Origin of the sequence: Bacillus sp. FJAT-29814 (assembly GCF_001510715.1) — a bacterium.
GTDB lineage: Bacteria > Bacillota > Bacilli > Bacillales > Cytobacillaceae > Neobacillus.
In genome coordinates this window covers 228,142-285,812 of sequence record NZ_LMTJ01000001.1, presented here as the reverse complement: position 1 = coordinate 285,812, position 57,671 = coordinate 228,142, and the positions used below count along the sequence as shown (strand labels likewise).

At 40.2% G+C, this 57,671-nt stretch carries 52 protein-coding genes and 1 pseudogene (1 of these 53 running past the window's edge); 4 read left to right on the top strand and 49 right to left on the bottom strand.

What is annotated here, in order from left to right:
• The 13 genes from AR334_RS01375 to AR334_RS01315 form a co-directional block, all read right to left on the bottom strand.
• A protein-coding gene (locus AR334_RS01375; protein ID WP_066304119.1) for a carotenoid oxygenase family protein crosses the window boundary here: on the bottom strand, positions 1-334 show its 5' portion. Its footprint begins 1,088 nt before the window's first position; 334 of the gene's 1,422 nt are visible here — the first part of the coding sequence; it begins with the start codon at positions 332-334; its stop codon lies beyond the left edge, outside the window.
• Positions 331-1,341 carry a nitronate monooxygenase family protein gene (locus tag AR334_RS01370; RefSeq protein ID WP_082692726.1) on the bottom strand — a complete coding sequence of 337 codons (1,011 nt, stop codon included), beginning with the start codon at positions 1,339-1,341 and terminating at the stop codon, positions 331-333. The genes AR334_RS01375 and AR334_RS01370 overlap by 4 nt, the downstream gene beginning before the upstream one ends.
• A 312-nt stretch (positions 1,342-1,653) precedes the next feature.
• The gene (locus AR334_RS01365; protein ID WP_367576345.1) at positions 1,654-3,108 is read right to left on the bottom strand and encodes an amidohydrolase; all 1,455 of its coding nucleotides are present in this window, start codon (positions 3,106-3,108) and stop codon (positions 1,654-1,656) included.
• Between the two features lie 20 nt (positions 3,109-3,128).
• A complete protein-coding gene (locus AR334_RS01360) occupies positions 3,129-4,142 on the bottom strand; it encodes an ABC transporter ATP-binding protein (RefSeq protein ID WP_066304117.1) in 1,014 nt (337 codons plus the stop codon).
• A complete protein-coding gene (locus AR334_RS01355; RefSeq protein ID WP_066304116.1) occupies positions 4,123-5,142 on the bottom strand; it encodes an ABC transporter ATP-binding protein in 1,020 nt (339 codons plus the stop codon). The genes AR334_RS01360 and AR334_RS01355 overlap by 20 nt, the downstream gene beginning before the upstream one ends.
• Positions 5,143-5,193: 51 nt before the next feature.
• Positions 5,194-6,093, bottom strand: a complete 900-nt coding sequence (locus AR334_RS01350) for an ABC transporter permease (protein WP_066304112.1) — start codon at positions 6,091-6,093, stop codon at positions 5,194-5,196.
• A gap of 14 nt (positions 6,094-6,107) precedes the next feature.
• On the bottom strand, positions 6,108-7,058 hold the full coding sequence (locus tag AR334_RS01345; protein ID WP_066304111.1) for an ABC transporter permease: 951 nt from the start codon (positions 7,056-7,058) through the stop codon (positions 6,108-6,110).
• A gap of 57 nt (positions 7,059-7,115) precedes the next feature.
• The gene (locus AR334_RS01340) at positions 7,116-8,690 is read right to left on the bottom strand and encodes an ABC transporter substrate-binding protein (RefSeq protein ID WP_066304108.1); all 1,575 of its coding nucleotides are present in this window, start codon (positions 8,688-8,690) and stop codon (positions 7,116-7,118) included.
• A 183-nt stretch (positions 8,691-8,873) separates the two neighbouring features.
• The gene (locus AR334_RS01335; protein ID WP_066304107.1) at positions 8,874-9,302 is read right to left on the bottom strand and encodes a VOC family protein; all 429 of its coding nucleotides are present in this window, start codon (positions 9,300-9,302) and stop codon (positions 8,874-8,876) included.
• A 16-nt stretch (positions 9,303-9,318) separates the two neighbouring features.
• The gene (locus AR334_RS01330; protein ID WP_066304105.1) at positions 9,319-10,110 is read right to left on the bottom strand and encodes an enoyl-CoA hydratase/isomerase family protein; all 792 of its coding nucleotides are present in this window, start codon (positions 10,108-10,110) and stop codon (positions 9,319-9,321) included.
• Positions 10,111-10,178: 68 nt separating this feature from the next.
• Positions 10,179-10,616, bottom strand: a complete 438-nt coding sequence (locus AR334_RS01325) for a VOC family protein (protein WP_066304103.1) — start codon at positions 10,614-10,616, stop codon at positions 10,179-10,181.
• A gap of 15 nt (positions 10,617-10,631) precedes the next feature.
• Complete coding sequence (locus AR334_RS01320; RefSeq protein WP_066304101.1) at positions 10,632-11,423, bottom strand: enoyl-CoA hydratase/isomerase family protein; 792 nt, start codon at positions 11,421-11,423, stop codon at positions 10,632-10,634.
• A gap of 30 nt (positions 11,424-11,453) precedes the next feature.
• On the bottom strand, positions 11,454-13,178 hold the full coding sequence (locus AR334_RS01315; RefSeq protein ID WP_253701152.1) for a class I adenylate-forming enzyme family protein: 1,725 nt from the start codon (positions 13,176-13,178) through the stop codon (positions 11,454-11,456).
• Positions 13,179-13,450: 272 nt separating this feature from the next.
• Here AR334_RS01315 and AR334_RS01310 point away from each other — a divergent pair, with 272 nt between their 5' ends.
• Entirely contained in the window at positions 13,451-14,785 is a 1,335-nt protein-coding gene (locus AR334_RS01310; protein ID WP_253701151.1) for a sigma-54-dependent Fis family transcriptional regulator, read from the top strand.
• Positions 14,786-14,864: 79 nt separating this feature from the next.
• Positions 14,865-16,097: an acetyl-CoA acetyltransferase gene (locus AR334_RS01305; RefSeq protein WP_066304096.1), complete on the top strand. Its 1,233-nt coding sequence runs from the start codon at positions 14,865-14,867 to the stop codon at positions 16,095-16,097.
• A 174-nt stretch (positions 16,098-16,271) separates the two neighbouring features.
• On the opposite strand, the gene AR334_RS01300 is transcribed toward AR334_RS01305, so the two are convergent.
• From AR334_RS01300 to AR334_RS01205, 21 genes are all read right to left on the bottom strand, one after another.
• Positions 16,272-17,054, bottom strand: a complete 783-nt coding sequence (locus AR334_RS01300; RefSeq protein ID WP_066304095.1) for a hypothetical protein — start codon at positions 17,052-17,054, stop codon at positions 16,272-16,274.
• Between the two features lie 94 nt (positions 17,055-17,148).
• Positions 17,149-17,640 carry a GNAT family N-acetyltransferase gene (locus AR334_RS01295; RefSeq protein ID WP_066304094.1) on the bottom strand — a complete coding sequence of 164 codons (492 nt, stop codon included), beginning with the start codon at positions 17,638-17,640 and terminating at the stop codon, positions 17,149-17,151.
• 427 nt (positions 17,641-18,067) lie between these two features.
• Positions 18,068-19,393, bottom strand: coding sequence for a hypothetical protein (locus AR334_RS01290; protein ID WP_216637998.1), 1,326 nt, complete (start codon positions 19,391-19,393; stop codon positions 18,068-18,070).
• A 524-nt stretch (positions 19,394-19,917) separates the two neighbouring features.
• Entirely contained in the window at positions 19,918-20,001 is an 84-nt protein-coding gene (locus AR334_RS30720; protein ID WP_367576351.1) for a putative holin-like toxin, read from the bottom strand.
• 496 nt (positions 20,002-20,497) lie between these two features.
• On the bottom strand, positions 20,498-22,279 hold the full coding sequence (locus AR334_RS01285) for a glycoside hydrolase family 3 protein (protein ID WP_066304092.1): 1,782 nt from the start codon (positions 22,277-22,279) through the stop codon (positions 20,498-20,500).
• A gap of 17 nt (positions 22,280-22,296) precedes the next feature.
• Positions 22,297-23,169, bottom strand: a complete 873-nt coding sequence (locus AR334_RS01280; RefSeq protein ID WP_253701150.1) for an endonuclease/exonuclease/phosphatase family protein — start codon at positions 23,167-23,169, stop codon at positions 22,297-22,299.
• A gap of 780 nt (positions 23,170-23,949) precedes the next feature.
• The gene (locus AR334_RS30715; RefSeq protein ID WP_066304088.1) at positions 23,950-24,324 is read right to left on the bottom strand and encodes an FAD-dependent oxidoreductase; all 375 of its coding nucleotides are present in this window, start codon (positions 24,322-24,324) and stop codon (positions 23,950-23,952) included.
• A complete protein-coding gene (locus AR334_RS30710) occupies positions 24,321-24,539 on the bottom strand; it encodes an FAD-binding oxidoreductase (RefSeq protein ID WP_066304086.1) in 219 nt (72 codons plus the stop codon). The genes AR334_RS30715 and AR334_RS30710 overlap by 4 nt, the downstream gene beginning before the upstream one ends.
• 28 nt (positions 24,540-24,567) lie before the next feature.
• Positions 24,568-26,025 carry a CoA-acylating methylmalonate-semialdehyde dehydrogenase gene (locus tag AR334_RS01265; RefSeq protein WP_066304081.1) on the bottom strand — a complete coding sequence of 486 codons (1,458 nt, stop codon included), beginning with the start codon at positions 26,023-26,025 and terminating at the stop codon, positions 24,568-24,570.
• Positions 26,026-26,140: 115 nt separating this feature from the next.
• The gene (locus tag AR334_RS01260) at positions 26,141-27,328 is read right to left on the bottom strand and encodes an iron-containing alcohol dehydrogenase (RefSeq protein WP_066304079.1); all 1,188 of its coding nucleotides are present in this window, start codon (positions 27,326-27,328) and stop codon (positions 26,141-26,143) included.
• A 91-nt stretch (positions 27,329-27,419) separates the two neighbouring features.
• Positions 27,420-28,220, bottom strand: a complete 801-nt coding sequence (locus AR334_RS01255; protein ID WP_066304073.1) for an SDR family NAD(P)-dependent oxidoreductase — start codon at positions 28,218-28,220, stop codon at positions 27,420-27,422.
• An 80-nt stretch (positions 28,221-28,300) separates the two neighbouring features.
• On the bottom strand, positions 28,301-29,131 hold the full coding sequence (locus AR334_RS01250) for a carbohydrate ABC transporter permease (RefSeq protein WP_066304072.1): 831 nt from the start codon (positions 29,129-29,131) through the stop codon (positions 28,301-28,303).
• Entirely contained in the window at positions 29,128-30,048 is a 921-nt protein-coding gene (locus AR334_RS01245) for a carbohydrate ABC transporter permease (RefSeq protein ID WP_253701149.1), read from the bottom strand. The genes AR334_RS01250 and AR334_RS01245 overlap by 4 nt, the downstream gene beginning before the upstream one ends.
• 110 nt (positions 30,049-30,158) lie before the next feature.
• The gene (locus AR334_RS01240) at positions 30,159-31,568 is read right to left on the bottom strand and encodes an ABC transporter substrate-binding protein (protein WP_066304071.1); all 1,410 of its coding nucleotides are present in this window, start codon (positions 31,566-31,568) and stop codon (positions 30,159-30,161) included.
• Positions 31,569-31,579: 11 nt separating this feature from the next.
• A complete protein-coding gene (gene xylB / locus AR334_RS01235; protein ID WP_066304069.1) occupies positions 31,580-33,094 on the bottom strand; it encodes a xylulokinase in 1,515 nt (504 codons plus the stop codon).
• On the bottom strand, positions 33,091-34,128 hold the full coding sequence (locus AR334_RS01230; RefSeq protein ID WP_066304067.1) for a zinc-binding dehydrogenase: 1,038 nt from the start codon (positions 34,126-34,128) through the stop codon (positions 33,091-33,093). Before AR334_RS01230 ends, xylB begins: the two co-directional genes overlap by 4 nt.
• A 38-nt stretch (positions 34,129-34,166) precedes the next feature.
• Positions 34,167-35,609, bottom strand: a complete 1,443-nt coding sequence (locus AR334_RS01225) for an FAD-binding oxidoreductase (protein ID WP_066304065.1) — start codon at positions 35,607-35,609, stop codon at positions 34,167-34,169.
• 62 nt (positions 35,610-35,671) lie between these two features.
• Positions 35,672-36,406, bottom strand: a complete 735-nt coding sequence (locus AR334_RS01220; RefSeq protein ID WP_172799137.1) for a GntR family transcriptional regulator — start codon at positions 36,404-36,406, stop codon at positions 35,672-35,674.
• Positions 36,407-36,447: 41 nt separating this feature from the next.
• Positions 36,448-37,191, bottom strand: a complete 744-nt coding sequence (locus AR334_RS01215; RefSeq protein ID WP_066304060.1) for an SDR family NAD(P)-dependent oxidoreductase — start codon at positions 37,189-37,191, stop codon at positions 36,448-36,450.
• Positions 37,192-37,650: 459 nt separating this feature from the next.
• Entirely contained in the window at positions 37,651-38,643 is a 993-nt protein-coding gene (locus AR334_RS01210; protein ID WP_066304056.1) for a hypothetical protein, read from the bottom strand.
• A 497-nt stretch (positions 38,644-39,140) separates the two neighbouring features.
• Entirely contained in the window at positions 39,141-40,079 is a 939-nt protein-coding gene (locus tag AR334_RS01205; protein WP_066304055.1) for a DUF2628 domain-containing protein, read from the bottom strand.
• 295 nt (positions 40,080-40,374) lie between these two features.
• Here AR334_RS01205 and AR334_RS01200 point away from each other — a divergent pair.
• Positions 40,375-41,142: pseudogene (locus AR334_RS01200) on the top strand (hypothetical protein).
• On the opposite strand, the gene AR334_RS29290 reads toward AR334_RS01200, so the two are convergent.
• The 14 genes from AR334_RS29290 to AR334_RS01140 all read right to left on the bottom strand — a co-directional run bounded on the left by AR334_RS29290 (position 41,122) and on the right by AR334_RS01140 (position 54,922).
• Complete coding sequence (locus AR334_RS29290; RefSeq protein WP_156431144.1) at positions 41,122-41,268, bottom strand: hypothetical protein; 147 nt, start codon at positions 41,266-41,268, stop codon at positions 41,122-41,124. The pseudogene AR334_RS01200 and the gene AR334_RS29290 overlap by 21 nt on opposite strands.
• Positions 41,269-41,803: 535 nt before the next feature.
• A complete protein-coding gene (locus tag AR334_RS01195) occupies positions 41,804-42,571 on the bottom strand; it encodes a 3-hydroxyacyl-CoA dehydrogenase (protein WP_066304051.1) in 768 nt (255 codons plus the stop codon).
• Between the two features lie 78 nt (positions 42,572-42,649).
• Positions 42,650-42,796, bottom strand: coding sequence for a hypothetical protein (locus AR334_RS29285; protein ID WP_156431143.1), 147 nt, complete (start codon positions 42,794-42,796; stop codon positions 42,650-42,652).
• A gap of 342 nt (positions 42,797-43,138) precedes the next feature.
• Positions 43,139-44,422, bottom strand: a complete 1,284-nt coding sequence (locus AR334_RS01190; protein WP_066304048.1) for a TRAP transporter large permease — start codon at positions 44,420-44,422, stop codon at positions 43,139-43,141.
• A gap of 5 nt (positions 44,423-44,427) precedes the next feature.
• On the bottom strand, positions 44,428-44,925 hold the full coding sequence (locus AR334_RS01185) for a TRAP transporter small permease (RefSeq protein WP_066304047.1): 498 nt from the start codon (positions 44,923-44,925) through the stop codon (positions 44,428-44,430).
• Positions 44,926-45,013: 88 nt separating this feature from the next.
• Positions 45,014-46,072 carry a TRAP transporter substrate-binding protein gene (locus AR334_RS01180; RefSeq protein WP_066304046.1) on the bottom strand — a complete coding sequence of 353 codons (1,059 nt, stop codon included), beginning with the start codon at positions 46,070-46,072 and terminating at the stop codon, positions 45,014-45,016.
• Positions 46,073-47,578, bottom strand: a complete 1,506-nt coding sequence (locus AR334_RS01175) for a class I adenylate-forming enzyme family protein (protein ID WP_066304043.1) — start codon at positions 47,576-47,578, stop codon at positions 46,073-46,075.
• A 69-nt stretch (positions 47,579-47,647) separates the two neighbouring features.
• The gene (locus tag AR334_RS01170; protein WP_066304042.1) at positions 47,648-48,796 is read right to left on the bottom strand and encodes a thiolase family protein; all 1,149 of its coding nucleotides are present in this window, start codon (positions 48,794-48,796) and stop codon (positions 47,648-47,650) included.
• 13 nt (positions 48,797-48,809) lie between these two features.
• Positions 48,810-49,184 (bottom strand): Zn-ribbon domain-containing OB-fold protein, encoded by a 375-nt coding sequence (locus AR334_RS01165; protein WP_066304041.1) that lies wholly within the window; start codon positions 49,182-49,184, stop codon positions 48,810-48,812.
• A 25-nt stretch (positions 49,185-49,209) separates the two neighbouring features.
• Complete coding sequence (locus AR334_RS01160; protein ID WP_066304039.1) at positions 49,210-49,983, bottom strand: SDR family oxidoreductase; 774 nt, start codon at positions 49,981-49,983, stop codon at positions 49,210-49,212.
• Positions 49,984-50,002: 19 nt separating this feature from the next.
• The gene (locus AR334_RS01155; RefSeq protein WP_066304037.1) at positions 50,003-50,218 is read right to left on the bottom strand and encodes a ferredoxin; all 216 of its coding nucleotides are present in this window, start codon (positions 50,216-50,218) and stop codon (positions 50,003-50,005) included.
• A gap of 37 nt (positions 50,219-50,255) precedes the next feature.
• Positions 50,256-51,461 (bottom strand): cytochrome P450, encoded by a 1,206-nt coding sequence (locus tag AR334_RS01150; protein WP_066304035.1) that lies wholly within the window; start codon positions 51,459-51,461, stop codon positions 50,256-50,258.
• Between the two features lie 17 nt (positions 51,462-51,478).
• Positions 51,479-52,828 (bottom strand): phenylacetate--CoA ligase family protein, encoded by a 1,350-nt coding sequence (locus AR334_RS01145; RefSeq protein WP_066304033.1) that lies wholly within the window; start codon positions 52,826-52,828, stop codon positions 51,479-51,481.
• A 372-nt stretch (positions 52,829-53,200) separates the two neighbouring features.
• On the bottom strand, positions 53,201-54,922 hold the full coding sequence (locus AR334_RS01140) for a sigma-54-dependent Fis family transcriptional regulator (RefSeq protein WP_156431142.1): 1,722 nt from the start codon (positions 54,920-54,922) through the stop codon (positions 53,201-53,203).
• Between the two features lie 495 nt (positions 54,923-55,417).
• Here AR334_RS01140 and AR334_RS01135 point away from each other — a divergent pair, with 495 nt between their 5' ends.
• A complete protein-coding gene (locus AR334_RS01135) occupies positions 55,418-56,542 on the top strand; it encodes an NADH:flavin oxidoreductase (protein WP_066304029.1) in 1,125 nt (374 codons plus the stop codon).
• Positions 56,543-56,634: 92 nt separating this feature from the next.
• Here AR334_RS01135 and AR334_RS01130 read toward each other — a convergent pair whose 3' ends face one another.
• Positions 56,635-57,492: a nitroreductase family protein gene (locus tag AR334_RS01130; RefSeq protein ID WP_253701148.1), complete on the bottom strand. Its 858-nt coding sequence runs from the start codon at positions 57,490-57,492 to the stop codon at positions 56,635-56,637.
• Positions 57,493-57,671 lie beyond the last annotated feature (179 nt).

Sequence of the window (57,671 nt, the reverse complement as noted above, 5' to 3'; positions counted from 1 at the left end):
GATTTTGCTTTTTATCTTCCATTAATCCTGCCCATATGGCTTTTCCTTCAATCGCTTCATGCTGGAAGGCCTTTGTATGGATATAGCGGTTTCGATAGCTGACTTTTCCATTTTCGAAATAAACAGCATGAAGCATACCATCCCCATCGAACCAATGATAGCGGCCCTTAGGTTCATGTTTTGGGTTTGGGCCGTTTCGCACGTAAGCTCCGTAAAAATCAGTTGGTACCTTCCCCTCAAGGACCGTTAATTCATCCACATACATTTCATCCTTAATCGGGGCGTATAGACCGTCGTGATAATAGGGATTTTGATAGGTTTTTGTTTCAATCATAGAATAAATTCCTCCTTTTCCTTTTGTTTCGCTGGAATCCACTCATTTGGCTCCTGAAAATCTGAATAGGCCTTTCTGTATTGCTGTTCAAGCTCTTGAATGATTTCTTTTGCCGGTTGAACTTTTGTAATCGCATCCACGCCGTGACCGGCCGACCAGATGTCCCGCCATGCTTTTGTTTCTCCATGTGGATTGTCAAAGTTTATTGCTTTTTTAGTCGATAGATTATTAACATCATAGCCTGCTTTTTCAATGCTTTGCCGAAGCATATTGGCATGAACACCAGAAAATGCATTTGTTAAGATGATATCCTCATGTGTTGCTTCAATGAGCATTTCCTTGTATTGATCGTTGGCCATACTCTCACTGGCTGCTATAAATTTGGTCCCTAAATACACGAGGTCGGCTCCCAATGTTTGGGCAGCCAAAATGCTTTTTCCCGTCGAAATTCCTCCGCCCAATACGATGATTCCATCCCAAAACTCTCGAACAGCATCGACAAAGGCAAAGCCAGTAATAGATCCGGTATGTCCTCCAGCTCCGGCGCTGACTAGAACTAAACCATCCACACCAGCTTGAGCTGCTTTTTTGGCATATTTGACTGAATTCACATCAGCAAACACAAGCCCTCCGTAGGAATGAACTGTTTCAATAACTGGGATTGGACTCCCAAGTGCGGTAATGACGATCGGCGGTTGATATTTTTTCAATAGAGCAAGTTCCTCCTGGAGGCGTTTATAGCTTCGATGCGCGACCATATTTGCTGCCCAGGGAGCCACCTTTTTGTCTGGATTTCTTTCTTTGTACTCCTTTAACTCCGTTGTCAATCGGGTCATCCATTCCTCAAGAATGTCGATGGTCCGAGCATTTGGGGCAGGGAAAGAACCAATGACTCCATTTTTGCAGCAGCTTAAGACAAGCTCCGGTCCTGATACTAGAAACATTGGGGCAGAAATAATCGGCAATACCGTGTTTTCAGTTAGCCATTTAGGCAACCTTCGACTCATGGACAATCACTCCTTTTCATTTACTTTCACATTTTTATAAAATAACATCCTACAACTTTTATTAATGCAAGTACCGTGCCAATACTAAAAAATACGAATATTTAGAAATAAGATGAAAAATTTACTTACATTTGATGAATTTTAGAATCAATTGATGAATTTTTTATCAAGATCCTAAAAAGGAAGAAAAAATTTCAGACAGAGTTTGTGCCCTGCCTGAATCTATTTAGGTATTTGAGTCGTTAAAATTGGCTATTAGTTGGAGCGAAAGAAGCTTTTATTCAGCTATAAATGGTTATTATCTCCAATTGTCTAAACAGGAACCTTGTCTCCTTTTGATACAGGTGGTTTGATGTTAGCAGGAACACCTGGTTTATAACTCACCCCATTGGTACTTGCCACGAATTCGGCTTTTGCTTTTTCAAGAATGCCCTCTTGATCTAGCAGCAATTCGTAAGCAGACAATGCCATTATTTTCGCTGCATAATGCATTCCCTTCATGCCGATGGATGAACCAACTGAGGCCGTAGCCTGCCAGGTATGAAATTGAACTCCGAGCGGAACACAGGTGGTCATTATTTGCCCCATCGGAACAATCCAAGATACATCTCCTACATCAGATGATCCACCCATGGTTATACCGAAATGCTTCTTGTTGTGATAAAAGCCCGTATCGAGTATTTTGTTTGCATCCGCGCTAGTGGCTTGTTGCATAGCTGCGGCCAATACAGTTGGATCGACCGTTTGGCGGAGTTCTTCAGCGAATTTCTCTTCTTCTTCGGTAAAAGCCATTGGTCCTGCTGCTCTCGCTTGCGTATACATGAGTTCATTTAGAGTTTCATTGGGCAATGTATCGTAGCATCCAGATTTGATTTCCCAGCGTACCGAGGTCTCTGTCATCATAGCTGCTCCCTGGGCAACTTTTATTAATCTTTCTTCCAATTCATTTACTTGCTTACGGTCTGCTCCGCGCAAAAAATAATAAACACTAGCATGTTCCGGCACGATATTGGGTGCCATCCCCCCGTTCGTAATCTGATAGTGGATTCTAGTACCATCTGGCACATGCTCACGTAAATAGTTAGCTCCGACATTCATTAACTCGACAGCGTCTAATGCACTACGGCCAAGATGTGGAGCCGCACCGGCATGGGACGTTCTTCCTGAAAAGTAAAATTCAATTGCAGTTAATGCCTGTGTACGGAAATTTACTGTCATATTGGTCGTTCCAGGATGCCAAGTAAGCGCACAATCCAAATCATTAAATACGCCCGCCCTTGCCATAAATGTTTTTCCTGAAAGCAGCTCTTCAGCTGGGCAGCCATAATAACGAATCGTTCCCTCTAGTATTTCCGCATCGATTCTTTCCTTAAGAGCAATCACAGCTTCTAGCCCAGCTGTTCCGAGCAAGTTGTGGCCACATCCATGTCCCGGTCCATTTGGAACTACAGGGACATAATTGGGCGTGGCCTGCTGAGATAATCCTGGTAAAGCATCAAATTCGCCAAGAATACCTATGATTGGATTTCCCTTTCCGTATTCAGCAACAAATGCGGTTGGCACATCACCTACCCCAGAAGTAACCCTAAATCCTGCCTCTTCTAACGTTTTGATTTGCAAGGCAGATGCAAAGATTTCACAATAGCCTACTTCAGGATGATTCCAAATTTGTTTGGCCACATCCGTAAATTTAGCTTCATTCTCATCAATCCATTTACTAATGTTCGATTTTCCTATTCTCATTACCTCTTTCTTTGTAAGATTCATATAAAAACCGCCAAAATGATTTAGTATAAATGGCAGCTAACGAAATGATCAGGCGACACTTCTTTTATTATTGGGAGATCAGTTTTACATATTTTCATAGCCTTTGGACATCTCGTATGAAAAATACATCCTGACGGTGGATTCATCGGTGACGGAATTTCTCCTTTTAAAATAATTCTCTCTCTCTGGAAATTCGGCTTTGCAATTGGAACTGCTGACAAAAGCGCTTGCGTGTAAGGATGAAGCGGATTGGCAACCAAGCTATCCGTCGGCGCCTCTTCGACCATCTGCCCTAAATACATGACCCCGATTCGATCAGAAATATGGCGAACAACGCTAATATCATGTGCAATAAATAAATAAGTGAGCTTTAACTCTGCTTGCAAACTGCGCAATAAATTAATGATTTGCGATTGAATGGATACATCAAGAGCTGATACAGGTTCATCACAAATAACAAGCTTTGGATTAACAATAAGTGCTCGAGCCAACCCAATACGCTGGCGCTGCCCGCCAGAAAATTCATGTGGATATCTGTAAAAATGCTCCATTCGTAAGCCCACTTTTTCTAGAATATCCATCACAAGGTCAACACGGTCGCTTTTTTGCCCAATACCGTGGATCTTAAGCGGTTCCTCTAATGTATGGCCAATTCTTTTTCGTGGATTCAGTGAGGAGTAAGGATCCTGAAAAACCATTTGCAAATCTTGTCTAATTTTTTTAAATTCAGCATTTTTTAATTGAAAAATGTCCCTCCCCTGATAAATGGCCTCTCCCTCAGTTGGTTCGATTAATCTTAACAATGTTCGGCCCGTTGTACTTTTACCGCAGCCTGATTCTCCGACGAGGCCATATGTCTGACCTTCATGCAATTGAAACGAGACATTATTAACTGCCTTAACCGTTGCTTCTCTCCGACCTAAAGGATTTCGTATTTCGAAGTGTTTCTTTAACCCTTTTACTTCTAATAATGGCTTAGAAGGTTCGAAAATTGGCTGTACTCTTACATGCTTTTCAGCTGCTTGCGATTGCATAAGTCACCCCCTCCTTTTCGGCAATTTTTTCGTAATGCCAACAACGGACTTTATGCGACGATTGAACGGTTTCTAATTCCGGCATTTTCTCCTGGCATAGCTCATCTGCGTAAGGGCATCTCGAGGCAAATCGACATCCCTTAGGCATCTCATACAGCGATGGCATCGCTCCTTCAATCACATGTAAATCTTGTGACCTGTCACCATCAATTTGTGGGATTGACTTTATTAATCCTTTTGTATAAGGGTGAAACGGTTTCAAAAATAGCGTCTCCACGTCGGCTTCTTCAACGATTTGACCTAGATACATCACCACAACACGAGAACACACTTCAGCAACCACTCCGAGATCGTGGGTAATGAAAATGACACTCATTCCGAACTCTTTATTTAGCCCTACTATTAATTCCAAGATTTGTGCTTGAATCGTGACATCTAAGGCAGTCGTCGGTTCATCAGCAATGAGCAGCTTGGGCTGGCAGGCCAATGCCATTGCAATCATCACCCGTTGTCTCATGCCTCCCGATAATTGATGGGGATACTCGTTCACTCTCTTTTCAGGTGCAGGAATCCCTGTAAGCCTCAACATTTCAACCGCTCGTTCATATGCCGCTTTTTTAGAAAGCTTTTGATGAAGCATAACTGATTCAGCGATCTGGAAGCCTATTGTATAGACGGGATTCAAGGAACTTAATGGATCTTGGAAAATCATCGAAACATCGTTCCCCCTAAGCTTTTGCATTTTCGACATCGGCAGTTTTAACAAATCCTGACCATTCAATAAAATTTCGCCATCGTATTTTACCGTATATTTTTCATCAAACAACCTAAGAATTGATTGTGATGTGACACTTTTCCCGCAGCCCGATTCACCGACAACACCTAAAATCTCTCCTTCTTCTAGATGAAAGCTAATCCCATCTACTGCTGTTACTCTACCTCTTTCTGTGTTAAAATGTGTTTTCAGATCTTTAATTTCTAAAAGTGGTTGTTGACGCATGGAAGTCCTCCTTTATCACAGCCTTTTTTAATGCTTTAAATAATGAACAGATTATTTCTTAGCTTGGTTTGTATGCGGATCCAATAAATCGCGAAGACCGTCTCCAAATAAATTAAATCCTAATACAGAAAGAACAATGCATAACCCAGGATAAACAACCATCCACCAGGCATTAAAAATCACCTTTTTTCCATCGTACAATATATTACCCCAGCTTGGATCAGGCGCAGGCACACCAGCCCCCAAAAAGCTTAAAGCCGCTTCAACGATAATCGCATTAGCAAATATAAATGTTGCCTGCACAATAAGCGGAGATAGTGTGTTTGGCGCAATGTGAAGCCATATGATTCGCGAAGAGGAAGCCCCTTGCGCTTTCATTGCTTCTATATACGTTTCTTCCCGCACGACTAACGCAGCCGAGCGTACAACTCTGGCAATGTATGGGGTATACACGATACTTAGCGATAAAATGACATTATTTGTACTGGCCCCGAGCGCTGCCATAAGAGCAATCGCTAATAAAATAGCAGGGAAAGCCATAATCCCATCGCAAATTCTCATCAATACATTATCTAACACGCGATAATAACTAGCATATAACCCTACTGCCATACCGACGATAGAGGCGATAGCAGCAACTGCAAAGCCAACACCCATCGATACTTGCGCCCCGTAAATAATACGGCTAAGCAAATCGCGCCCGAAATCATCTGTCCCCAGAAGGTGAATTGAGCTAGGAGCCCCCAATCTATCATTCACCGCCATTTCATAAGGATCATGCGAAATAACAAGCGGACCCAAAAGGGAAAGGAGTGTTAAAAATATAATAATAGCTAAACCAACGACTGCTAATTTATTTGCAAAAAAACGGCGGATAAACAGCTGTCGTTGTTGTTTTTTCAAATTACTCTTGATCGCAATGAGTTCTTCTCTTTTTTCAAGCGCCTCCATCTCTCGTCTCCTTTCTACTTTTGATCGAGCCTAACTCGCGGATCAATCACCCCATATAACAAATCAATCACTAGGTTTATAAACACATACGTAAAGGTTACAAATAATACCACACCTTGAATGACGGAGTAATCCCGTCTTCCAACTGAATTAATAATGAGTTGACCAATACCTGGAATATTAAAAATCGTTTCTACTACCGCAGCACCTGTAATTAACACTCCAAAGGTTTGACCAAGAACCGTTAATATCGGTAGAAAAGCATTGCGAAGTGCATGTCTGTAAATCACATGCCGTTCTCTCACACCTTTTGACCTGGCTGCTTTTATAAAATTGGTATTTAGAACTTCTAGCAAGGAGGATCTTGTCATCCGAGCGGTTAAAGCGATTTGCATGCTTCCCAATGCAATCGCAGGCATAATTAAATATTTCAAATGGAGCAATAAACCTTCACTTAAAGGCACGTAACCACCAACCGGAAACCATCTTAGTTTCACTGCAAACACTAAGACAAGAAATAGTCCAAGCAAGAAGCTTGGAACGGAAATCCCTAACAGGGCCACTCCCATTAAAGATTGATCTGTAACAGACCCACGACGTGTAGCAGCAATAATTCCTAAAGGAATCCCGATTACAATGGCCATAATCTCGGCCAAAATCGCCAGCGACAAAGTTGGTCCAAGATGGCTAATAATCGTATCCATAACGGGTTGTTTCATAAAATACGAATAGCCAAAGTCCCCCTGAAACACACCAGATATCCAATGAACATATTGTTCATGGATTGGATCATTTAATCCTAGTTGATCGCGCAATTCTTTAACCTGCACCTCCGAAGCTGTATCCCCCAACATCACTGCTGCAGGGTCGCCAGGCGTTAAATGGATAACTAAGAAAACGACGATCGATACAATAAACAAAATCGGTAGAAGCGCCAACACCCGCTTTAAAATAAAAGCCTTCAACGTTTCCCCTCCTTTATAAGTTTTCCTCGTCAACTATAGTTGACGAGGAAATGCCAATTATTTTGTTATTTTGGTATTCCATAAAACCGGACCGTTAAAAAATTTAAATCCATTTACCTTCTTTTCCACAGCTAACACTTGAGAAATGTCTCCAAATTTAATAATCGGTAAGTATTCCCAAGAGTATTTTTGAAGTTCATCCCACGTTTTTTTAGCTTCCTCATTAGAAGCAGCTGTATTAATTGAATGCAACTTTTCAGCGATTTTCTCATCAACTGGCCCACCATAAAAAGTTTTACTGAAAAATATAGCCTCTGCAGGAGAAGGCACTGGAGCGAAACCGCTAATAAATAGGTGCCATTTATCTGGTTGTTCACGCTGCGCTACAGTTGTTGGCCAATCATAAAGCTCCAATTTAATTTTCATTCCTAATTTTTCAAGCTGTTCTTTAACGACGAGCGTTGCATTATTCGCTGATGTGACATCTTTGGTAGACAAAATGGTAATCTCTTCACCGTTATAACCCGCTTCTTTAAGTAATTGTTTCGCCTTGTTAGTATCATGCTGGTTATATTGCTCTTTTCCTTTTTCACTAAACCACACCACATTTTCTTTCAACATATAACTGGAATCCGCGCGATATCCATCCATAAGCGCACCCTTCAATATACTATCCACATCCAAGGCCGCATTAACCGCTTGTCTCATCTTTATATCCGTAAAAGGTCCTTGATTTCTATTAAAAGTCAAGGATAAAAATCCGCTAAAAGATGTAACCAAACTTAAATTCGGATCACTATTCAACTGTTGAAAATGGTCTCTTGGCATATCATCCACTGCATTATACTGACCTGTTTGAATCCCAGCTAATCTCGTAGAGCTATCAGGCACGAATTCGAAAAAAAGATCATCAACGTAAGCTTCTTTCTTACCTGCTAAACCACTTGCTGGTAAATCGACTGGTTGATAATCGTCGAATTTAGCTAAATGAATATCTTGATCATGTTTCCATTCAACAAATTGGAACGGTCCGGTACCAATATACTCTTCAACTCCTGTCTCTGGAGCTGCCTCGATTACTTCTTTCGGCATAATCGCGGCAAATTGGTTTGTGCTTGCAAGCACACTTAAGGTTAATGAAGAAGCTTGTTCCACTTTAAGTAAAACCGTTCCATCGTCCCCTGCTTCAAATTTTGCCCCTTTAATAACCGCTTGTGCCGATCCGGATTTTCCCAACCAGCGATTCATTGACACCAAAACATCTTCGGCAGTCATTTCTTTTCCATTATGAAACTTGACACCTTTTCTCAAATGAAATGTATACGTTTTACCGTCATCACTTACATCAATCGACTCCGCTAACATTGGAACGGGTTCAAAGTTTTCATTAAAAGCAACTAACGTTTCAAAAATATGTCTTGATACGTCTCTTGTAACTAATGCAGTCGTCACATGTGCATCTAGTGTCGGTGGCTGAGTAGGGATGGCAACCTTCAATTCCCCGCCACTAACTACCTCATTTTCCCCGGATTTCTCTTTTGAAGTTTCGCTAGTTTTATCACTACACCCAAATAGAGCTATACCTAATACCAAGATGGTTACCAACATAAACAACTTGTTTTTGATTTTCATTCATTTCCCTCCAATTATATTAGTAGTAATAGCTCTTTCTTGAAGGATCTTCCATGATCCGGATCCTAGAAAGAAATAGATCCTCCATGCTCTTGTAAAATATCCATACCAATTTATTGAATTCGCTTACATAATACCAAGGATCATTCCCCCTAGAAGACTACTACGTAAGGGAAAAAATCGCTATGAAATATCTGTACGTAAGGGAACGGTCTCTGGAGTTAGTTCAAGAAGTACTCCATAAGCGTCCTTGGGATGCATAAAACCTAATTCGATGTCGTCTACATCAAAATAGATACTATTAACGCGAAGCCCTTTTTCTCTTAATTCGGCTAGAGCCAGTTTAGGATCTTGAAAAGTGAAACAGAGATGATGAAGGCCTTCTCCGTTTTTTGAAATGTATCGTCCAATTACACTTTCTTCCGACATAGGCTCCATTAAGTAAAGACAGAAGTCCCCAATTTTGACCATACAATCCAAATATAATTCTTCCTCAACTGTCCCTTTACTTATTATTTCACCCCCGAATGTATTGGCAAAAAAATCGGCCGCTTTATGCATATCTTTAACCGCAATGGCAACGTAAGGAACTTTCGTTACTTTTGTATTCATTTTTTTACCTCTTTCATTAATTACCGGTAAAAACCGGTAACCTTTTTTCTTTAAACGCGCGAACTGCTTCTTTATGATCCATTGTTTGCGCTGCCCTCGGGCAGTATACTTGCTCATAGATTAAGGTTGTATTGAGATCTCTTTCTAAACTGTGATTAAGAAGTTTTTTAGCAATTCCAAGTGCTTTCGTAGGAGCTTGAGAAAACCTTTCAACTTCCCTTTCCACCTCATTATTAAATTCCTCAAACCCTACTACGCTGGAAATAAGGCCTAAATTATGGGCCTCCTGAGCATCAAGCGTTCGACCAGAGAATACTAAATCTTTTGCTTTGGCTAATCCAATTAAACGCGGGAGAAAATAGGATCCGCCCATTTCCGGGGCCAAACCAACTTTTACAAAAGCTGCCGAAAATTTCGCCTGTTCAGATGCAATAATAACATCCCCTGCCAAAGCAAGACTCAATCCCGCACCAAAGGCGTAGCCATTAACAGCAGAAATAACAGGAACTTCTAAATTTGCAATGTTGTAGAGAGCACGGTTGGCTAGTCTTAGCGCTTCCTGATTATCTTCCTGCGTCATGGTCTCCATTGCTTTCACGTCTCCACCCGCGCAAAAAGCTTTTCCAGCCCCGGTAATGACAAGAACTCTAATTTTGTTATTATTCTGAATAAAGGATACAGCCTGATCCAACTCCTTGATCAAAGCAAAATTTAATGCATTTAGATTGTCCGGTCTGTTTAAAGTTAACCTAGCAATCCCTTCTTCCACATCCAAAGAAATTGTCTTGAACTCATATACACTCGACATGCTCAATTCCACCTTTCACGACATTGTTTCTCCCTAATAATTCTTTCATCCAAATAAAATAGATAAAATCAATCATTCCTGTATTTGATATTCTCAGGGGTCAACTCTAATAACACCCCAAATGCATCTTTTGGATGAAGAAAAGCAAGCTCATCAGTGGCTTGACCTAAATCGAAAACTGTTAGTGATCTTTCTCTTAAATCTTCTACGGCTTCTTGTAAATTTGGGAAAGAAAATGCGATATGATGAAGACCTTCCCCGCGTTTTTTAATAAATTTGCCCACAACACTGTTTTCTTCCATTGGTTCCATTAAATAAAGATGAAAATCACCGATTCGAATCAAAGCATCCTTATAGCCTAAAAAGACGATGTCAGGTCCTGAATACCTATATACCACTTCTCCGCCAAACGTCTTTGTAAAAAAATCGGCTGCTTTGTCACGGTCCTTAACTGCAATTGCGACATAAGGTACCTTCGTTACCTTCGCTCCATTCGTTACGTTCATACTGATTCTCCTCTCTTATTTTCCTAAGAATTTTGGTGATCTTTTATCGATAAAAGCCTGAACGCCTTCATGATAATCATCTGAGTCAAGGACAAGGTTTTGTCCTAGTTGTTCATAGCTTAAAGCTGTCTGCAGATCATGATCATAACTTTTGTTCAGTAACTGTTTCATAATGCCGATGGCTTTTGTTGGGGCTTGGCTAAATTGGTGAGCCAGCTTTTCAATTTCTTGTTCAAAATCTTCACTATTTACTACCCTGCTCACAATCCCCATATCACAGGCTTCTTTCGCATCTAGCATTCTCCCTGTAAACATCAGCTCCTTCGCTTTCGCTAACCCAATTAGCCGCGGCAGAAAAAAGGTGCCTCCGCCGTCAGGAATAACGCCAATTTTAATGAAAATCTGCGAGAATTTAGCCTTGTCTGATGCGATGATAATATCTCCAGCTAAAGCGAAGTTAAAACCGAGACCAACGGCATGACCATTGATTGCTGAAATTACAGGAATTTTTAAATTAGCAATATTCGTAACCACTCGATTGCCAATTTCCATTTGGTGATTCATATGGCGAATGGTTGCGTTTTCAAAACCCTTAACATCGCCACCTGCACTAAACGCTCTCCCAGCCCCCGTTATGATTAATACCCGAATGGTGTCATCTTCTTTAATTCTGGAAACAGCCTTATCTAAATCTAGTAACATTGCATAATTTAGCGCATTCAGCTGCTCAGGACGGTTTAACGTAATTTTCGCAATCCCATTATTGTTTTCAAAAACAATCGTTTCGTATGTTTCTTCTGTAGACAACAATCCACCCACCTCTTTCCTGCATTATCCTTAAATATTAACTTTTTGAAACTCTTCTAAAATCAAGGCCCTTAATTTATATTTCTCAATTTTATTCGTCGGTGTTTTCGGCAAATCCGGTACGATGCGAATGTGCTTAGGCCACATATACTTCGGCATTTCCCTTTTCGTCCATTCACCAAGCGCTGCTTCGCTTAATTCATCTGTTTTTGGGACAACGAAGACAACAATATCATCCGCATCTCCCTCTTCGGCAGGAATTGGAAAAGCGGCACATATATCAACTAAATCATGCTGATTTATGAGACTTTCAATTTGATAGGATGAAATATTCTCCCCTTTATGTCTTATCAAATTTTTCATTCGATCAACGAAATAATAGAATCCATTTTCATCCTTATAGCCTACATCCCCTGAATGAAACCAAAGATTTTGGAAGGCTTCTGTAGTCGCTGCAGGCTTGTTATAATATTCTTTCATCATGATATGCGGAAAAAGAGGGCGATAAGCAAATTGTCCTGACTCCCCAATGTCACATTCCTCATCATGTTCATTTAGGATTGCTACTTCCATAAATGGAGTCGAACCTCCTACGAAACCTTTTGGAAATTTTATGTTACCTTTTGGAAAAGAAAGATTTAAATTTTTGGCAATTTCGGCTACTTCCTCTCTTGTATATCCTTTATACATTTCAATTGGAGTGCCTTGTTCCTCACCAAGCTCATCAATAATTACATGACACCCACCCCCGGTCTCAGTCTGCCCATACTCTGTTTCTACAAAATGAATACCAAATCGTTTGGCGAAATCATTGTGATATTCAGGCAGCGGCTGCAGTTGTACTTTTTTCAATGTATTATTGCGGTCGTTTTCAGTCGGGGCTTCTTTCATTAACCAATGAATCATCACATCTACAAGGATTGCATTTGTCGCTCCGCTTATTTCAATTCGCTTCCAAAAATTACTTGGACTGAATTTATCCCACATCGCAACCGTACATCCGACAAAAGCGGCATTGACAACATTCGCAAATGCTGCTCCGACATGATACATCGGCAAATCATTATAAAGGACGTCTTCTTGATTATTAAAGGCGCGTACGAGATACGTATAACTGTGAAGACAACGATAAGATTGTACAACCCCTTTAGAAGGGCCTGTTGTACCTGATGTATAAATAATATTCGCTATATCGTAAAAATGGAGGTCAATATTTGGATTGTCATTATTACCTACTATAAAATCTTGAAACAACAGACTAGGAAACTTTCCATCTAGTTTGATATTTACTTCGTCTTGATAATCATGTTCACACTCTTTTGGATCATGGAGGACGATAGTTATAGGCGTTAATCTATCTTTTATATCGTTGATGATTGGTACCATTTGCCTTTCCGTAATCAGCATTTTCGGCTCTGTATCATTAATCTGATATGATAGCAGGTTGCCCATATAATTAAAGTTAATCGGACAGTAAACAGCCCCCGCTTTCCAAATACCAAACATGGCAATCGTTGTGATGTAGGAATTTTTTAAAAATAGAGAAATGCGGTCCCCTTTTTGAATGCCTTTATCAATTAAATTGTGCGCGAAACTATTGGCCAGTTCATTAAATGTTTTATAGGTAATCGATCGATTTTCTTCCCCATAATAGATAAACGTTTTATCCCCTCTTTCTCTCGCCCATTTTTCAAGTTTTTTGATTACCGACTCTTCTTCAGTCCCTAATGTTTGTTTAAACATTTCCACAACCATAAAATCCCCTCCAAACTTTCACATAATATCAATAGTAAATTGTCGAATCCATTTACATTTTTAGTAATATCTCCTTTTCTACAAGGATGACTTCAGTAACGACATGGTCATGAATTAACAATGCAAGTACCGTGCCAACAATAAAAACGCACAAAAATGGTGAATATTATGAATATTGTTAAAAGTCGAGAAGGATTTTACGCGTTAGTGATGAATAATAGAATCAGGTGATGAATTTTTTATCAGAGAGTTTTATGAAGGGAGAGTTTTCTTTGCTCGAATTATTCAAGCAGGTATTTGAATCATCCTATGACGGTCTGGCTATTAGAGATGCGGATGGATATGGAATCGCCATCAATAAGGCTGCATGCAGAATTACTTCGTATTCAGAGTCAGAATTTGTAGGATCAAATATACATGATGTATTGAAAAATGGTATTATAAACGATTCTATTACTCTTGACGTCTTAAAACATGAAAAACCCGTTACAAAGGTCATCAATATTAGAGGGTCGGGTGTGTTAATGACGGGGAGCCCGATAAAGAATGCCAAAGGCCAAGTTACCCATGTTGTGTTAATTATTCGCGATATCGCTGAATTGAACAAACTCAAAATTGATCAAATACTATCAATTGCTCTTAAAATGAAGCATCATCACAAAGGAAACATGAAAATTCATGAAGAAATCCCGGTTTTTCCAGATATTATTGCCAAAAGCCCCGAATTTCAAAAAATCCTTGCTATATGTGCAAAGATTGCTAAAGTGGATACGACGATTCTTATTCATGGCGAATCAGGAACAGGGAAGGAAGTGCTGTTAAATTACATCCATCGGCTAAGCAAACGCGCAAATGAACCATTAATTAAGGTGAATTGTGCCGCTATCCCTTCAAATCTTCTGGAATCAGAGCTTTTTGGCTATGAAAAGGGAGCCTTTACAGGGGCGGACAGCCGCGGGAAGCCGGGGTTATTTGAACAGGCAAACGGTGGAACCATCTTTTTAGATGAAATTGGAGACATGCCGCTTGATTTGCAGGTCAAGCTGCTACGTGTTCTGCAAGAATTCGAAATTACTAGAATTGGCGGCAGGAAAAGCATCAGAATCAATGTACGGGTTGTCTCGGCAACGAATAAAAACCTTGAACAACTCGTAAATGAAGGGAAGTTCAGACAAGATTTATTTTATCGTTTGAATATCATTCCGATTACGATTCCGCCATTAAGGGAAAGAGTCGAAGACATTGCGCCACTTGCCTATCATTTCCTTGAAAAAACAAATAGAAAATATGGGTTAACCAAGAGATTTTCGGACGATACGATCCAATTATTCGAGGATTCTAAGTGGCCGGGCAATATCCGGGAGATGGAAAATTTAATAGAGCGGTTAGCGGTGACCATTGACCATGATGATATTCAATGGTCAGATCTTCCGTTCCTTCATTCTACCGAGAACCCTAATCAACGGACCTTGAAAAAAATTCTTCAAGATTTAGAGAAGAAAATCATTATGGAAAAATTAAAAGAATATAAAACAACCCGTAAAGCAGCAGAAGTACTCGGAATCAGTCAATCCTCGCTCGTAAAGAAGCTACAGCGGTTCAAATAGCCTTTGGCATGAAAATTGCATCCTTAAATTAAACAGAAAGTCGATTTTATCATTTCTTTTATAGAGGAGGCAGTTATTCATGAATACATCTAAGGTTTATGTGCTTGGCGGATACCAAACTGATTTTTCAAGAAATTGGGCGCGAGAAGGAAAAAACATTTTTGATCTATTAAAATCCAGTGTCGAGGGTGCACTGGAATCAACGAAAATTAATCCGAGTGAAGTGGAAGTTTGTCATATCGGGAATTTTGTTGGAGAGCTGGGGAGCAAGCAAGGCCAGCTTGGCGGATTATTCGCTTCAATTCATCCCGCCTTCTCCGGTGTTCCGGCAAGCCGCCATGAAGCAGCCTGCGCTTCAGGCAGTATCGCCATCCTGGCAGCTGCAGCCGATATAGAGGCTAGCCGTTATGATCTAGCTTGTGTAACAGGAGTAGAATTACTGCGCAATGTATCAGGAGAACAAGCGGCGGATAACCTCGGTGTCGCCTGCTGGACAGGTCGGGAGGCACAAGACGCCACCTATCCTTGGCCCTATTTATTTAATCGATTAATCGATGTTTATGACGAGCGCTACGGGATTCGCTATGAACACATAGCTGAAATCGCGAAAATTAATCTTGAAAATGCGAAGCGAAACCCTAACGCTCAAACAAGAAAGTGGCAATTCAATGAATATAGCTTTCTGGAAAATGATGAGCATAATCATGTAATTGAAGGCCGTGTTCGCCGCCAGGATTGCGGGCAAGTGACAGACGGCGGAGCCACAATCTTTCTCTCATCCGAAAAATACGCAAGGGCCTATGCCGACCGTCACAAAATACCGTTCGAAAACATCCCTGTCATAAAAGGCTGGGGGCACAAAACAGCCCCCATGCTGCTTGAAGACAAGATGAAGGAAAGTGCGGAGCAGCGCTACGTGTTTCCACATGTCCGTAAAGCCATTGAGGACATGTTTGGCCGAGCAGGACTTCGCGGCGTGGACGATATTGATGCGATTGAAACACATGATTGCTTTTCCATCACTGAATATATGGCCATTGATCATTTCGGGATAACAGAACCCGGCGAAAACTGGAAGGCTATTGAATCAGGGGATATTACCTTCAATGGTCGAATCCCCATCAATCCAAGCGGAGGATTAATCGGCTTAGGCCACCCAGTCGGTGCAACCGGAATTCGAATGGTTCTTGATGCTTATAAGCAAGTCACTGGTACAGCAGGAAGCTACCAAGTAAAAGATGCCAAAAATGTCGCCACCTTAAACATCGGAGGCAGCGCAACAACCACCGTTTGTTTTGTGATTGGGAGATAAAAGAAGGATTCCAAATTTCACAGGGAAGGTTCTTATGGTATTTGCCATACGAACCTTCCCTGTCAATTTTTCGATAGGCTAGTGGTTTGGTTTTATTCCCAAATACAGTCATTTCAAATAAACCTTTTGCGATATTTTTCTGCAACTACATTATCCTATAGTTTTTCAAAGCACTTAAATACTATTTTTAATGACTCTTTCAATTTGCAAAATCAGAGCAATAAACTCATTATTATCATGGTAAATTTTTTGTTGTGAATGTGCCGTATTATTTCTAAGTTTTTCAATCTTTTTAAAGAAATCTCTACATTGACTTTTAGATTCAAATCCTAATTTATCAACCAACTCTTGTGTTTTTTGTACAATGGTACCTTTATCGCCCAGCTGAGTATTGTCCAATAATGTCAGAGCCTCATTATTTTCCATTCTTGCCTCCATTAATTTCTTGGCCATGTCTAATCTGGATTCTGAAAGCAATGGGATCCAACTTTCATTTGAATAATATCCTTTAATTAAAGATAGCAAATACATTTCCAATAAGGAAATTAAGCTAAATGCCAGCATTCTGATTGGTTGTTTTTGTAGATCCGCTACGGTTACTATTTTAGATACGCTATTTCTTTCAAGAATAAAAATGAATTCCTTGTCTTGAAATATATCTAGCAAATCAATCAAAGAAGTAGAATCCGAGATCAAATCATCCGCGCTAAATTTTCTAACAAAGTTCTCAATTTTTTGATCACTATTTAAATCATCTCTTTTTACAAACCCGATTACCCTGTCTTTGTCTCTTACTCCAAAAATATCATAATCTTTTTGACTCATTGTATTTTTTACATCTCTTGCTTGATCATCTACATTGCATGTAGTTAAATTTTCTGCAAGCAATTCGACAGTCAAATTATTCTCATAAATATGTCTAAGTTTCTCGTAACCGCTCATGGCAACTAATTTCATTTTTACCTCCTCTTTACAACTATTGCTTTAGCAATCCGCCAGAAATCATATTCACCGAAATATCATACTGCCCTAATTCTTTAGCCAGATCACCTTATTGGGATAACATTTTAACCAAATTGTACCAAGTAACACCGCCATGCTCCGAGTTTGAAACTCCCATGTTGATATATCCAAATTTTTCATAGAAGCCAATTAGGTCTTCCTTGCAGGTAAGTGTAATAGTCTTACGTTTTTTTAATCTTGCGGAGTCTTCCAGATGAGCAAGTAAGGCAGCTGCCACACCTCGTGTTTGAAAATGCGGGGTAACCGCTATTCCAAGAACACTTTGATGTCCACCGGTCAGTGGATTATCCTTAATTTCCCGAAACAAGTCATCTGTAATAAAAGGTGTTTCGATAACAGGTCCATTAACAAACCCCACAATCACACCCTCCAGTTCAGCCACGAAGAAACTATCCGGTATTAACGCAATGCGTTTTTCAAACGCTTCTTTGGTAGCAGCCTCTTCTGTCGGAAAACATAAACTCTCAATAATGGTAATCTCATGCAGATCTTCGATTTTTACATTGCGGATATTCAGCATTTCTACTTGCCTCCAGAATTTAAATAGTCTCCCTGCTCAATTGTATTTCTCTTCGATAAGTAAAAAATCAAAAGAACTATTAAGCTACTTCTTCAATGGTTATGACTATATTCTACTATATTAGTGTTTTGTACGTTATAAAAAGTGCAGGCTAAATGATTCGTTCTTGTAAATAAATCACCATAACCTTTTCATAAGCGGAGATATTCCGATTAACTGCTCTAAATAAGAGAAAATTCAATGATTTTATAAGATAATCGGAAAAACTTCCTTTATTTTTAGGGAAATAGCGGTATTTCCCAATTTAAACAGAGTTTCTCCGTTTATTTTTCAAACACTGGGAAATCAACATTCAGCTATAACAAAGCCAATAAAAAAGGCAAAAAATCCGAAGAGAAATCGGATTTCTGCCTTTTATTTTTATTAGTTACAACTTTATTCCATGCCACTTTTTCAAATGCTCAGCATGGGTGGATAAATAAGAATGCGGATCAAATAGTTTGTCATAATACTCCAAATCTAAATGGTGAGACTGTAGGTACATTAATGAATAAACAGAAGGTATGGTTGCTGGAAATTTCCCGAATGTATCATACATGTATTGAGCCTGGAGGGCAATGATTTCTATAAATTCTTCATCATGAACTTGTGCACTGCTGCGCACGAATGACGGATTCTTCCAAATCCCCTTTGTTTCCGGATGGAATGGTCCTCCCTTCCCAAATTTACGTTCCACTAATGCATCTACTGCATCTCTCATTGTCAGATAATGTGGAGGTGTATACGAAGTAAATACCCCTTCAAGTCCTGTTGGGTTAGGTATGGCCCAACGTTCATCTGTATCATAGCGGAAGCCAAGACCAGGAACATCTGGATCACCACTGGCTCCTAAAACGGTTAACCGGTCAATTCCATCAAACATCCAGCCTCCAAGTCCAATTGCTTGCTGCAATAACATGCCTGAATATGTCGCTGTGGCCAACTCTGCAGAAAGTTCAGCAAGTGAATATTGATCAAGAAAGCTAAGGGGAACCGGATTATCGACATCGACAATATGACTGTATTTCTCTAACCCTGGGATTTTTCGATTATTTATATCATCATAGATAGCTAGCCCATTCTGTACGTAAAAGCATAAATTTAACAGTGTATGCTGGGCTAAATCCCCGACCGGAAACACCAAAAAAGTACCTGGTTTATTGGCCACCCAAGAATTATGCCCCTCCATATAGGGCTCATAATTGGGAATATGCAGGCGCTCGTCGGATAATTTCTCAATTCGTTTTTGATGTGATAGGAGTAGTTCTTTTGTAGAAAGTTGTCCATCTTGGGAGCGTTCAACCTCTGGTGCAAAATCACGGGTACGGAAAATGTAGGTCCCTGTATCATCCGTAAAAAATACTTCAGAAGTATGAAAACCCGCCGCAGATGGATGGGTTCTCCCCGATGGCGATCCTGAATAATTGGAAAGATGAGGTTTATAACGATCATGTCTAGTAACAGAATGGTGCCACCCCGTTACACCACTGACCCCCAATAATATTAGCAGTTTTTCTAGTTTACTTAGTGGAACGGGTTCGTGTCTAGATTTATAAGCAAGAGGACCATCGGGAATTTCTGCGCCAAGAAAAAATCGACGGGAACGCCTTCCAAAAAGTGCTTCAAGAAGTGGGAATTCTGATAATTCTTTAAGTAATTCTTCATTAACGTCCTCTTGAGAAAGATCAAAACCATTTTGCTTCATTTTTGTCATCGAAATATTTCCTCCCTTTTTTCAAACAATTCTGTATAATTGAATTATAATTGGATAATAGATTGCTGTGAATAAAGATTAATTAATAGGGCTATAAGCAATACTTATGCCAAACATCATGTTGAAAAATGAAAAAAATAATTACGAATTCACTATATTCAAAGTAATATTGAGCCAGGTATTTTTACCAGATTCATTAGTTTCTTTCATTACTTATAATAGGATTATGCAAGTCTTAAACTAAGAATGACCGAACCTGCTGTCACATGTCCGGTCTAGAAAAAGATTAAAAAAAGTGCCAGGCACCTTCCGTTTATCTGGATTGTGCCTACAGATTTATCTATCTTATCTTGAGTTTTTATATTTCTTTTTCATAATCTTGGGTTATAATAGGAGTAAGAAAATCATATTCTAAAAAAAGACCAAACATGCAGCCACATGTTCGGTCCAGCAATAGACGGTTCCCTCAAAGGGAATCGGCTTCCAAGCGGATGATCCACCCGAGCCACTAACTCAAGGGTGGATTATTTTTTTCGGTTAAATGACAGGATGGTTACGATTAAACTGGCAAAAGCAATCGCAAACATCAATGATTCAAAAACTGTCACCCAGCATCACCCCCTTTCGTTTTGGGAGTGTGCCGACCACCCTTGAGAAACCCTATTCTATTGCCATTCAAGTATATCATCTACACAAGAAAAAGAACATACATTCCCCTAATTATTTCTCACCTACCATTTAAGAAATCTCAAAAATTTCCCAACAATAATAGGCAAATAGAATCGTTTTATCCGTACTAATAAGAAGTGTCTTGCCTTACCCTTAATGGACTTTGGGAGGATATTGATTAACTGCTGTCGAAAAGGACATCCATTCTAACCCATATTATATAGATACTTACGGCTCCATTATAAGTTTACTCATTACTTATGTGATTCTACTTATTTTTAATAAGGTTGCGAAAATGCCAATAAAATCAATAGGGTTTGGTTTAAACCAGAAGGCTATTATTTTTGTTTTTACCGGATTTTTCCAACAATTGAATGATTAGAATTTCTAACAAAAAAAGCTGAAGACTCCATACAAGCCTTCAGCTTTTATAGATTAATAGGATAATCCATCACCGAATTTGGCTACTTCCGGAATCGTTACCGGAAGCTTTCCAGACGGATTGACTTCACCCGCCAGCACTCTGGCCAAGGCATTTACTGATACGTCACGGTCTCCATAGGTTGCTAGATAGGCATTTACATTTGGAAAGGACATTAAATCATATGGGTTGCGAATCGCCGCAACAATGACCGGCTTGCCGGTTCCCTGCAACGCCTTTACCAGGTTTTGCTGTGCCGCATTCGTATTGGCGTTATACGTGGTCACAATGATCTTGTCTGCTTGCTGGGCAGACGCTACGGCACTATTTATTTGCGCTGCTGTCGGTGAAGCTGCGGTTGCATAGTAACTTGTATTAAACCCTTTATTTCCAAGCTGTCCGGAAAGCATGTTCGGTTTACCTGTTGATGGTCCGGTGATAAAAATCTTGTCCGTATTTTTAAATGGAAGCAGATTGTTTTCATTTTTTACTAGTGTAATGCTTTTATTGGCAATTTCATCTGCAGCTGCCAAATGTTCGGCTGTTCCGATATTGGCAATGGCCGATTCAGGTGTATAAGGATTATCGAATAACCCCCGCTTGAATTTATACTCTAGAATTCGGTAGACCGATTCATCGATACGCTTTTCCGAGATTTCTCCGCTTTGGGCAGCGGCCAGCATTCCATTATAGGCAACCTCTACATTCGGCGGGTTTAGGAGAATATCAGCACCAGCCTTGAATGCTTCGACTGCCACTCGGTCAGCAGGTACAACATTCGCACCTGACATTCCAAGGCTGTCGGTAATAATCAAGCCTTTAAACCCAAGCTCACCGCGAAGCAAATCAGTAAGAATCGGCTTTGATAGAGTCGCAGGCAGACCGGACGGGTCGAGTGCCGGAACAACAATATGGGCAGTCATAATCGCATCGATGCCTGCGTCAATTGCCGCTTTAAACGGTTTTAAATCGACATTATGAAGTGTTTCCAAATCATGATTTATAATTGGCAGTCCATAATGGGAATCGACTGCAGTATCACCATGTCCCGGAAAATGCTTGGCAGTCGCGATTAAATTTTTGTTTTGGTAAGCCCCTACTTGGGCGACTGTTAATTCTGAAACCAAGCCAGGATCTTCACTAAAGGAACGAACCCCGATAACTGGATTGGCCGGATTGACGTTTACGTCCGCCACCGGTGCAAAATTCATATTCACGCCAATCCCTTTTAATTCTGTGGCTAAAATAGCGGCAGAATTAGCGGCGAATTGGGAGGAACGAGTCGCTCCAAGAGCCATATTCCCCGGAAACACAGTTCCAGGGTTTACCAGACGCTGAACAATCCCGCCTTCCTGGTCGGTCGAGACGAACAGCGGGATAGGCATCCGCTGATCCATGGCGATTTTTTGAATCCCGTTCGAAAGGGCGTTAGTCTGTGCTGCATCGAGTGGAGTCAACACATTATCCGTCCAATTAAAATAAATGACACCGCCGACATGGTATTTTTCAATCACTTCTTTAAAGTTTTTCCCGCCGCGATTTCCATTCAGATTGGTAGCTTCATAATTTGGATCTGTCGGTGTTTTTCCATAGACATGGACAATGAACAGCTGGCCGATCTTTTCTTCAAGTGTCATATGCTGAAGTTTGCTTTGAATCCAGCCGTTCTTGGCTTCTCCTTCTTTCCAGCCCGGTTTTGTTGGGTCCTGCCAGCCGGTGGCACCTGCTGAAAAGGGCAGGCACAAACAAAATACCGAGATGATGGCAACGATTGAAAACAAGCGATTCTTTTTCATCGAAATTCTCCTCCTCATTATGGCTGATTTCCGCGAATTAACGTAAGCTCAGCGATGACAGGACGATGGTCGGACGCAAGTGTATCAATAACTTTAGCAGACTTTACGCCAATGTTCGGTGTTGGCATGATATAATCAATTCTATTGTTTGGCGCTAGCGCTGGGTAAGTATATCCGGGTCCGTCGTTCGTTAGGGCCCAGGCATCAGTGAATTGCGCAAAGAGCGGCTGAAGCTCGGGGGCCTTGGGTCCGGCGTTCATGTCACCTGCCAAAATACTGTATTCATGCTGCCCCGCATATTGCAGCATATCGGCTACTTGCATTTTCCGCACAGTCGGATCGGAACGGTAGTCCAAGTGCGTGACATAAAACCAAACCTTTGCACCCTTTACATTTATCAACGCTTCTAGAAATCCTGGTGCGGGTTTCGGAACCGGATTGGGCTCCTGTGTTGATAGTCTCGCAATTTCACGATTAGTCGCTTCAATAATCGGGTATTTACTTAACACCGCCACGCCAAATTCGCGGCGCGGATCCCCATCATTTAGAGGGTCCAGGCTGTAAATTGGAGCGAAGAAATAATACATGTCAAGTTCATTGGCCAATATTTCAATATCGTTTTCAAATAAGCTTCGTGCACCCCAATGGACATCGACTTCCTGAAGTGCAATGATTTCCGCACCTGATTGGCGAATCGCCTCTGCCGTTCTTTGAATATTATACTTCCCATCAGAGCCGGCCCCGGCTTGAATATTATAGGTCATCACCTTTACATCCACCGTACGTCCCGGTGCCGATTCCCCCATGGCATAACTGGCTGATCCGAATAAAAATGTAAACGAGGTCAAAAATACAAAGAAAAACCAAAACTTTTTAGCGGCCCAATTCATAGAAAGACAGCCTCCGATTCTGTAATTTTAAATTCTTCTAAATGAAAGATTGTTGAAAAACTACTAAATGTGTGATCCGAGAAGTGAAAAATAAGGAGAATGTATGTTGAAAAAATCTAGGGAGTATCCGGATACGGGAGCAACATCGCTAAAAACTATCAATTATATTGATTAGAAAATTCCCTCCTTTTTCCAAAATGTGTCACTCAATGCAAAATTACCAAATTGTATGTATGGTCGTCTATACAACTATAGAACCAAAATAAATATTCCCCAATCTGGCACATAGTCCATTTTACCCGTAAAAAAAGAAAGCCGATGAACATATTTCTTCGGCTTTGTTGGGTATTCTTCATCTTCTTTTAATTGAACTAAAAAGGGCTGACCACTTGTTACAATTTCAGCCAAATAGAAATGTAAGATGACATAATATTATTATCATTTTTAATGTTTTAGGAATAATGTATTAGCTGCTATTCAAGGATGGATTTTTATGTTGAATGTTAGGATATAGTTACTTACTATATACCTCCCGAGTTTTTCTTAAAGGATTATATAGTGAGATATCTATGTCAATGTTTTCGTTCATTGCTAGTTTAGCAGCCAAAACACCTACATATGGTCCCATTGTTTACCCTGATGCCCCTAGCCCAGTCGCAATAATTAATCCTTCTATTGCTTGAACCGATCCCCTAACAAAGGTAAAATATTCGGTCCTACTGGTCTGAATCCAATTCTTGTTTCATGTAAAGTTCCATCAGATAACCCCGGTGCCACTGATTATGCTTCTTCTAATACCTCTTTCATTCCAGCTGCAGTTACACGGTAATCAAAGCCTGAACCCGTTTCCCTAGTAGCGCCAACCACTACACGTGAATCATTAAAACTCACAAGGTAGTGACTACTTTGTGGAAGAATCACAGGCCATTTAGAGGTATCCTGTCCTGGCAGCTTTAAATGAACAATTTGACCTTTTTGCGGTTCAACTGGAATGCTGATACCAAAAGGAGACAATATCTCCGAAGTCCAAGCTCCTGCAGTAATGATAACAGAATCAGCTGATGTTGAATCACCATTTACATTTACACCTGTTACTTTTCCGTTTAATACACCTAAGCTAGCCTCACCGGAATAATACTTGGTACCGTGCTTCATTGCTCCTCGTTTAACGATGAATAGAAACATGCTCCAGCATTGGCCAATATATACCAATCCTCATTTTCAACACTTGTGATCCAGCGACAAACAATACCTGCTCCGGCTGCTGTACCTTGGCCTTCATGATTTTTATCAACGACAGTACCTTCCGCCCCTGTTCTTGCTAAATAATAGGCTGTACTTGATCCTACAATTCCTGACCCTATTACCACAATTTTTATTCGACCACTACTTGATGATTTACCATCTAGCGGTTAGCATTTTTCTTCTTGTGTAGAATTCCACACCATCAGGGCCGTTGGCATGGAGATCTCCGTAGAAGGAGTTTTTCCAGCCTGAGAACGGGAAGAAAGCCATTGGCGCCGGGACTCCTATGTTTACACCGAGCATACCGACCTGGATCTTCTCTCTAAAGTAACGGACATCAGCACCATTTTTCGTAAACAGGCAGGCGCCGTTTCCAAAATCAGACTGATTCGTTAAATCTACAGCTTCTTCTAAACTATCAACCCGAACAATCGACAATACCGGGGCAAAGATTTCATCTTTCCAAATTTTCATTTCAGGTGTCACCTGGTCAAAGATGGTCGGCCCGATAAAATATCCTTCCTGATGATAGGCTTCGTCCTTTCGGCCATCCCTTACCAAAACGGCTCCTTCCTGAACACCCGTCAGGATGTACGATGCTGTCCGCTCTTTATGCTGTTGGCGGATGACCGGACCTAAAAAGACCTCTTCCTCCATCCCGTTCCCTATCCGAATCTGATCGGCTGCCTCGGTTAATTTTTCAATCAGAGGTTCTGCGACTTCGCCAACAGCGACCACCACTGAACAAGCCATACATCGTTCGCCTGCAGACCCATAGGCGGCACTGATGATTTCTTTAACGGCTTGATCTAAATCAGCCTCGGGCATTACAATCGAATGGTTTTTGGCACCCGCCAAAGCCTGGACCCTTTTGCCATGGTTTGCCGCTGTTTTGTAAACATATTCGGCGACCGGTTGAGAGCCGACAAAAGAAATCGCCGGAATATCTTTATGCTCTAGTAATCCATTAACCACATCGTGAGCGCCGTGGACGATATTGAACACACCGTCTGGAAATCCGGCCTCCTTCAACAGTTCAGCCAAGCGATTGGCCAGCAGCGGTGTCCGCTCCGACGGTTTCAGGACAAACGTATTCCCAAGTGCTATCGCTAACGGGAACATCCAGCATGGTACCATCATCGGAAAATTAAACGGGGTAATCCCGCCGACCACTCCTACCGGGTAGCGGTACATGCCTGATTCAATGTTTGTCGCGATGTCCGGAAGCTGTTTACCCATCATGAGCGTTGGCGCACCTGCCGCGAACTCCACACACTCGATGCCGCGCTGTACTTCACCATAGGCTTCCTTGAAGCTTTTTCCGTTTTCCTTGGTGATCAAAGTCGCCAGCTCATCCCAATGCTCAACCAATAATTGCTGGTATTTGAACATGACTCGCGCCCGTTTAGGAACTGGCGTCTCACTCCAAGAAGCAAACGCCTCTTTGGCTGCAGCGACGGCGGCATTCAAATCCTCTCTAGTGGAAAAAGGGACTTCTGCTAAAATTTCTCCTGTCGCCGGGTTTGGTACTTCTTCATATCGTTGGGTCTTCGCCTCAACCCACTGGCCGCCTATGAAATTCTTCAAAACCTTAACTTGAATAATAGACATCGATTCTTCCTCCTAAGCTCAAAAACTATATCATCATCGTTTTAATACAATATCACAGTAAGGTCACATCCCTAGTGCTTCCACCGCATTAAACCGCTGGGGTACTGAGCCCCTTTTAGACCGTCATGTATTGATAGCATGTTTGATAGAGGCTGATGATTTCTTCTTTGGTTGGTACTTTTGGGTTGTTCGCTGGACTTCCGCTGGCCAGGGCATCTCCTGCCATTTTTTCGAGGGCTGCTTGGAATTCTTGTTCGGGAATGCCCCAGCTTTTTAGATCCGGGATATCCAGGCTCCGGCACATTTCCTTAATTCTGTGAATGACTGCGTCTGCTTTCTCAGAAACATCCCCATCAGAAACCTTATTCCCTTTTTCAAAGAATAATTCGCAAATCTCCGCCAATTGTTTCGTACAAGACGTTTTGCTGAACTCAAGAACAGCCGGAAGCAACATCGCGTTTGACAGCCCATGCGGGACATGAAAAAGCGCACCAATCGGGCGGGACATCCCATGGACCAGGGTGACGGAAGCATTCGAAAACGCCATCCCCGCCTGCAGGGAGCCTAAACACATCGCTTCCTTCGCATCTAAGTCAGTGGGATCATGATAGGCTCGCTCAAGCGAGCGAACAATCAGCCCAATCGCCGATTTAGCCAATGTGTCGGTCATCGGATGCGCTTTCTTCGATAAATAGGCTTCAATGGCGTGGCAAAGGGCGTCACCCCCGGTCGCTGCCACAATCTGCGGTGGAGCAGACTGTGTTAAATACGGATCTACAATAGCAACGGCCGGCATAAACACCGGGTGCTTAATCATCATTTTCACATCAGTCGATGTATTGGTAATCACCGTTACATCGGTTGCCTCTGACCCGGTGCCTGCTGTTGTTGGAAGAGCAATGTGGGGAACCCTTGGCTGGGTACAGTCTTTTTGGCCGCCCATATAATCCCCGATATAGCCGCCATTCTTCTCGAGGACCACAATCGCTTTAGCCGTGTCGATGCAGCTGCCGCCGCCGAGCGACAGCACTACGTCACATGCCTCACTGTAGAGTATTTCAAGCGCTTCGGCAACGTATTGATCGGTTGGCTCAGAAGCCACCCCACTATAGACAACACTTTCAACGCCTTCTGCCGTCAGCAGTTGTCGCAATTCCGCTACATACCCAAGCTTTGTCATGACCTCATCGGTAATAATCAGTGCCTTTTTCCCCTTGGCAGCCGCCTCCTTTCCTGCCTGCCGGAAAGACCCGCATCCGTATAAAACTTTTTCCGGAGTATGAAATACTGCAAAACCTTCCATTCCATTCACCTCGTTTAATTTCTGCTATGAGGTCAGTCGCCCACTGCATTAATGCCTTACCTGATTGGGGGCTTAACCCGTTTTTCCAACACTATATATCCGTGGCATGCACCCCAGGTTTAAACATATTCGTCAGCCCAGTATCAATAAATAGTTCCTGTCCGCTGATTGCTCCCGCAAGAGTACTTGCAATAAAGAGGCAGCAGAAGGCAATTTCTTCAGGATGAATAAACCTTTTTTGCGGGACGTGTTCTAAAATTAGCTCCTCCGCCTCATCGTTAGGAATATTGTGGATCCCAGCGATACCCTGAACGAGTTTTTCCTTCATCGCTGTATCAGCCCAACCTGGACATAAGGCATTTACCGTAATACCATCCTTGGCCAATTCCAGCGCCCACACTTTGGTCAAATTCGAGACAGCTGCCTTTGTTGAGGAATAAAGACTGTAAGTTTCCAGTCCAATTTTTGCAGTCATGGAAGAGAGGTTTATGACCCGCCCTGTCCCGGACTTTCTCAATTTCCACACAAGATTTTTTGTAACCAACATGGTGCCTCGAACATTAATATCATAGATGCGATTCCAGTCTTCGATACGAATACTCTCTAGCGGCGACTTACTTATGATTCCAGCGTTGTTGATGAGCACATCGACTGTTCCCCATGTATTCTCCATCGCTTTAATGATTGAACTTTCCTCGATAACATCCACTTCGAGATACTGAAATCTAGAGGGATATTCATCCAACAATTGCTTTACCTCATCTGTTAGATGAATATCCCAATTACTTACGTTAGCCCCTTTTTGCAAAAATGCCTTACTTATAGCTAACCCGATTCCGCTGCTTCCACCCGTAACAACAACGTTTCGCTCATTAACATCTAATTCGAACATAGCCCAATCATCTCCTGCCTGCTGCTTGCTATTCGACTTAATCCAAGGCGTGTCTGACACCACTTCGGAGCTACCGCCGCCTACCCTTTTACTGCCCCTGCTGTAAGACCTTTAATAAAATACTTCGTAACAAAGGAGAACAAAACAACCATCGGGACAATAATCATGGCGGCGCCTGCAAGCAATTCCCCGCGCTGTAGGGAGGTCGACTCTTTTATACCTGCCAATCCGATAGGAATCGTTTTATTCACTTCAGAAGAAACCATCATGAGTCCAAACGTATAGTCTGTAAAGGAAACAATAAACGAAAATACCCCTACGCTGATGACCCCTGGAATAAGCAAAGGCAAAATAACGTGGTACAAAGCCTGAAATCGACTAGCCCCGTCCATCCAGGCACTTTCCTCCAGCTCAAATGGAATCGTCTTGAAAAAGCTATTTAGCATCCAGACACCAAACGGCAGCGTCATTGCAATATGGGAGATGGATAACCCAAACAATGAATCGTCAATACCAAAGGAAATGAACATTCCTAACAGCGGAATCGCCAATAACATTGGCGGCAACATATAACCGATTAACATGCCGTTCAGCATCAAATTTTTTCCACGAAAATGAAAACGAGTCAGCACATAGGCGATGAGACTTGAAAAAATAACCGTAACAACGGTTGTAGCAATCGCTACTATGAAACTATTCTTATAATACAATGGGAAATTTGTCTCATTCCATATATTCACAAAGAAGGTTAAATCAAATGAAGTTGGCAATAAAGAGGTGCTATTTTCAAAAAACCCCTTGACCCCACGTAATGGCGATATCGTAATCCAATAGATAGGAAAAAAAGAATAAAGAAAGACAAAAGCTGCCAGAATGTAGATGGTTATTTGGGAACGTATGCTTTTTTTCATAGGCTGCTGTCTCCTTTAATAGAAATTCCTTGATTGAGAGCTGATAATTGCTCTTGCGCCTCCGCAGCTTCCCGCTTCTTTAATTGCTTATCCTTCGGTGAATAGTTTGTCATTTTTAAATAAACATACATGATCACCATCATAATGACAGCAGAAGTAACGGCCACCGTAGCGCCATACCCTACTTCGTTTAGCTTGAACGTTTTTAAATATATATAGATGGGAAGGGTTTCCGTTTTTTCAAGCGGTCCGCCCCCCGTCAATAACCACACTAAATCAAATTTATTGAACATCCAAAGCCCGCGAAGAAGGACAATCGTAATTAACAAGTCTTTCATCATAGGAATGGTAATTCTCCAAAATTGCTGCCAGCCATTTGCCCCATCCAATGTCGCACTCTCGTACAAATCATGTGAAATTGTCTGTAATCCCGATAGGAAGACAAGAGTGACAAAAGGAGTCCATGTCCAAACAGATAATAGAATAGAAGTGAGCATAGCAAGATCCATAGATAGGAAATTAATATTACCTAATCCTATGGACGCCAATGTTTTATTGATAATCCCAAAGTTCGTATCGAGAATCCATTCCCAGCCCATCGTAACAACAATTACTGGAATAATATATGGAACAACTGATACTCCTCTGACAAAATCCCGTCCCTTAAATTGTTGATTAAGGATTAAGGCAATGACAATACCAATAATGATTTGCAAAAATATCGAACCAAGTGCATAGACTAAGGTTTGCCATAGATCACGCCAAAAACGCATATCCGATAAGAGATTCAGATAATTCTCCAAACCGACAAACGTTGGGATTCCTACAAAGCTTGATGCTTCGTAGAGGCTATAGCTGATCGCAAAGCCTGTAGGGATAATAATCACGAATGTGAATATTAATAGACCGGGTATCAAAAAAAGGAGTACCAGGGGGATATCTCGTTTTGAAAGCTTCCTTTCGATCGTAACCGCCTCCTATTTGTAGAAGAGCCAGGCAGACTTCGAGAATCTGCCTGACTATAACTCTATTTCTCTCCAACTAACTTTCGAATTTCGTCTGCAATCTCTTCCACTGCCTTTTCAGGATCTTCATTATTCAATGTCACTTTTTGGAATAGCTTTGGAATTAAAAAGGCTTCAAACACTTTACCAGGACGTGCATCGGTTTCAGGACCATCCGAGTCAATGGAGTGCAGCTCTGCATTTTTCAAAAGCTCATACTGAGGCTCCACACCTGTCTTCCAATACTTCGTAATGACTGGGTTAGAACGCCATTCTTCGCTGTTATAAATAGATTCCTGAGCTGGGAAGTAATGAACCCCATCCGTATGCAAGAAGTCATTAAGCTTTTCCTTATAGAACCATTCCACAAACTTCTTTGTTTCATCTGTATGATCAGTCTTCAAGACAGCCAATGAATCATAGCCTAGTGTAGCGGCTACACCATTTCCATCCTTCATAGGAATACCAAACACTTCAAATTTATCCCCTAAATCTGGATTTTTCGCTTCCAAAATGTCAACTAATCTACCAGAGTAGAAGGTCATACCTACCTGTTCGGAGATAAAAGCTTCTGTCATCTCGGCATAAGACGCACTTGTTGCTTCAGCCGGCATGTATTGATGAAGTTCTTTCAGCAGTTTAAGAGACTCGACCACCTTCGGCTTCATTTCCGCTGAATCTAGAATGACCTTCCAATTTTCATCAAAAATACGGACATTATTGGCCCACAATAAGCTGCTTGTTAGCCAGTTTGTGGCTCCATCAGAAGATAACGGCATAATTAAACCGTATTTATTATTGGCCTTATCCGTTAATGCCTTCGCAACGTTAACTAATTCATCCCATGTTTTAGGAACAGATAGTCCCTTTTGCTTTAACCAGTCTGTTCGTACGTAGCCATATCCTAAGTTGTAATCATATGGAATCCAATACGTTTTCCCCTTGATGGGGAATAAGATATGTCCGTCGTAGAAGTCTTTCTTACCGCCAAGGGTTTCAATGATATCGTCCACCTCAGCTAATTTCCCCTGCTCCTCTAAAATGGAGATATGTCCAACAAAACCAGTAAGGAACGCACTATATTGGGCAGAAGTTCCATAGGTTGCATTGATTTTTGTAAAAATATCCGCTAGCGGCACGGCTTCTGCTACCACTTTGACCCCAAATTCCTTTTCGTACTCTGCCCCTGCTTTCTGAAGAACATCCATTGTTTTTGGTCCTGTTTCAACTGAAGCAATTCTAATGACGGTTTCGCCTTTCTTCCCTGTTTTTTCTTTTGTTTCTGTCGGTTCAGCTTGGCTGCCTAAACATCCAGAAAGGATTCCTGCTAGTAAGCTACCTACCAAGAATAAAAGTAACCATTTTTTCTTCATAAATTTTACACTCTCCTTTGTATAGAATGCCTGATGATAGGCAAATTCCCAATATTGCAAAAATTCCTCCCCTAGGAACTAAACTGCGAGAGCCTGTGTGACAATTCATAGGTACGTGAATGTAATTCTTGGTAGATGGAAAATAACTCTTCATAAACACCGATATTTTTCTCCTGAGGTGAAAGGTTATAAATGACACTTTCAGCAGCCTGAGCGGCTTCTTTTAAGTCAGCAAACCAGCCGATTCCTGTAGCGGCAACCAAAGCTGCTCCAAAGGAGGCATCGCTGCTGGCAGGAACCTCTAATTCCACATTTAAGATATCAGCAATAATCTGCACCCATTCCCGCCCTTTGCTGCCTCCGCCAATAATCCGCATCTTCTTCAAACGTTTATCAGGAAATTGCAGGCTGCAATCCTTTAAGGAAAAACCGACCCCCTCCAAGACGGCTCTGGCAAAATGGCTTCTGGAATGGCGGGCGGTACATCCAAAGAAGCTTCCTCTTAGGTGTGGATCCCAATGCGGCGAGCGTTCGCCATTTAAGTAGGGTTGGAAAATTAACCCATCTGACCCTGGTTTAATTAATTCAACCTGTTTCATAATCTCAGGATATATCGATGGAACCTTCATGCTATCCTCAAACTCTTGGAAAAAGCTTTCCTTAAACCAGCGGAAAGAGGCAGCAGCAAAATTGGTTGCACTATTCTGGTAAAATAAATCATCGACAAGATGATGATAGGTCGTTAGTTTTTCATTCTTAGTAACCGTGTCAGTAACTAGGCAAAAGTTACCGGCAGTTGCTAGCTTGACGACCCCATCACCATCCTTGATCGTACCGCATCCATAGACCTCAGCAGCCGTGTCCGCCGTGCCCACAATTATTCTGGTCTGCTCTGATAGCCCAAGCAAATCAGCGATTTCAGGCAAAATGGTACCGCAATCATCCGTAGGCGGTAACACCGGAGGGAATGCGCTTTCATCTAATTCAACCAGCGAAAGCAGGAATTCAGACCATTCTTGTTTTTCAATGTCATACAAGAGCGTGCCTTCCGCCTCGATATAATCGGTAGCCATACGCCCGGAAAAACGATAACGGACATAATCCTTCATAAAGAGGATTTTATCGATTTTTTCGCACTGTTCCGGCTCATACTGCTTCAGCCATAAAAGATGGCTGAGCGTCCAGGTCGGATTCGGTGCATTATAAGTAAGTTCAAATATTTTCTTTCCATATAATTCGTTCAGTTGCTTGGATTGTTCACCAGAACGCTGGTCATTCCACATAATCGCCGGGCGGATTACCTGACGATCCTTATCAAGTAATACCGCAACATGATGCGGGGCACTAAAACTGAGCGCCTTAATATTCTTCCTTCCCTGAGGACCTAATTTCTCCGTTGCTTTGGATACCGCCTCAATGGCTGCCTTCATCCACGTTTCAGGCTCCTGTTCCACCCACTTAGGATGGGGATAAAGGGATGGATACGGGACACACGCCTCTGAATAAATGGTTCCATCGGTACGAAGACAGGTAACCTTACATCCGCCTGAACCATGGTCAATTCCTAAAACGTATTGTTCATTCATAGCTTCTCATCCTCGTTTGAAATTGAAATGAGGATTTTGATGGCATCCTCGCCGTTGTCAATCGCTTCAAACCCTTTCACAATGGCCTCTTCCAGTGGAACCACCTTGCTTATGAGGCTGTTTAGGTCCAATCGCCCTGACGAAAGCAATTCGATAGCTTGGTCATAATCTTCCTTCATATAGACCCTTGTTCCGACAAGCTGCAATTCTTTTGCAATAATGCGGTACACATCAAAATCGGCTTTCTTTTTCGGTAAACCCGCGATCACAACGATTCCTTTTGTGCGGGCCGCTTCAATACAGGTAACGATCCCATTATTGGTCCCTGTTGCTTCGATGGCAGCATCCACACCGCATCCTCGGGTTTTTTCATGAATTTGATCCAGAAAATTCGCTTCGGTCGGATTCAACACTTCAAACCCTAATTGATGGGCGACCTGTATTCGGTACGGATTAATTTCCGAAATGAATACGTTTGCTCCTCTTTGTTGGGCAGTCAGGGCGGTAATGATGCCAATCGGACCGCCGCCAACCACTAATACCGTTTGGCCGGCTGAAATATTTCCTTTTTCCACGGCATGGACACATACTGCAAGCGGTTCGATTAAGGCTCCAGCCTGCATCGAAATCGTATCTCCCAGCGGGTAAACCTTGGACTCTGGAACTTTAATATATTCGGCAAACGCCCCGTCACTATCAATGCCAATTAAGTTGAAAGCAACCGTGCAAAGATTGTAGACCCCTCTCTGGCAGCTGTCGCATTCGCCGCAGGAGGTAATCGGCTCAACCGTTACTCTGTCCCCTTTCTGAAAGCTGGAAGAAGGTCCGGCTTCGTGAACGGTTCCAGAAAATTCATGGCCTAGTATGACAAAAGGCTTTGTCCGTTTGGTCATCCCGCCGTGATAGGCTAGCGTGTCGGTACCGCAAATCCCGGCATAGGCCACTTTAATCAGGACTTCCCCCGGCCCAATCTCAGGTATGCCTTTTTCTTTAACGGCTAATTCATTGGGGCCTACATAGCATAAGGCTTTCATAACGCCACTCCTTTTTTAAAAACTAATAATCTCCTAGATTACCAAATGCCGAATCCTAACTTCCCTGGATTCATGATCCCTTTAGGGTCGATGCCTTTTTTAATATTTAATAACACATCAAACATATCGCCATAAAGCTCCGGCATGAGATAGCCGAGTTTGAAACCGATCCCATGATGCTCATTTAATAGTGCGCCATTTTCCAGATTAACCCGTGAACATTCCGCCCAAATCTGGTTATGTAACCGGAATAATTCCCTTGAGTCTTCTGGAGGATTGGCAATATAGAATCGGTCATAAATCATCGTCCCCCATGGATACCAATGGGAAAAATGGGCCATATACTCCGCGTTATATTCCTTATACTTTTCTTCTACCAATCGTTTTTTCTCATCGTAAAGCTTATGGATTTTGTCATAGGTGGTAATTGTTTCTACTGTTCCATATAAAAGCGGATAAGACGGCTGCAGCGGCGGGCGGTAGAAGTCATACCGGGTATTCCACCAGTATAATCCCGGTTCTTCACCTAAATCCGTCCCCTCATTTTCAAGGCAGATTTCTAACACTTTTTTCATCTGTTCGGTTGCGATACTTTCGAATCCATCCACCATGAGAACCATATTGACGCCTTCCGCTTCCATTCCGGTTCCCTTTAACGATTTTTTGGTAGAGCCTGGATCATACAGCCGGATGACGGCAGGGTTTAATCGGTTGAGCATGATTTGCCGTCCTGCTTCAATGCCATCGTGAATATCGTTAAACTTAATCATTCTAAATAAGCGTGTTTCCGGCAACGGATCTAAGCGGATACGAATTTTTGTAATCACACCAAGCGTTCCTTCTGAACCGACAAATAACTGCAGCAACCCCGGCCCGGAGGCATGGTTTGGAACAGGGAGTGTCTCTACGATTTTTCCATCTGGCAGGACCACCTCTACGGATAGAACCATGTCTTCGGCTTTGCCATATTTCGTGGACATGACACCAGAGCCCCTTGCGGCAAGATATCCTCCTAATGTGGCGATATCAACCGAGGATGGGTAATGAGATAGCATGTATCCGTGTTTATTGAGTTTATTTTCGAGGACACGTCCATTGATTCCCGGCTGGGCAGTTAAAACGAGCGACTCTTCGTCAATATCGATAATTTTGTCCATTCGGGTGAGATCCAGCACGATTCCTCCATACATGGTGGCTGCGCCGCCCTGCGTTCCAGAGCCTCCTCCTCTAGGGACAACTGGCACCTTATAGGTGTTACAGATTCTCATTACCTTCGAGACTTCTTCGGTCGTTTCCGGCCTTACGATAAAATAAGGCAACGGCAGTTCTTCGTTTTTTTGCTTCCACATATAGGTCAGCCAATATTGATCAATCGCCAAATCCTTTTGCGCATCATTCACCACATCTACTACATTTTCAGGACCTACTGCATCCTCAAGCTCTGATCGGAACATCTCCAGAGCGTACCCTTTTAAATTCAAAGTAAGATTCCCCTCTCTGTGTTTCTATTTTTTAAGAAGCCCTTTTGAAAAATAGGGCTCCGTTATTCGCTGGAAAGACTGATCGTGTAGGAGAATTTATCTCCTCTGAAAAAAGAGTGCAACAGCTCTACTGGATTTCCATCATGAAGGTAGGAAATTCTTTCAAAAGAGAAGTACGGAATGCTTTCTGAAATACCCAGTATTTTCGCTACTTGGTCGTTCATGACCGCTTCCATTTGCTGTTCGGCATTTTTTATGGGCTTGTCGATATTTTCTAAGTAGGAATAGAACGATTGATGTTCGAGATCGACTGAGGCTAATTCTGGGACCTGATATTCGGGTATGACTAATTCCTGAAAACCATAGGGAATATCATCAATATATCTGATCCGCTTGATGGAGAAGACTCTATTAATTTTACGGATGGCTAACTTTTGGCACTCTTTGTCTGTAGGGGCTCTTTTTTGGAATTCTAGTAGTTTTGATCTTGGGTGCAGGCCAATTTCGAGCATATCCTGGTGAAACCCTGTTATTTTATTGAGGCTTCGTTTTAATTTTACATTTCCTACAAACGCTCCTTTACCTTGGACGCGATAAACTAACCCATCCTTCACTAATTCGGTTACAGCATTTCTGGCTGTCATTCGAGAGACGCCGTACTTGACTACAATTTCATCCTCGGTTGGAATTTTCTCATCCTGTTTATAGTTGCCGCTTACAATTTGGCTTCGGATGTCATGAGATATTTGAATATAGATTGGCATTTGAGTATTAACAAAGGTTTTCATTTTTTCCATATCGTAAACCCTTTCATTCTGTTTTATTAGCACCATTTTTATTATTGAGCGGTAAAACCTCCATCCACCATTAAATTAGCTCCACAAATAAATGAAGAATCGTCACTTGCTAGAAAAAGAATAGTTTTGGCGATTTCCTCCGGCTGCCCTAAGCGGCCAATCGGATGTAATCGGATTAACTCTTCAAACTCCTCAGGAGATTTATTCCGGATTAAGTCTGTATCGATATAACCCGGGCAAACGGCATTAACTCGTATCCCTTTACTGGCGTAAGTTACTCCCAAGGTCCTGGTTAAATTGGCCACTCCTCCTTTGGATGCGGTATAGGAAGTGACTCCTTTTCTGCCAATATGACCAAGCATCGAGGCTGTATTGACAATGACCCCATGCCCTTGAGACAGCATTTGTTTTATTGCATATTTGTTTGTAAGGAATACCCCGGTTAAATTCACATCAATGGTGCGATTCCAGGTTTCGAGAGACAGGTTATGTATCGGAATGGTTTCTGCAATACCAGCATTCGCAATCATAATATCAAGCTTTCCAAAAGTATCGACTGAAGCTTCGACTAGAGCTTTGACGCACTCTTCGTCTGCTACGTCCGTTTTTACAAAAGCGGATTTATGCCCATTGGCTGCAAGTTCATCCACAACTCTCTTGCCCGTTTCCTCATCAAGGTCCGCTATAACCACGGCAGCCCCTTCTTCTGCAAACAACATACTTACGGCTTTACCTATTCCTTTGGCTCCGCCTGTTACTACAGCAACCCTTCCTAGTAATTTCATCCGAGACCTCCTTTTTCATTGTATATACAACTATACATTAAATAATAATGCCTAGATTCTGAAAAATCAACCTATTTTTAAAAATCTAAATCTTCTTTTGATACCTTAAAACGTACTGAACAAATCAAAAAAGACCGAACATGCAGTCACATCTCCTATCCAGCAAGCAATAGACGGTTCTCTCTAAGGGGGGCGCGCAAGGCAGGAATAATCCGAGGTATATCATAATAGCTATAAGGTAACTGAAATTCAAGATTATCCTGGCTCTTAAAAATAAGAAGTGCCAGGCATCATCCGATAATCTGGATGGTGCCTGGCACCTTTTCTTTGTAAAATTTTTATTATTAAACGATTACGGCGACCAGTGTTATTCCATCTCCGAAAAAGCCCACTCATCATATTGAAAAATTTTCAACAAACACCTTGCACGGGTTCCGCCAACATAGATGTCAGCGGCTCCTAGTCCAGTGATTCGGCAATAAAATAAGATTTCTCCGATTTGCTCCCAAATAACTCCTGCCCGCTAATCCTGTAAATAGACGTGGCTATCACTTTTCCGGACACTTGATCACGCTGAACACTCAAGATTAACCGAATGTTTTCTCCGACAGGCATATCCGTCGCCAGACTTCCGTACTGGATGAGTTCGCCTTTTTTCAGGGAGTCCAACTGCTTATCTATTCTCAGTATCCGACTCTTTAGGCTTGGACTTTTTTCCAACAGCTTCAGTTGTTCCTTATCTTCTATAAAACTTGCAAACTCGCTAATGGTCAAAGGAAACCCCTGTTCACGAATGAACCGGGAGGCATGATTGGACAGATATGGCAGCAAGGAAACGTGCTTCTCGTCTCTTGCATTTTGCAAACAATAATCATAAAGGCTACACCATTCACAACGGTAATCTAGATGCCAGAACACCTCGTGCAATTCCTGTGCAGGTAGTGCTGTTAATTTATCAATCAAGAAATCTTCCAAATACGGGATTAGATTTTGAACTGAGCTATATTGAGGGACTGTTTCTTCAAACAACCAAACACCGGTCTCATCTAACATCACCTGGCCTGGGATTTGATGCTCTTCAAGTATCGATTGCAAAATCATCGCATAAAGTGCCGTTTGCACCCGGTGTGACACTTTCAACACTTCCGATGCCTTTACATCAATGATCCGGAACGAATAACCGGACTCTCCAGGAATGCATTCTATCAAATCCGGTCGGCAATCCGAGAACACAATTTGATTCTTATCAATCTTGTACTTCTGATAAAATCGATCCGGTATCGAAAAAGTCGGTTGGTAAATATACCGCTTACGGGGCGCTTTCAACTCCTGCAGCAATTCATCAAAGCCAATGTAGCGGTTAGCCAAAGCGGTCGTACCATGCCCGATGACAACATCTGCTCCCAGGTGCTCCGTGACTACCCGCTCTTCCCAAGCAATCCCCCCAGTCATAATCGCTGTGCTGCCATGCTGATTTTCGATAATCTCTCATGGTATATCAAACTCATATTTCCTGCTCTTTGGCAGCGAATGATAATATAAATACCGTTCACATTCATGATAAAAATAACTAGCAATCTTTGAAGGCGACACATATAGCAAATCGAAACATCTCCTTATGTAACTTGTGGGAAATAGTATCTAGATATTTCCATTATAAGATATTACGAGTGTCGAAGAGTGTCTTTTTTTCAGCAATTGTTAATTACGATATTAAATTTCAGAAAATTAAAGTTGGTAGTTGTCCGGGTTTTGACGAAAAAAAATGTCCAATATAAAAAGGGAAGCTGAACAATATGATCATACTTCCCTTTTATGTTTGAATTTAATTGTATTAATATCCTTTGCGTAACAGGTTAACCATTGAGCTAAAGTATTTTCTTCAAGTTTTCAATAAATTTACTAGAAAATACACCCTTCTGAACCTGTCGCCAGTTTAGATTTAATCATTAATTAATGATTTCATCATCATTTGAAGTAAAAACTGCCTCTATTAAATAGCCTATATCATCCTCAGACATCTTTTCGCCGTTAACTTTTCCTGAATGGATATCAAATGAATCGTCTGTAATAATAAAGTCAATCATGACCTCAACATCGTCACCTTCCCGGTCTGCAATGCCGGTAAAGCGTACGACATCATATGGTGTGTCCGACGTGACATATTCCCAATGTGGGTCAGTAAAAAATTTATCGAATTCCTCACCTATTGTGGTTGTCGGATATTCGTAAAATGATCCATTTTTAATAGTAAGAATTTGGTCCACGTTTGTCGGAAGTAATAGTGCTGTCGTTATTCCATACCCAAATAGGATTAACAGGGATATAAATACCCCTCCCCAACTTCTTCCTCCTTTTCTTTTTAACCATGTTTTCTTTTGCTCATCGGTAAAGGGCATAAGATTAACCTTTTCTATATTCCTGTTTGTATGTTTAAGGTAAAAATAGTTTCCAAACATGGCAAAAAAGATACTTACCGGGAATACCAGAAAATTTACTGTAGAATCAAAGTAATAATTTTCCTCCGAAAATTGGTATTCCATTAGATAAAGGAAAAGATCAATTAAAAAGTATATAATAGCGAAATAAGCAACGTAAAGATACATTTTGCGATATCCAAACCAGAATGGCCCTAGAAAGAATATCGCCCAATTCCAACCTCTCTTACGATCTTTCTCTTTGATTTTGCTCCACTTATTAAAGAAATAGGGATAGTTTTTACCCACGAATGCTTCTTTAAAATCTGCATCCGGCAATATTTCTTCTGCAGAGTGGTCTTTCTCATACTGAGATCCTCCGTCAACATTTGCTGGTGTAGTAGAATGACCGCAGTGTGAACAAAAAGAATCCTGTTCCCCTATTTGATTTCCGCAATTTCGACAATACATGCTATTCCCACACTTTCTAATTATTCATTAATCTCGTTATTTTACGGTCCCCCTCCTTGATTAGCCAAGACTAATAATTATTTCGTAAATTTCAGTCTAATCTTAGTTAAACATTTTCAATAAATCCCCGGAAAAATCCTTCCAATAAAATGACAAAATCCAACATTTTTATGAAATAACGTGGATTATAATAAGATCTTTTTCAGCAGATAAATAAGTAGGACTTATCAGTTTATATTTGTAGAATGAAAGTTTAGAATTTAAGAAACAGGATAAATCAAATTTATGGAAGGAAGTGCTCTCTTTGGATCAAAAGTTCGCAGGTCATACTTTATTTCAATCCGTACCGTTTGGAAATAAAATGTTAGCAAGCCGGTTAGTGATGGCCCAAATGACAAGAATGTTTTCGCCAAATGGTGTCCCAGGGGAAAATGTTGCACAATATTACCGCAAACGTGCTGAGAATAGAATTGGGCTCATCATTACGGAAGGAACAGCGATTAACCACCCAGCTGCAGTAATGAGCCCCGATATTCCCCGTTTCTATGGAGTGGACGCTCTAAATGGCTGGGCAAATGTAGTGAATGAAGTCCACCAAGCAGGTGGCAAAATCATCCCACAATTATGGCATGTCAGAGCGGCACGAAAAGCAGGCAGTGAACCAAATATTGATTCACCTCCTGTAAGTCCGTCTGGATATACTTTAAGAGACGTCAGAAATGAGAAAATATATGCTTTGACGAAAGAAGAAGTCACTGAAATGATTGATACATACGCCGAAGCTGCATCAAATGCGAGGCACATCGGCTTTGACGGAATTGAGTTGCATGGAGCGCATAGATACTTAATTGATTAATTTTTTTGGGAAGTAACGAACAAGCGTAATGATGAGTATGGCGGGGATCTAGGAGAGCGAACAAAATTCGCGGCAGATATTGTTCGTGCTTGCCGGAAAGAAGTCGGGCAGGGTTTTTCAATTGTCTTTCAATATTCACAATGGAAAGGAACCGATTATCAAGCTAAATACATGTCTATAAAACGCTTAATCTTCTGCTTGTTCTAATAATTTTTCTACATTTTCTTTAATCTTTCTAAGTTTTCTGGCGAGTCCCATTTTTTCCTCACTGGACACGGAATCGATAAGGTCATAAAACTGGCTTAAAACTTCTTCCTTTTTCAATGCAGACATGAGTAGTTCAGCTCACTGTCTTTTTATTATATCATTTAAATATCAAATAGTGGAAATGGACTCAAGGTAATTATTTGCTACATAAATTAAAAAAAAGAAGTGCCAGGCATCTTCCATTTTTCTGGATGGTGCCTGGCACTTAATATTATAGGCGAAATTACTCAGGGATTTTTCTAGCGGTTTATCCCTTTTTCAAAGACCAGTTCATTCGGATAAATATGCGCCTCCATGAACGCAAGTAGCTGTGTCCTTAGCTGTTTCACTTTACTTGAGAGTTCTTTAAGTATAGCTTTCCCTTCATTCGGTTTTGTTCATTAGGAAATGAATAGCTCTCTTTTATGCTATGGTGATTCTACCATCCGCCGTCATCCATTGTGATGCATTCTTCATTGATATACTCTACATCCAGTGTTCGCGTCATCGCAAGAATTCCTATGAACTCTCCCACAAGTCAAATTATTTCAGTTTTATATTTTTCCAAATCAATGGATACTAGAGGAACGGCATATTTTCTAGTATCTATCCTATGCTATGTTTATCTCGGAGCCATGCGAATCGCCCCATCTAAACGGATAGTTTCACCGTTTATCATCGGATTTTCAATGATTGATTGCACCAGATGGCCGTATTCGGATGGAATCCCTAACCTTGACGGAAATGGAACTTGTTTTCCAAGTGACTCGATGACCTTTTCCGGCAGCGTGTTATACAATGGCGTTTGGAAGAGACCTGGTGCAATCGTAACGACTCTTATGCCATGAGCCGCTAAATCACGAGCAATCGGCAATGTCATCCCAACAATTCCACCTTTCGATGCGCTATAGGACGCTTGACCCATCTGCCCATCAAAGGCGGCAACAGAGGCTGTATTGATAATGACGCCCCGCTCGCCATTTTCATTTGGAACATTCTCTACCATTCTTTCGGCAGCTAAACGAATAACATTAAATGTTCCTATCAGGTTAATAGTAATCACCTTTGAAAAGCTCTCCAAATCATGGGCTACCCCTTTGCTTACAGTTTTTTCCGAGTTGCCGATTCCAGCACAGTTAATGACAGAATTAACGCCGCCAAATGTTGCAGAAACCTCGTTTAAGGCATTCTGCACACTCTTCTCATCTGTTACATCCGTCTTAACAAAAAAAACATTGGGGCCTAGTTCCTCAACGAGCCGGGTTCCATTTTCCACGGATACGTCCAGAATTGCTGCTTTTCCGCCATTAGCGACTATATTTCGGACGGTCGCTTCTCCTAATCCAGATGCTCCACCAGTGACCACAGATATACACTCTTGTAGTTCCATCGTTTCTTCCTCCTATCAACTATTAACTTTATGTTTCATTGAAATGGGGATTTCTAGATTCTTTCGATAATCGTTTCATTAGCCATTCTGCGCCTTCACAAATCGCTTGAAGTCCAAAACGGCCGCCCGCTCTTTCCAATTCGTATAAAGGTAATCATGACTCGGGCACTTGCTGGACCCAGCGGATGGCTTGGCTAGTTCTTTCTTGACGGGATTCCCACCCATTAAATGTTACGACCTAGCCTCCGCAACATGAACTGACCAACTAGCCTTAAAACCATGAAATTTTAAATCAATAATTTCTGGTCAAAAATAATCCATGGAGAATGTAGTATATAAATGAAATAAATCGTATATTTATTAAAAAAAATCGTGATATATGACTATTGGTAATGCATACCCGAAAGGTATACTTGTTTTTACAGTTCGGGCTTACTTTCAATAGTTCAACAACCTTTTTTGAACAGTTTTATAAGACAAATTTCCTCATAGTTATAATACCTACCCTCTTTATTAACTGTAGTCACAAAATGTAGAAATGGCTCAATCGTATTTTTACTGCCAAATTTATTTCAGAAGTTCCGGTAAAAATAGTGTAAGTTGCGGAAATAATGTGACCAGAAGCAACACTAAGAGTAAGGAAATAAAAATAGGAACTAAATGTTTAAAGGTTTGATCAAAGGATATTCCTGCAAGACGTGAGGCTATAAAAACATTGACCCCTAAAGGCGGTGTCAATAAGCCCAAGGTAAGATTTAAACAGATGATCATCCCAAAATGCATGGGGTCGACACCTAAATTTACCGCTATTGGCAACAGTAAAGGTACAAAAATCATTAATGCTGAAACCGTCTCCATAACCATACCGACCAGCAACAGGAACAAATTGATTATGATGAGAATAACAATAGGATTAGCCGAAAATCCACTGATCGTCTCTGATAAAAACTGCGGAACTCGTTCTAAAGATAATACACGTCCGAAAAATGCGGCTGCACCGACTAAAATCATGATGCCTCCACTTACCGCTGAGGTATTCATAAAAATACCTGGTATATCTTTAAAACCAATTTCTCTATGCACAAATAAGCTTACAACAAGACCATAAAAAACTGCAACAACTGCTGCTTCAGTAGGTGTAAATATTCCTCCATATATTCCGCCTAATACAATAACTGGAGCAAATAAAGCAAACTTAGCGTCATATAGAGCCTTAAGAATATCGGATCTACTACTTTTCTCTTCTTTGGCGAAGCCCTCTTTTTTACTAATAAAATAGTTTACTATTAGCAGGGCAATTGCAATGAGTATTCCTGGAATAATACCAGCAATAAACATACCGCCAATGGATACTCCTGACATGACTCCAAAGAGGATAAAGATAATGCTTGGCGGGACTATTGGTCCCATTGAACCAGCACTTGACACAATTGATGTTGCATAAGATTTTGAATAACCCTTGTTAATCATAAACGGGAGCATTATACCGCCAATGGCCGCAACCGTTGCAGGTCCAGAACCAGAAATGGATGCAAAAATAAAACTTGCCATAATAGTAATTATACCCAAACCACCTGTAAATGCGCCAAAGAGCTTTTCAGCAAATACTACTAATCGTCTCGCGATACCCCCCGTACTCATAACATCTCCCGCTAAAATGAATAGTGGAATAGCTATAAGCGGAAATGAATCACTTGCCCCAAATGATGCAGTAATAAAGAGATTTATATTTGATAGATCATGTAAAATAAGTAAGACTAAGCTAGAAATACCTAAAGCAAATGCCACTGGCATATTTGTTGCGATTAGTAAGAAAAAAAGTATGAATAATATTAAAAGAGATAGTAACATGTTGGTCACTCCTCACTCAGGTTTACTGGTTTATTACTTCTAAAAACTTTGTAACCGTCTGTTATTAGTCTTAAAGCCATTAGAGTATAACCAATAGGGATTGATATATAAATAAACCCGACAGGAATTCGCATTGCAGTAGAAATATTTCCAGACTCAATCATTTCAAAACTATAGGTAAACCCTACATATGCAATAAAAATCGAGAAAATAAACCAAAAAATATTTCCAATGAACTCAAGATAAGGTCTGGTTACTTTAGGAAAAACTCTTTGTAAAGACTCAATCCTAATATGAGTCTTTTCGATAATTGCATAACTTGAACTAATAAATATAAACCATATAAATAGATATCTAGCTAATTCACCTGACCATCTTAGTGAATGATTGAAGATATATCTTGCTACCACTTCCATCCCCATAACTAAGGTAATAAATAAAAGTAAAAGAAAACAAATAAATCCTTCTATTGGTATCTTTTTTTGTTTTTGTTCTGCACTCAAAGTCATCCCTCCCCATTCTTAAAAAGGCACTGTTTATGATATGAAGTGGATTAGAGAGATCAATGAGCTCCCTAATCCATTCTTTAAGCTACTTACTTAAAAAATCGAGAGTTTTTTCATAGAATTCTTTTCCAACCAGTTTGATATTCTTTTCAATTGCTGGTTTTATAGATTTCTTGAATTCCTCAAATTCTTTAGGGGAAAGCTCATACACTTCAACGCCCTCTGCTTCAAGTTTTTTCACTGCTGATGCTTCTTGCTCTACTACAAGCTCTCGTGAAAATTGAATCATTTCCTTCGAGGCTTCTACTACAACATTTTGCAAGTCCTCAGGTAATTTCTCAAAGAAATCGCCATTCATCGTCATAACATACGGAATAAAGTTTTGTTTAGTCAGCGTTGCAAATTTGCTTACTTCAAAAAATTGAGAGTCATACATTAGGGGCAAAGTGGTTGTTAATCCATCGATTGTTCCTTGCTGTAAGGAAGTATATACCTCCGCAAAGGTAATTGGTGTTGGATTACCGCCCATTTCTGATATTGTGTCCATAAATAATGCGGACTGCGGTGTTCTTAAAGTTAATCCATTAAGATCACTTGGCTTTTTTATAGTATGTTTACTGTTTAGAAGGGACATTGAACCGATATCATAATATCCCAAAACTTTCACCTTATTTTTTTCCTCTAATTTGGTTTGAATTTCTTGACCTAGAGGTCCTTCTGCTAATGCGAATAATTTATCGCGATCATCATAAATGAATGGAAAATCAAAAATGTTATATCCATCTACTCCTCCAACCTGCGCTCCAATAAATGAAGGGAATGAAATAATTTCTGCAGATCCATCCCTTAAAACCTGAAATTCTTCTTCATTTGAAGAAGCAAGTGTTCCATTCAGAAAAAGCTCAACCTTTAATTTTCCGTCACTCTTTTCCTCTACCAATTCTTTAAATTTCTTATAACCAATTGCAATGAAGTTTTCCTCATTAACAACCGCCGGCATTCTTATCGTATAAACCTTGCCCTCGGAATCTTTTCCACTTGAATCCTTTGTGCCTGTTTCCGCTGCATTTCCACAACCGGTTAAAACCAATACGAATGCAAATATTGATAGTAACGCCCACATACCTTTTTTTATGATTTTCATTTAATTGCCTCCCTTTATTTTTTTGAGGTTTTCGTAGTTTAAATATTGTTCACGAAGATCTTTTCTTAGAATCTTTCCATAAGAATTTTTGGGAAGTTCCTGCACAAAAACCATTCCAGTAGGTTTTTTATAACTTGCAAGTTCATTTTTACAAAGTTCTATTAAATCTTCTTCCATGGTAAATTTACCTTCTTGTAACACAACATGGGCAAATACACTCTCACCCCAAATATCATCTGGGATACCGAATACGCAAGTTTCCTTTACCGCAGGATGTGTGTTAAGCACCTCTTCCACTTCTCGCGGATAGATATTAGCACCACCACTGATAATTACATCTTTTTTACGATCGACTAGATATAAATATCCTTGCTTATCAATCCAGCCAAGATCACCGGTATGAAGCCAATCATTTTTTATAGTGTCGTTTGTGGCTTTCTCATTGTTCCAGTAACCTTTCATTACCAATGAACCACGACAAATTACTTCACCTACTTCTCCCTGCTTCCTTTCATTTCCGTTTTCATCTACAATTTTCATTTCTACAAACGGACCAGCTTTACCACAGGATAAAGGACGTTTTGCGAGTTCGTGTTTAGGCATGCAGGTAACGGTACTTGGTGCCTCTGTTTGCCCGTACGTCTCAACAAAAATTGGACCAAGCAATTCTAGCGCCTTTTTTAACTTTTCTTCAGCGATTGGCGACCCGGCCATATTAATTGATTTAAGTGAAGATAGTAGTTTCGGATCAAAAGACTGATCATGGATCATCATATTTACCATCGTTGGGACAAGAAAAATTACATTTATTGCATGTTCGTGAATCTCATTAATAAATTCATATGGGTTGAACTTATTAAAAACTACTTGCTTCGAGCCTAACAAAAGAGCACAATGAACTAATAAATTGCTGCCATGTGTTAATGGGGCAACATGCCCTATGACATCTTCATTGGTAATTTCACAAAAAATAATCAGGGACAGAACAGCAGAAATATAGTTTCGATGCGATAGCATTACACCCTTTGGACGTCCTGTGGTACCCGAAGTGTATAAGATAGCAAATAAATCGTTTTCATTAATATCGCTATCTACCTCATGATTGGAACTATTAAATAGTAGGTTCTCATAATCATCTCCGAAGTAAATGGTATCGATTTTTGAATTGACCGGTTCGATTAGTTCTTTTTCACCTAACAGTAATAAAGAAGCTGATTGTTCAATAATAAATTTATGCTCTTTGGGGTGAAGCCGGTAATTTAGCGGCACTTTAACCAACCCAGCTAACGCGACAGCCAAGTCCATTTCAATGCATTCGATTCTGTTAGTAGATAAAATAGCTATTCGATCTCCCTTAACTAATCCCTTTTCAAGCAATGCATTAGCAAGTTTTAAAGATCTTTCATATAATTCTTGATAGGTTAAAGAACGCTCTCCACTTATTACGGCTACCTTTGAACTGTAGGTTTTACAGGTTTTTCTTGCCAAGCCACCAATTAATTCCATTGTTTCCTCCCATCTAAGGTAACTTTTTCTAGTGTTAACCTCTAAAATAAACAGGGAAAATTATACTAGTTAAATTGAAAGTATATTTACAACACTAGTACCGTTCTGAAAATTAGATATACCGCCGCCAGAAGTCAATGTTAATCCTACTTTTGGATTATTCACCTGAAATCCAGGAGCCTTCCCTATAAGCTGCCAATTGATTTCTGCTACCTGTGCAAGACCTGTTGCACCAACCGCATGGCCCCTTGACAGTAATCCACCGCTAACATTTATAGGAAAATCTCCATTATGATAGGTTCTTCCTTCAACTAGCATTTCAATGCCTTTCCCATATTCACAAAATCCGAGTGCTTCGGTATACAATATCTCTGCGATTGAAAAGGCATCATGAAGTTCAACAACGTCAATATCCTGTGGGGAAACTCCAGCCATTTCATAAGCCTTTTCAATTGATTCGACTGTCGGTTCATCAGGTAAAGCCATATCATGATACCCTCTCTTAAACTTGCCTGACACCACCACAGAAGCTATCATTTCAACGGCGTTTTCTTTATACCTCTTTAAAACTCGCTCAGAGCATAAAACCACACTTGCAGCTCCATCGCTTTTTGGACTGGATTGTAATAGAGTAATTGGATTCGCAATCATCATTGAGTCTAATACTTGCTCAATTGTCAGATTTGGCTTCTGATAAAAATGAGCATATGGATTATTTGAACCATGGACCCGGTTTTTTACAGATACTTCAGCCAATAATTTACTATCAATTCCATAAGTTTCTGTATATCTTTTTGCTCTCATGGCATAAATTGCTGGTAAGGTTAAACCTGATTCTGCATCAATATCATGGGGGGGAGTGGGTAAAACGCCGCTTCCTAAAGCAGAAAGATTTTCAACACCTATTGCTAATGCAAAATCGTTCATGCCGCTTTTTATGCTGCTATAGGCAAGGTTTAATGCTACTGAACTACTTGCACACGCATTATTAATATTTATGACGGGAACACCGGTAGTGGTTAAATCATTTAATACTCTTTGTCCTACCAAGGTTCCACCAAAAACATTTCCGCAGAAAACGTTTTCAATTTCATCAATATTAATCTTGGCATCCTCCAGCGCATTTATGATGGATTCTCGACCAATTTGCTCTAGGGACAGATTTTCATATTTTCCAAATTTCTTAACACCAACACCTAAAATATAAACTTTCGTCACATTACCACCACCTTTATGATTTAATTGGTTTAAAAATAAATTGACTATTTTTTGGAGCATTTTCCTCAAAAACTAGTTCTACACTCGTATCTAATTTCAATTCCCCCTCAAATTTAATTTGGTTTAGAATTCGAATATGCTCATTCAGATCGATATATCCAATAGTGTAAGGAGCTTCATATCCGGACGGTGAAATATGCACCTTTGTATAACTGTGTACTTTACCTTTTGTGAAATTTAGTTCTATTAATTGGTTTTTACATCGATCACATGTATTCAGGAATGGAAAATAATACCTGTTACACTTTGTGCATTGCCCTGCTTTAACAAGTGGTTTTCCTGACTTCACTACAAATTGTTCATTTTTACCACTAACAGCACTATTCATATTTATACATATCTCCTCACATAATCTACTTTTCTGTAAACCCTCCATCTACAACCAAAACGGTTCCTGTTACAAAGTCTGATGCTTTAGAAGCTAAAAACACGGCGGCACCCTTAAGATCATGTTCAGACCCCGTTCGATTTAATGGAGTATTTGCTAGTATCAATGCTTTCTTCGATTCTATCGTAGATTTCGCCATTTTCGTTAAAAAGAAGCCAGGGGCAATTGAATTCACATGAATATTATATTTCCCCCATTTCACAGCTAGATCTTTGGTTAGGGTTATGATCGCCCCTTTACTAGCGTTGTATCCCACAGCATCCATTATATCCTCGCTGATCCCGCCTAAGCCGCTAATCGACGAGATATTAATGATTTTCCCGGACTTTTGCTTAATCATAATCCTGCCAACAGCCTGTGTCATAAGAAATGTGCCCGTGACATTTACATTCATAACTTTATTCCATTTTTCAATTGGCATATCTTCTAAAGGTGTACCCCAGGTAGCTCCACTGTTATTAACCAGGATATCTATCGTTCCAAATTTCTTGATTGTTTCCTCCACCACGTTATTGACATCCTTTGAATTCGAAACATCACATTTTAATGCCAATGACTGTACACCAAGCTCGCGTACCCTATAACTTGTAAATTCACAATCTTCTAGTTTTCTTGAACACACTATAATATTTGCCCCGGATTCTGCCAATGCAAAGGCGATTTGCTCTCCTAACCCTCGTCCTCCTCCAGTTACAATTGCTGTTTTTCCATTAAGATCAAATAATTCTTTTACATTCATTTCTGCACCTCACTGACGTCTATTCGATTAACAAATTAACTTTTTCGATAATGATTGCGCTGACAGGACAATTATCAGAAGCTTCCTGAATCTTATTTATGTTGGTTACATTTGGATTAAACACATATGATAACCCATCAGAATCTAATACAAAGGTCCCTGGGTCAATAAGAATGCATGTTTGTGAGCCGATACAGACATTTTTATCTACAATTACTTTAATTTGATTTCCCATACTTGTACCCACCATTTCCCATTAGTATTAATCATTATTAGTCAAAAATTACTTGTAAGCGTTTCAATGCACGACTTATTAGGATGGGGTGCCATTCTTGATTTTCATTCTCTAATCTAAGTGTTGGAAAACGCTTAAAGAGTTGGTTTATTGCAATGGTTGCTTCAAGTCTTGCCAGTGGAGCACCGAGGCAATAATGAATCCCCTTGCCAAATCCTAAGTGTCGGTTTGTTTCCCTGGTAATATCCAGTTTGTCAGGGTCTTGAAATATTTCGGGATCTCGATTTGCTGCCAGCGTCACTAACATTACACGCTGTCCCTTTTTAATAATTTTTCCTTTGATTTCAAAGTCTTCTTTTGCTACTCTCATGATTGATTTCCCCGGTCCGTCAAATCGATTTAATTCCTCCAGTGCCACATTGATTAATGATGGATTGCTTTTTAATCTTTCCAATTGATCGGGATTAGTTAAAAGAGAGAATACTGAGTTTGTAATCAGATTCGTTGTTGTTTCATGACCGCCAAAAACGAGCAAAGTAAGCGTTGCGATAATTTCATCTTTATTTAAAACATCGCCATTATCTTTAGCTTCAACAAGCGAACTGATTAAATCGTCCTTTGGATGCATTATCCTGTCTTCTACTTGATCTGCTAAGTATTCAGCTAATTGACGCATTCCCTTTTGACCTCGTTCGTGCCTGTCTGAGTCCTTAACAGCTCCGAAAACTAGCAATAATAGATCATCTGACCATTGCTTTAATTTTTCTCTATCTTTATCCGGCAGACCCAGCATTTTCGAAATCACTAAAATAGGTAACATAAAGGCATAATCTCGAATAACATCCATTTTCTTTGATTCTTCTACCCTATCCAATAAATAATCAGTAATTTCAAACATAAATGGTCGCATCTTTTCCACGGTCTTTGGTGTAAATGCCTTACTTACCAGCATCCGAAGCCTTGTATGATTAGGAGGATCATTAAATACCATCCACTTCGAAAGAATTTCATAAGTAGATGCCATTTCTAACTTCATCTCATTTGAAGCACTTTTGGATGGCATAATTCTTTGAGATGTTAAATTAGGATTCATTAATGCTAAATTAATATCTTCATATCCAGTAAGAATCCAGCCATTCCACTTTTCATTAAAATATATAGGTTCCTCTGAACGCAGTTTATTAAAATATGAAAAAGGGTCTTTTACAACTTCCGGGGCCAATAAATCCTCATGAACTGCCATAATAAGATTGCCTCCCTTTAATATAGTTTTTTACGGTTATCTATTACTCTTTTTGCTTTAAAAACTGTTTCAGGCATCGAGCCTTGTTCAACTAAGTTTATAGCCACGCGAATTCCAATTTTATTTTTAAATAACTCTAATGCTTCCTCTTTTAGATAGTAGAGATTAGCGTCTTTATATTGATTTTGATACTCAATATTGACCGTCATTTCATCTAAAGCACCTTTTTTATCAACTATAATTTGATATTCTGCGCCACTCCATTTTAATGAGCGAACTGTATTTTCAATCGAACTTGGATAGACATTTGTACCCCTGATCACTAACATATCATCTAGTCTTCCAAGCACCCCATAAGGTAAACGCGGATAAGTCCTACCACAGGAACATGTTTCTTCAGTCATAAAACTTTCATCACCGGACCAAAAGCGAATCATCGGTTGTGATTTTCTCCATAAATGTGTATAAACAACTGCCCCTCGTTCCCCTTCTGATATAGGAATATTTGAATCTTCTATGCTAACAATTTCAGTGAATACTTCATCTTGATAAAGATGTACTCCTTTTTCCGCATCACAGGTTGTACTTGTCATGAAGGGATACATTTCCGAAGTAGATCCGGCATCATGTAAACTAGCCCCCCATCCTTTTGTTAAAATTGCTCTTGTATTCGGTAACGAAGCCCCTGATTCACCGCCTGCTATTAATCTCTTTACAGAACTTTCAGATAGTTCAACACCTCTTTCCCTAGCTTTGTTAAGAAGATGCATACAATAGGAAACCGTTGCTGAAAATGCAGTTGGTTTAATTTTATCAATCATATCTATATGCCTATCAGATTCAATTGCACCTAATGGAAATACGGTAGATCCGATACGTTCAGCACCTTGCAAAACTCCCCATCCGCCAAAAAAGATTGAAAAGGGAAATCCGATTTGTACAACGTCACTAGGTCTTAAACCAGTAGACCACAAAGCCATCGCGTGTACTTCAGCAGCCCTATCCCAGTCGGATTTGCTTACCCGATAAAATGTAGGCGTTCCAGAAGTTCCACTGGAGCCTTGAAGTCGGGCTATTTCTTCTGGTGCGAAATTACCAGCATAACTTCCAAAAATCGGATTTTGTTTTTGGTCCTCTACAAGCATTTTTTTTGTTATCACAGGGACCTTTGTGGTAAAATCCTCCAAAGATTTAACATCCGAAGGCTTAAAGTTATGATTATCATAATGATTTCTATAAAATGGCAAATTGTTATATACATAATCTAATTGTTCCTTTATTTTTTCCAAAATAACACCATTTCTTTTTTTCGGATCTAAGGTTTCTCTTTCTTCATTCCAGTACTTCTTATAGCTAGTTCTAATCATCTTAACCCTCCTCGTATATTTATCACCTTTTTGAATGTTTTTAACTTCAAAAAGTTAAAATGCAAGAACCGTGCCAAACTAAATGAATAAATAAATTTTCCCTGCTCCCATAGTGGTCACCTACAAACTAGGAATGGGTTTCTGGGTGAAATTTGCTTAAAAATAATTGCATTTAATTTCTTTCAACTTTATTGTAAGCGCTTGCAAAAATGCATCATTAGTGATGCAAAAATGCATCAGTGATGTATATCACCATCACTCAATTGAATTGGCCACGACTTCCGATATAAGTAATAAAAAAATCCCTATAAAAATAGGGATTCATTGAAAACCAATACTATTCATAATATTAAGTACTCAATCTTTTCAACTTCATAGATTATATTTCTGTTTTTTTCTTACAAGAGTGGACTGGTCGATGCATAATGCTTTGGCAGCACTCCGAATACTTCTAAATTGACTAAGCGCATTATTAATAATTGACATCTCAAATTCCTCTATTTGTTGCTTTAATGGTTGGATGGTTGTGTCCTTTGTAGTAGAAATTTCACCTTTTTTATCATGATCATTATTAATAGAAATACCAATTTCATTCGTAATATCTACCAAATCAATTGTTGATTTACTAATCATTAAAGCAATACGTTCCACCATATTTTGCAGTTCCCTGATATTACCCGGCCAATCATAATTCATGAAGTTTTCTAACGCCTTCTGCGAGAATGTTCGATTGACACCATATTTTCTTTTGATTTGGGCCAAAAAATGATAAATAAGCGGGATAATATCTTCACGTCTTTCTCGAAGTGGAGGGATGTATATTGGTATTATATTCAATCGATAAAATAAGTCCTGTCTAAACTTCCCCTGTTCAACCATTTCTTCTAGATTACGATTCGTAGCCGCTATAACACGAACATCTATTTTTATTGGTTTCACTCCACCCACTCGCGTAATTTCATTCTCCTGAAGGACACGCAATAGCTTGCCTTGAAGGTTTAATGGCATATCCCCTACCTCGTCAAGGAAAATAACTCCATTTGTAGCAATTTCAAAAAGTCCTCGTTTTCCTTTATTATTTGCACCAGTAAACGCCCCAGGCTCATAGCCGAATAGTTCTGATTCCAGTAATTGCTCCGGAATAGCTGCGCAATTAATCTGGATAAATGAATTTTTTCTTCGACTGCTCATCTGATAAATAAAGTTCACTATCCCTTCTTTTCCCACCCCAGATTCACCTAAAATTAAAACCGTTGACTCAATTTGGGATATCCGATGTGCTCGTTCAATTACCATCTTCATTTTGGTATTATGAGCAATTATTGAATTCTGTGATTCTTGTTTAAGAGTAATCTTTTCTATTTCTTCTGATATTTTTTCATTTTTCGCTTTCAATTCTTCAATCTCTTTTTCCAATCCATTCAAAATAGTCAAATCCCTCAGATTACTAACAACTTTTTTTATCTCACCGTTTTCATCTCTAATTGGGACTCCAGAAAGTAGGATTTTTTTTCCAGTAGATTTGTAGGTTTGGACAATGGTTGCAGGTTTATTTTCTTTAACAACTTTTGCTGTCAGCGATTGATCAATTATCCCATGATCTATTAACTTTTGAACATTGACTCCAATACAATCTTTTGGTGATAAGCCCGTAAGTTGTTCAATTGCAGGATTCTGGTAAACAATCGTTCCATCTGGTTCGGAAACGATTATTCCATCAAAGGACGCGTTAAGAATTGGATTTCCTTCATAAAGAGAAATATACTTTTTATTTAAGCCTTTGTGTAGATTGTACTCATCTATCTTTGATTGAAGGAGAAAGATAAAATATCCCGTTTCTTTAATTACCTCTACCTCACATTTCAGTTCGAAATTACAATGCTGCTTAGCATTATAATCAGTATAAGCAACCAATGACTCTAGTTGGTGTCTACTATACATTTGCATGGCTTTTTGATTTATTTTGAAAATATTAAAATCCTCATCTGTTATAAGCACACCCATTGATCTGCAATTATACAGAAAATCTATTATATTATTTGTACTTTTCTGCTCAGAAGCTATCGCAGTAGGATTACCTTTCAAATGAACCAAATTCTCACCTCATTTGTATTAATTGAAACCTCCACAAGAACTCCAAGTACATGACTTATAGAGAACCCATTTTCTTGGGCAAAGACACTGTCTCATTGATTAAAAAAATACAAAAAGGCTAAACACACCCAAAAGATTAGTTTCCTTATTACAAATTAGCTACTTCCTTCAGTCTCCCCCTTCTTTATAAATCTTTAGTATAAATAAGTTAAGTTAGTTCATAAATTAATCCAGAAAAGTAAATAATTTTTGACTTATCTTTATTTTCAGTCTATTCTATCATTTAAAGTTCCTTTTTTACCACTCTGAGTCTTTAATCTTGAAAAACTTGCCAAATACTTCTGCCAACACATTATTTTGCCTGCTTTTCCTAATTATGACACTAATGTTTCTAATATTAGTAAAACTATAAGACTTATCAGTTTATATTTATAGAATGAAAGTTTAGAATTTAAGGAACAGAATAAATCAAATTTATGGAAGGAAGTGCTCTCCTTGGATCAAAAGTTCGCAGGTCATACATTATTTCAATCTGTACCGTTTGGAAATGAAATGTTAGCAAGTCGGTTAGTAATGGCCCCAATGACAAGAGTGTTTTCGCCAAATGGTGTCCCTGGGGAAAATGTTGCACAATATTACCGCAAACGGGCTGAGAATGGGATCGGGCTCATTATTACGGAAGGGACAGCGATTAACCACCCAGCTGCAGTCATGAGCCCCGATATTCCCCGTTTTTATGGAGAGGACGCCTTAAATGGCTGGGCTAATGTAGTGAATGAAGTTCACCAAGCAGGTGGCAAAATCATTCCACAATTATGGCATGTCGGAGCTGCGCGAAAAGCAGGCAGTGAACCAAATATTGATGCACCTCCTGTAAGTCCGTCTGGATTTACTTTAAAAGGCGCCAGAAATGAGAAAATAAAGGCTTTAACGAAAGAAGAAGTCACGGAAATGATTGATACATATGCCGAAGCTGCATCAAATGCGAAACGGATCGGCTTTGACGGAATTGAGTTGCATGGAGCGCATGGATACTTAATCGATCAATTTTTTTGGGAATTAACGAACAAGCGTAATGATGAGTATGGTGGGGATCTAGGAGAGCGAACAAAATTCGCAGCGGATATTGTTCGTGCTTGCCGGAAAGAAGTTGGGCCTGATTTTCCAATTGTCTTTCGATATTCACAATGGAAAGGAACCGATTATCAAGCTAAATTAGCTAACAACTCTACTGAGCTTGAACAATTGCTCACCCCTTTAGTGGAGGCTGGCGTAGATATTTTCCACTGCTCGACCAGACGAATTTGGGAACCTGAATTTAAAGAGGAAGATCCATCCTTAAACTTAGCCGGCTGGACGAAACGAATAACTAAAAAGCCAACAATTGCGGTCGGTTCTGTCGGAATTAACCGGGCCTATCTGAGCAATCAGGATAATGATAACGTAACAATTATAGACAATCTAAAAATTATAGATGAAAAAATTAACGCAGGCGAATTTGATTATGTAGCAGTCGGCCGTGCAATATTAGCTGATTCAGAATGGGCAGTAAAACTGAAAAATGGTCAACTTGATCAAGTATTGCATTATACTAAGGAATCCGAGAAATATCTGATTTAATCATTCTTATCTTTAATAGTGTATTTGCAGATTTTATGGGTGGGGCCGTATCAAGAGGAACCACCCATTGTCTTATAAAATGAAAAAATGGGTTATGCCATTTTCCATGATATCATGTACTCAATTTGTCCATTGGGTAGGTCTAGCTTAGGGTCATCAGAGACCCACTGACCCAAAATATTTAATTCCTGACATGCCAACTCATATTGACACATGGCGATTCCCATGTCCAACAGCTGCATATCATACCCTAAACTTGTACTATAGGATGGGGTATGTTCCAGGAAAAAATGACAAGACTTCTTATCTTCTGATAAGACTAGTCTCCAGGGTTGTTTATTAGATGCGGATGGTCCGAGTCTCACCATTTCAATCGGGATTGCCAATGGTCCGGCCTTTTCCCTCGTTAACGGGACCCCAAACTTCCCATAATAAAATAGCCGATCCCAAGGCTTTTTATTGTCCGCCTTCACAGCAATCCTTACAGCAGTATCAAATAATCTCTGCTTCCTATGGGGATAACCGATTGGCGTAATACAAGGGATAAACTTCCCTTTTGGAATGTCAATTGCCCTTTCAAACGAATGCCGATTGAAGGTCCCGCCCATCCAGCAGCTGCCCAATCCCAGCTCCGTTAAATACAAGACTAATTTTTCAAAAATATACGCAAAATCCAAGAGTGACATTTTATTATTTTCAGTAATTCCAACCAGGTACGCCTGAGGATTCTTAATGAACCCATATGTCCCAAGTCGAACTCCTTTATTGGTAACATTATTCCTTACCAATACCAGTTCAATCAGTCCCCTGCCACCTAGTGGACCAACTAGGTTATCCTCGTTATCAATGTATTCAGTTATTTTATTCAAATCTGATTCTGATAGTGGTTTACTTTCATATGTTCTAATGGAATGACGTTTTTGCATCATTTCTATGACAGAGTTTTCCACTTTCTAACAACTCCTTAAATCGTTCATACAAACCTCTAGCTGTTAATAATCAACTTCCATACTTTATTACAAAATTAGCAGAAAGACGACCAAACCGGCAAAAGCGGCTCTTACAAGTAAAGCAAACAAAGATAGGTAGAGTTTTCTTGACTGAAGCCATATTTTCCTGCTCCATTTAT

Bases quoted from the DNA above. Each gene is read 5' to 3' on its own strand.
- AR334_RS01370 (WP_082692726.1), bottom strand. From the start codon at position 1,341: ATGAGTCGAAGGTTGCCTAAATGGCTAACTGAAAACACGGTATTGCCG.
- AR334_RS01365 (WP_367576345.1), bottom strand. From the start codon at position 3,108: ATGAATCTTACAAAGAAAGAGGTAATGAGAATAGGAAAATCGAACATT.
- AR334_RS01360 (WP_066304117.1), bottom strand. From the start codon at position 4,142: ATGCAATCGCAAGCAGCTGAAAAGCATGTAAGAGTACAGCCAATTTTC.
- AR334_RS01355 (WP_066304116.1), bottom strand. From the start codon at position 5,142: ATGCGTCAACAACCACTTTTAGAAATTAAAGATCTGAAAACACATTTT.
- AR334_RS01350 (WP_066304112.1), bottom strand. From the start codon at position 6,093: ATGGAGGCGCTTGAAAAAAGAGAAGAACTCATTGCGATCAAGAGTAAT.
- AR334_RS01340 (WP_066304108.1), bottom strand. From the start codon at position 8,690: ATGAAAATCAAAAACAAGTTGTTTATGTTGGTAACCATCTTGGTATTA.
- AR334_RS01335 (WP_066304107.1), bottom strand. From the start codon at position 9,302: ATGAATACAAAAGTAACGAAAGTTCCTTACGTTGCCATTGCGGTTAAA.
- AR334_RS01330 (WP_066304105.1), bottom strand. From the start codon at position 10,110: ATGTCGAGTGTATATGAGTTCAAGACAATTTCTTTGGATGTGGAAGAA.
- AR334_RS01325 (WP_066304103.1), bottom strand. From the start codon at position 10,616: ATGAACGTAACGAATGGAGCGAAGGTAACGAAGGTACCTTATGTCGCA.
- AR334_RS01315 (WP_253701152.1), bottom strand. From the start codon at position 13,178: ATGGTTGTGGAAATGTTTAAACAAACATTAGGGACTGAAGAAGAGTCG.
- AR334_RS01305 (WP_066304096.1), top strand. From the start codon at position 14,865: ATGAATACATCTAAGGTTTATGTGCTTGGCGGATACCAAACTGATTTT.
- AR334_RS01300 (WP_066304095.1), bottom strand. From the start codon at position 17,054: ATGAAATTAGTTGCCATGAGCGGTTACGAGAAACTTAGACATATTTAT.
- AR334_RS01295 (WP_066304094.1), bottom strand. From the start codon at position 17,640: ATGCTGAATATCCGCAATGTAAAAATCGAAGATCTGCATGAGATTACC.
- AR334_RS01290 (WP_216637998.1), bottom strand. From the start codon at position 19,393: ATGACAAAAATGAAGCAAAATGGTTTTGATCTTTCTCAAGAGGACGTT.
- AR334_RS01285 (WP_066304092.1), bottom strand. From the start codon at position 22,279: ATGAAAAAGAATCGCTTGTTTTCAATCGTTGCCATCATCTCGGTATTT.
- AR334_RS01280 (WP_253701150.1), bottom strand. From the start codon at position 23,169: ATGAATTGGGCCGCTAAAAAGTTTTGGTTTTTCTTTGTATTTTTGACC.
- AR334_RS30715 (WP_066304088.1), bottom strand. From the start codon at position 24,324: ATGAAGCACGGTACCAAGTATTATTCCGGTGAGGCTAGCTTAGGTGTA.
- AR334_RS01265 (WP_066304081.1), bottom strand. From the start codon at position 26,025: ATGTCTATTATTCAAGTTAAGGTTTTGAAGAATTTCATAGGCGGCCAG.
- AR334_RS01260 (WP_066304079.1), bottom strand. From the start codon at position 27,328: ATGGAAGGTTTTGCAGTATTTCATACTCCGGAAAAAGTTTTATACGGA.
- AR334_RS01255 (WP_066304073.1), bottom strand. From the start codon at position 28,220: ATGTTCGAATTAGATGTTAATGAGCGAAACGTTGTTGTTACGGGTGGA.
- AR334_RS01250 (WP_066304072.1), bottom strand. From the start codon at position 29,131: ATGAAAAAAAGCATACGTTCCCAAATAACCATCTACATTCTGGCAGCT.
- xylB (WP_066304069.1), bottom strand. From the start codon at position 33,094: ATGAATGAACAATACGTTTTAGGAATTGACCATGGTTCAGGCGGATGT.
- AR334_RS01230 (WP_066304067.1), bottom strand. From the start codon at position 34,128: ATGAAAGCCTTATGCTATGTAGGCCCCAATGAATTAGCCGTTAAAGAA.
- AR334_RS01220 (WP_172799137.1), bottom strand. From the start codon at position 36,406: ATGGAAAAAATGAAAACCTTTGTTAATACTCAAATGCCAATCTATATT.
- AR334_RS01215 (WP_066304060.1), bottom strand. From the start codon at position 37,191: ATGAAATTACTAGGAAGGGTTGCTGTAGTAACAGGCGGAGCCAAAGGA.
- AR334_RS01210 (WP_066304056.1), bottom strand. From the start codon at position 38,643: ATGACTGGGGGGATTGCTTGGGAAGAGCGGGTAGTCACGGAGCACCTG.
- AR334_RS01205 (WP_066304055.1), bottom strand. From the start codon at position 40,079: ATGTATTGTCGAAATTGCGGAAATCAAATAGGGGAACAGGATTCTTTT.
- AR334_RS29290 (WP_156431144.1), bottom strand. From the start codon at position 41,268: ATGTCTGCATTGAAAAAGGAAGAAGTTTTAAGCCAGTTTTATGACCTT.
- AR334_RS01195 (WP_066304051.1), bottom strand. From the start codon at position 42,571: ATGGAACTACAAGAGTGTATATCTGTGGTCACTGGTGGAGCATCTGGA.
- AR334_RS29285 (WP_156431143.1), bottom strand. From the start codon at position 42,796: ATGGGTGGGAATCCCGTCAAGAAAGAACTAGCCAAGCCATCCGCTGGG.
- AR334_RS01190 (WP_066304048.1), bottom strand. From the start codon at position 44,422: ATGTTACTATCTCTTTTAATATTATTCATACTTTTTTTCTTACTAATC.
- AR334_RS01180 (WP_066304046.1), bottom strand. From the start codon at position 46,072: ATGAAAATCATAAAAAAAGGTATGTGGGCGTTACTATCAATATTTGCA.
- AR334_RS01175 (WP_066304043.1), bottom strand. From the start codon at position 47,578: ATGGAATTAATTGGTGGCTTGGCAAGAAAAACCTGTAAAACCTACAGT.
- AR334_RS01165 (WP_066304041.1), bottom strand. From the start codon at position 49,184: ATGAATAGTGCTGTTAGTGGTAAAAATGAACAATTTGTAGTGAAGTCA.
- AR334_RS01160 (WP_066304039.1), bottom strand. From the start codon at position 49,983: ATGAATGTAAAAGAATTATTTGATCTTAATGGAAAAACAGCAATTGTA.
- AR334_RS01155 (WP_066304037.1), bottom strand. From the start codon at position 50,218: ATGGGAAATCAAATTAAAGTAATTGTAGATAAAAATGTCTGTATCGGC.
- AR334_RS01150 (WP_066304035.1), bottom strand. From the start codon at position 51,461: ATGGCAGTTCATGAGGATTTATTGGCCCCGGAAGTTGTAAAAGACCCT.
- AR334_RS01145 (WP_066304033.1), bottom strand. From the start codon at position 52,828: ATGATTAGAACTAGCTATAAGAAGTACTGGAATGAAGAAAGAGAAACC.